We start from the raw sequence: 57,671 nt of genomic DNA on the forward strand, positions 1-57,671 counted from the left end.
GGCCCGCGCATCCTTCGGGGGCCAGACCTTTGGCGCGCTGCGCTGTCGGCCTTCTGGGTCCCGATGAAACCCGATGTAAAGCTGCGCCGATTTCCAGACGCGGGCGGCTTGCGATGCAATCTTTGACATGGTCGGTCTCCTGAGCGGTCCGAATGCGCGGCTCTTGGCTCTAATGAGCCGGGAGCCGCGCAAACCGAGGGACTTGGGGAAGCGAGGGCAGGGAGGCTGCCCTCGCCGGTGTCCACTTTCAATCGTAATAGTCGGGCACCCAAGCCTCAATCCGGGCCTTCTGTGCCGCTGTGACCCCGAGCAGTTTCTGCTTGGTTTCGTCCAAGAACAGGTCTTCCAGCGTCTTCGCTTTCTCAGCCTTTTTCAACTTGGCGAAGGCTTTGGCCTCGGCGCTCGTTGGCGTAAGGTCGAGGAGGTCGCAATAGATGCTCTCCAGCATCGGTCCTGACACGCGCTTGAAGAGGTTCTCCGCCGTGGGCGTCCAGACCTTGCGGATATCGGCCCCTGCTTTCTCAGAGAGAACTCTGTGGAAGATGTCATCCCCGCCTGTCAGCAGTTTCGCCAGATGTCGGGTCAGTTCCGCAGCGCGATGCTTCGGCCCTTTCTTCTTGAAGCTGGCGAAGGCTTTCTTGAGATCGACGTCCCAAGCGTCTGCCGGGCTGACACGGAGTTTGCTCAACCGCTTGTCGATCTCGAACCCGGCCTCAACAGACGGAGTGTTGCATGGTGTCCCAAGGCTGACATCGAACGCGTTCCGAAACCCGGTCGCGCCGCTCAACTGGAATGCCAGCAGATCAATGAGGAGATCGGGTTGATCCAGCATGGCGTTCTGCAGCGCGGCCAGCTTGATCGCGTCCAGATCGTCCCGCAGCTTTTGCGAATAGGGGTTCTTCGGTGCCTTGCCGTCACCGCTCCCATGCGCGGATGTCTGCAACACGCCCGACGCAATGGCGGGCTTCTTGTCTTCGGGCCGGATCAGCCCGGCCTCGACATTCAGGCCGCCGCTCTGATCGACATAGACCACGCACCCGGCATGGGCTTTCTGCGCGTCGGTGAAAGCACCCTCCAAAATGGCATGGAGGCCTGCCAGTTCTTCTTCACCTTCCGCATTGAGAACGTCATTGTCGGCCATCTCGCAGAGGTCCTCGTAACGCTCCATCTGATCATCGGAGAGATCACCTTCGACCGGATAGACGCGGGCGAACTTATTCTCTTCGATGAAGTTCCAGCCAAGATAGGCCTCGCTATGCGTCTCCACCCAGGCCCAACCATCTGAAACGCGCAGCTGCTCAGTCGCTTCGGCCAGTTGCGCGGCAAAGGCTTCATCCAAGATGTCCTGATCTTCGAAGAAGACATCCTCAGAAAAGAGATCGCGGGTGATCTTGCCGCCACCGGCCTCGTAAGCCTCCACACCGACAAACACCGCGCGGCGGTCCGTGGCTTTGGCCGCTTTCGGATGCAGGAAGTGGTCCAACTGGCTCACATTGGAGAGGCGGCCCTCGGCAATGGCTTGCAGCGCCTCAAGGACCAGCTTCTCGTCTTGAGCGGTCGTCATCTTCTGCGCCGCCGAGAGATTGATGATCTTGGCCTTCAACGCATCAAGGGCTGCATCGGGCAGATTGGCGAATTTCAAGCGGCCTTTGACATGGGCGACGGTCACACCGAAGGCACTCGCGATGGCCTCTGCATCGGCATTGGTTGCGGCCATCCGCCCATAAGCGCGGATTTCGTCTGCCGGGTCGAGCGCCTCACGGGCCGTATTTTCCGCATTGGCCCAGAACTCCGCCTGCTCCAGATCACGGGCCAGAAGGACGGGGATCGAAGACCCGCCTTCGAAGTCGGGATCGGTTTCCGCGAGAAAGGCCAAGGCCCTGAGACGCCGACCGCCGGACACGATGCCGATCCTGCCGTCATCGTCCTGAATGCCGCCAAGGTTTTGCAGAAGCCCGCAGGTCCTGATGCTGTGTGCCAGCGTCTCCACGTCCTCCTGCGCCACATCTTGGCGCGGATTAAGATCGTGCAGGTAGAGCTGGTCGAGCGATGCATAGATGATCGCCGCGTCGTTCGGGATGGTTGATTGGTTGGTCATGTCTTTGTCCTTTGATTTTTAATGAGGTGTCGTGGGGCAGGGGGCATGTGCCCGCCACCCGCTGTTTCAAACGGGGTGGATCACCTCCTTTGCACTGGGGGAGTTGGCGCCTGTTCCGGGGAGCCAGGCGGCTCAGTACTCGGAGGCGTGAAGGATCGTCAGGACGCGGCGGGTCACAGCGAGGTTCGCCGGATCGTCGCTGCCCATGGCATAGTCGGTGTCGTAAAGATCGATCTTCCAGAAGATGCGATGGCTATCGCCCGCCATCTCGATATCGAAGGCCCCGAAACTGTGATCTCCGTGGGGGTCGTTGTCTTGCGTGAAGGTGTCGAAGCCTTGGACCTGCTGCATGATGATCGCCTTGGTCGCGGGCGAAAGGTCTGCCACACCGCGCGTCATCACGATCTGACCGGGAACAGTGAAGTCCGCGCCCCACGTGTTCCGAAAGCAGTCGTTCTGCTCTGCGATCTTGACGGCTTCGGGTGTGGGGGTCTCAGGTGTGGCAGTCATCGGCTTTCTCCTTGGTGTCTGGTTTTGAGAGCAGCCCCCGAGGGGCGTCGTCTCTAAAACCTGACCCACTGGCGAAGTGCCGAAGTGAGCAAAGGCACACCCCAATCGATGGGACGTGGCGCGGCCCGCAGCGCCTGGGGCGCGAGGACACGGGTCCTGTCTATTTGGGTTGCCTGCGCGAGAACCCAGCGGGTTCTAAAGCAACGTCCCCGCAGCGGCGTATCGCGCTCGCGCGAACCCCAAGGGGAACAGGAAAAGTTCACGCATTCAGTCTGTCAGCCTTGGAAACAAGGCGATTCGGTATATCGGGAACATGTTGTGTGGTCTGGAACATGATGGGCTTGGGTCCCGCCTGCGGTCAAAAAAGCGGAAAGACTGGCCAAAACAGCATCAAGGTGAGTTTTCAGGCACCATCGGTCGCCTCAAGCTCCAGTTTCTTAGCATGTCGGAGGGGTGTCATAGGGAGCTGCCTTCAGAGGTTTCTCCCGCCTTGGTTATTTCTGTTAGAAATTTGGTTAGTTTTGTTATGTCGTTACGGCGCTGAAAAGACTCAGGGAAATCAGTCTACTGTGGTAGTTTTGTGTTCCCGATGTACCGAACATGCGTTCCCGATATACCGAGGATGTGTTCCTGATGTACCGAGTCGCGTGTTCCTGATGTACCGAAGGTATGTTCCTGATGTACCGAGTCACCAGATCGGGTTGGCCTCGATGTACTTCTTGGCGAACGCGCGGAACGCGGCATTGGCGCTTTTGACGGGTTCATCTTTCTTGATCGCCCATTCCCGCCAGGCATCGAGGATATACTGGATGTCATATTCCGGGTTGGCGTGTTTGATCTCGGTCAGAACGGAGTGTGAGACCGTCAATTCGGCCAGATTCGGTACATCGGGAACAGCGAGGTCATCAAATTTCGGCTGAAACCGCACAAGTGCCTGTTTTCCCTTCGTTTTGAAGGGGGTTGACACTTCCGCGGGATCCACGATCTCGACATGGTAGTCAGGAATGGTGCCGGCTTCACAGATCTCGTTAATCCGGAACTTGAACTTGCGCGCGGTATCGATCGAGCCGCATTTCTCGGCCAGTCGCTTGATCCCGATATACCATTCCGGCTGACGACCGACATGCTTGCGGGCCAGCTCGTAGAGGCGGCGCTCAAGACCTTTCGAAAGGCGGAAGTAGTCCCGATTGATTGTCAGGACCCGGCGATCTTTGACGATTGCGTTGAACATCCATCGATTCATCGTGACCTCAACAGCCCCCATGACGCGCTGTCCGTTGCGATTGGTCCGTTCGATCACCCGCCAATCTTCAATCCAGCCAAAACCGCGCCGCTCGCGTTCGTCGCCGGCTGTGATGTTCGTTAGGATGTTGGTGGAACGCAGTCGATCTAGCGCGTCGAGGAAGAGCTCATAAGCGCGCTTGCCAGAACTGCGTCCCGTCACTTTCAGGAAGTCGTAGGCGGAGAACTTGATCGTGCGGTCCTGGACACTGATCGGAGCGTCCGCGTCGAACTGTCCGTGTTCGATACGTTCGTTCACAAGCGATGTGAGGTAGATCAGGATATCCTTATCCCAGATCGTGGCGATCCCTTTGTGCCCCGGCTGAATCTCGATCTTCACCGTGCCGTCGTCAAAGACGAAGGGCGTCATCCGCGGGCGCTTCTGAAGAGAGAAAAACGGGAACTCCATCAGGGCACGCTCGTCTTTGACCGGGGCGTCAGCGAGCTGGTCCAAGAAGAGGTCTACCTGTTTGCCTGACACGATTGTTCCTGATGTACCGAATCTCTTTCGTTCCCGTTATACCGAGTTTTTCGTTCCTGATGTACCGAATTCTTCAAGATATTGCGGTACGCTATGCGGTTGGCCACAAGAAGCGTCAGTAGTTCAGTTGCTCGAAGCCATAGTTTCCTTCGTAATCGCGCCAGTCGACGAAGACCGACCGGTGGAATATACCCGGGCAATGCTCGCCGTAGCGCTCAAGCCCCTCATGCGCCCCCGGCAATTGGCTTGGACTGGAGTCGCGAGACCATTGGAAGTCGCCTTGGGTGCCGTAGGTGCCGATCCGCATCGAGAAAAAGCGATTGCAATCTCCATCACGTCCGCTCTCGCGTTGGCTCGCGTAAGTGACGTTGTACACCCGAATGGAACGCACGAAGTTGAACTCGGGACCGCTGATGTCGATGTCGGCGCCGGAGCAGACTGAGTGAGCGTGATGATAAAGCCATCCGGCAGACGCTCTAGTGAAGAGCCGCCTTTGAGATAAATCGCGGGCCGCGCGTCCTGAAGCGTCAAGGCAGCCGTACTCTTTGGAACCGATTGTTGTCGGTTGGGAATTTCGCGAGCCAGTATATCCCAAAGTCTGGGCAGAGGCGCGTCTCTGTTCGGAGCGGAATAACTCACGCCCATCGGGCAGCGCCAGATCTGAAGGGGCGGCTCGACGGGCCAGGGGGTGATGCGCCGGATAAATTCAGCACGCGCCCGTGTACAAGGACTCGACGCGGGCCAACCACCAGAAAGACAAAGCAGAATGGCGCAATCGATTTGATAGCTTTGTGCTGTCGCCGACTGGAGTCCGGGCCCGAGGCTCAACAAACCGGCAAGCGCGGCAACACGAGCATTTGAGATCAAGTTCGGCATGGGACATCTGCGACTGGAATCAATATTATAATATTGATGCAGATTCATCTTGGTGGCAAGTGAAACCAGAAGCACCCTGAAAGCATCATGTATTTTGAGCGCAATCTTGCTCAGGTTTACGCAAACAGGCGGGTTTGCACAAAGAACTGTGGTCACGCTCTGGTTGAAATTGTAATTATGTTTCTGTTACCGCCACATCAGTTTCCTATCTCGACGTTCTGGCACACAGAGCTCATAACATAGGGGCACAGACATGAGAAAATATGTTCGTGAGTTCCTCAACCATCAGAGGGCCCATGCCTTCGAGTGGCCATAACACGTCTGCTCGAACGTCTTAGTCAGTCAACACAATCAAACGCTCCAGAACGCTCGTACGCCCACCACCAATTCGTGGGCGCAGCCGAGGCGAGTGACCAATTTCGAGAAGTGGCATGATGGATCAAGATGAGGATGAGGGTCGAGCGACTGACCGAATTGTAGAGGTGGCGACAGGTGAAACTGTGGGCTTGCTTTACGTTTGGGAAGACGGCTGTAGTCAGCCTCTATGGTTTGATGGTGTGAAGTCGGATGTGGTCGTAGTCCGTCTTTCCAAGCGGTGTTGTGGTTCTGAGAAAGACTAGACTTTGAGCTCTGACGAACTTAGGCAGCGAAGGGACTAATCGATTGATCCACTGGATCAAGCGCTCTTCAGAACTTTCGCTGTTTCTTGGCTGAATGGCAGTTTTCAAAGAGAAGACCCTAATCTCAATCTACAACCAGTGAACATATGACCGCTTACGGGTTCGACTTACTGACTAACGGTGGAAACAGAACTGAGCACAGTTCGTTTTTGCCGGGTCATTGAAAGGTGGGGTCGGGACGGCATAGCGCGGCGTTTTCAATGCAGTAAAATTGAGATAGCAAGGGAGCAAGTCAATTCGGCGCGATAGAACTCGCGCTCAATTCTTGGATCATTAGTTTGCAGCTCAACTCGCGACTTCTCGAATGCTTTCACGCGACCATGACTGTCGGTACCGTTACCGGCGCAGCTGAGCTGCTAAACACGTCCCAACCGGCCGTGAGCCGATCGTTACGGCAGCTAGAAGACGTGACAAAGATGACCCTGTTTATTCGGAAAGGGAACCGCGTTACGCCAACCCACGAAGCACATCTTTTGTATGAGGAAGTTGACAGGTCTTTCCGAGGTTTGAAGAGGATCGGTCGAGCCGCAGAAGAAATTCGCAACCTTCAGCAGGGAAAAATTCACATCGCCTGTGCGCCGGCCTTCTCTCAGGGGTTTTTGGTGGACGCAGTGAGAGCCTTTCGAAGAAATAGGCACTGGCGTTCAGACAGTCGTTTCTACCCGACAGACGCCCACAATTGCCGAGCTAACAACATCGCAGCAATGCGATCTGGGACTTGCGGCTTATGCAGTCGAGCCAGATGGTACAGAGTTTGAACCATTCACTGACGCGTCTGAGATATGTATTTTGCCCAAAGGACATCCATTGTGCTCAAAACGCGTCATCGCGCCTGAGGATTTACACGGAGTGAACTTTGTCGCCCTCGGAAATATAGATCCATACTCACAGCGCCTCCAGCGACTACTTGATGACAGCAAAATTCAAACAACAATTGTTTTGGAAGTTCAGAACTCACTGATGGCGGGAGAGGCCGTCGCCCAGGGTCTGGGTTTGACAATCATAAACCCATATTCCGCGTTCAGTTTTCGCTATCGCGACGTTGTCTTTCGCCGGTTATCTGTTGACTTGAAATTTGCATCCAACCTGTTGAGATCAAAATTCCGCCCTGACAGTGCTCTGGTAGACGAGTTCAAGAAAAGTTTGTTTGATACCCGAGACATCTACCTGTCCGAGCTGGAAACATTGTTGGACGCTTAGGCCCTCGGGAGCTGTCTATGTAAGTTCGCATCAAATCACGCAGTATATCGGAAACGCATACTTCACTCTCCAGATTGTATTTTTTTCATGCAAGGATGAATGGCATGCTTTCCCCAAGTATCCATCACACCGGCTTTGCCGTGTGCTGCATGGCAAGCGAGGGGGAGCGCCTGAATGTACGATTTTTACGCAGATACAAAAACCAAACCAACACAACAGATGCGGGAAGTTGTTTTGGACTGCGTGGTCGGCGATGAGCAAAAAAACGAGGATCCTACAACTGCAGAGCTCTGCTCACGGGTAGCGGAGTTACTGGGCAAAGAAGCCGCGGTATTTCTGCCATCCGGTACAATGTGCAACGAGATCGCAATCAAGGTTCACACCAAGCCCGGCGATGAAATCATCTGCGAGCAATCCTGTCATATCATCAACTTTGAGACCGGCGGTCCCGCAGCGATCAGCGGCGTGATGATCAAGGCATTGCACGGAGAGAACGGGATATTCACGGCCGAGCAAGTGGCGCAGGCGATCCGTCCAAACTCTCGCTACATGCCAAAAAGCACCCTTCTTTGCGCGGAGCAAACGGCAAACATGGGTGGCGGTGCAATCTGGCCGCTTGAACAGCTTCAAGCGGTTGCAACTGTTGCAAAAGACGCGGGTCTGGCGACCCATCTAGATGGCGCGCGTTTGATGAACGCGGTCGTTAAGACCGGCATATCTGCAAGTGCTTATGCCGAACAATTTGATTCCGTTTGGATAGACTTTACGAAAGGCCTTGGGGCGCCCGTGGGCGCGGTGCTGGCCGGTTCACATGAGTTCATTGCACAAGCTTGGCGTTTGAAGCAACAGATCGGCGGAGCAATGCGGCAATCGGGCATCGTTGCGTCCATGTGTCTTTACGCGCTCGACCACCACGTCGAACGCCTGGCTGAAGATCACGAATTGGCTGAACAGTTAGGCGATCAGATCGCTCAGCTTCCGCTTGTCCAAGCTGTCCTGCCAGTTGAGACGAACATCGTCATTTTTGACCTGAAAGACGAAGCACCGACAGCAGCTGAGGTTGTTGCGATACTTCGCGAGAATGGCCTCCTGGCCGGCGCCTTTGGAGAACGCCGTGTCCGGATTGTGACGCATTTGGACGTCGATGCGGCCGCTGGCGCTGCACTGATGGCCAGCCTCACCAAATCGCTGAGCGCAAACACCCAGGAGGTCGCGTGACATGGAAAACGGAACAACACAAGCTCCGGACGTACTGGTAAAAGTCGACGCCTTATCGAAAATCTTCAAAACAACAGACGGTCGCACCATCAACGCCCTGACGGATGTCAATACATCGGTCGACCGCGGCGAAGTGGTGGCCATCATTGGTCCCAGTGGCTCAGGTAAAAGCACGCTTCTGCGAACGATCAACGGCCTTGAGACGATCTCGAAGGGCCACATCTACGTGGATGGTATCGATCTCGCAGACAAGCAAACCGATATGAATGCGCTGCGGGCAGATGTTGGAATGGTGTTTCAGCACTTCAATCTGTTTCAACACAAAACGTCCCTTGAAAATATTACGCTGCCACAAACTCTGGTGCGCAAAAGAACCAAAGATGAGGCCGAACAGGTCGCGATGGATCTTCTGCGGCAGTTAGGTTTGGACCATCTGGCAAACAACTACCCGTCGCAATTGTCTGGCGGTCAGCAGCAACGGATAGCAATAGCCCGAGCGCTTGCCATGCAACCTAAGCTGATGCTGTTTGACGAGGCAACGTCAGCGCTTGACCCTGAGATGGTTGGAGAAGTTCTCGACCTTATTAAGGGCCTTGCGACCGATGGCATGACGATGTGCCTCGTCACGCACGAAATGAACTTCGCGCGCGAGGTGTGTGATCGCGTGATCTTCATGGACGCAGGCGAACTGGTTGAGACCGGTAATCCCGCGGAATTTTTCCAAAAGCCAACGACGGACCGTGCACAGCAGTTCCTCGACAAAGTTCTCTGACCATCAACCAACTTCAACCAAGGGGAGTAACCTGAAATGAATTTCCTAAGAACCCTCGTAGCCGGGGCGGCTACCTTCGTGGCGGCACATACCGTGGCTCTCGCACCTGCAAGTGCGGACACCGTTCAAGAGATCGTCAACCGCGGGGCATTGAACGTGGCTGTACAGACTCAAGGTCCTCCGTTCAGCTTTGTTGACAAGCATGGCGAGCGCACCGGTTTCGCTGTCGAAGTGGTAAAGCTCATTGCTCAAGACATGGGCGTCGAGATCGAATTCCAGGACTACGAGTGGAAGGGACTTATCCCCTCGCTTCTGGCCGAGAAGGTCGACTTTATCGCTGCCGATATGACGCCAACACCGCAGCGCGCTTTGCAATTGGTTTTCACTGAGCCCTTCTATTACAGCGACGTGGTGGCATATGTTGCTGGCGGCTCCGAAGCAGCAGCTTGGTCGGACCTGAACGTGGACGGCGTCAAGATCGGTGTTCCGCAAGCGAGCTCGCACGTAAAATTCGTCCGGGACAACATGCCAAACGCAACCGTCGTTGAACTGTCCGGCGGCAGCCCGGCCGTCGCGCAGGCGCTGTCAGTGGGTCGCGTGGATGCCGGCGTGACCTCGCGCGAGATTGCGACGCAGTTTACCACTGAGTTCGAGGGCGTCCGCGTTCTTGACGGCACAATCGTGCAGTCGCCTCTCAGCTTCCCGGTACGGCCTACCGATACTCACCTGGAATCCTGGCTGAACAACTGGTTCCGCATCAAGAAAGCAGATCGCACAATCGAGCGGATGCTGGAGTACTGGGTGCACACGGATGCTTGGGAAGCCGACCACAAATAAGAAATGAACCGGTCGTGCGGAGCGATGCCTCGCACGACCAATTATTTGCCGGGAGGGGTCCATGAGTTTGATCGAATTTTATAACTACCGGGTTGTTTCACAGTATTTGCCGGAATTCGCATGGGGTCTTTGGGCGACGCTTTGGATTTCGTTCATTTGCCTTGTTGGGTCGCTCATTCTTGGGACCCTTGTGACCGTTGCTCGTAGATCGCAGAAGAAATGGATTTCTGTGCCTGTGACGGCTTATGTCGAAGCCGTAAGGAGCACACCGCTTCTTGTTCAGCTTTACCTTGTCTACTACGGGCTCTCCCAGATCCCCGTCCTCAACGTGCCTGTTCCCGCCCTGGCCTGCGGTATCTTCGCGCTGACTGTGCACACCGGTGCCTATATGAGTGAGATCATTCGCGGCGGCATCGAGGCGGTCGATCGAGGACAATTCGAGGGCGCAAAAGCTGTAGGCATGAGTGAGCGCCAAACGATGATCAATATTATCTATCCGCAGGCGTTTGCAAAAGTGATCCCCTCGCTTCTTGGCCAGGCCGCCGTCTTGGTCAAAGACAGTTCAATCCTCAGCTTCATTGCCGTGTTCGAGCTTCTCGGTGCCGGGCTTATCATTCTTTCGGACCGGGTTATGCCGACCGAAGCCTTCATGACAGCGGCTTTCGGTTATCTGCTGATCTACCTGATGATGCTCGTGGCATCGAACAAGATTCAGAAAAAGCTGGCTGGCAACACCTGGCAGAGCCGGTAGGAGGTCGAAATGCTTGAACTTACATTACAAACCATGCCTTTCCTGCTCGAAGGGTTCCTCAATACCATCCTGATCTCGTTGGCGGCGATCTCTCTTGGCAGCTTTGTTGGACTGGTACTTGGGCTGGGTCGAACAGTTGGACCGAAACCCGTCAAAAGCATTATCGGGCTCTATGTGCACCTGGTGCGGGCGACGCCTTTTCTTGTCCAGATTTACATCGTCTACTACGTGCTGCCAACGACGAAGCTGTCGATTTTTGACTTCTCTAATTTTATGGCGGCTGTCATCGCGCTGACAATCTATACATCCTCCTACACCGCTGAGATCGTGCGGGGGTCACTGGAAGCTGTGCCAAAGGGGCAGTGGGAAGCGGCAGCCGCAGTCGGAATGAAAATGCGCCAACGGCTGCTGAACGTGATCTTACCGCAAGCGTGGAAACTGACCTTGCCACCGTTAGCCGGTGTCTACGTTCTTGTCATCAAGGGGACGTCGATTCTGACTGTGATTGGTGTCGTCGAGCTGATGCGCCAAGGCGAGGATGCTATTCACCGCCATCCAGCACACATCATGTGGATCCTGTTTTTGGTGGCGAGCCTGTACTTTGCCTATTGTTTCCCGATCCTGCGCGGCATCAAATACATGGAGAAGAGGATTGCTGGTAAGGGTGCGAGAAGCGTGGCTGGCGACGCACAATGGTGAAGCAAATCGAGACGATCGAGGCTTCGACGCCAGTAGATCGAATTGGAAGATACCTCCCTGGAGGCAGAACCTAGGCGGCCTATCGAGCAGGCAGCTAACAACATGCGGGGCAGAAACCCATGAGTAAGACAGGACTTCAAACACTGTTCATTGGCGGCGGAAACATGGGGGGTGCAATCCTCAAGGGGTACAAGGCCCATGGCGGTGACATGTCCGAAATCGCAATTCTGGACCCGTACATCGAAAATGGCGCAGCGGCTGAGTTAGAGATTGGTAGGCTCTTCCGAAGTCAGGATGAGTTATCTTCCGATGACAAATTCTCGACGATTGTTTTGGCGACCAAACCTCAGGTATTCGAAGAGGCCAGTCGACAAGTTGCCAACATTCTTGATGACGATGCCGTCGTAGTTTCCATCATGGCCGGTGTGACGACCGATAGGATCAAAGACGCGGTCGGAAAGGATGTGCCAATCGTGCGCTGCATGCCCAACATGGCAGCAGCAGTCCAGAAATCGGTCAATGTTGCCTTCGCAACGGACGCACTGGGCAAGATCAGGTTTGAAGATCTATTCGCTGGCTCGGGACCAATTTCGTGGGTTGAGAACGAAGACGAAATCCATGCAACAACCGCAGTCTCCGGAAGCGGACCTGCCTATTTCTTCGCCTTCGTGGAAGCCTTGGGGAATGCCGGAAAAGAAGCTGGTCTCGACGCCCAGTTTGCACTGGAGATTGCAATCGATACGGCAATCGGGGCCGCCGAGTTGCTTGTGCAAGATCGCAATCCCACCAAACTGCGCGAAAGCGTAACCTCGAAGGGGGGAACGACGGCAGCCGCACTTAGCAAGTTCGCCTCAGATGGCAATTTGAATGGGCTGGTGCGGGAGGCGGTATTCGCGGCGCAATCGCGATCGAAAGAACTCTAAAGCAGATGGCCCATAATCGCTTCTCAGTATTGCCCCACGAGACATTTGCGTCGTGCTGATGCAAGAAACTCTTACAATACTGGAAAGGCTCTGTAGCTTCGACACGACCAGCTCGAAGCCGAACTTGGAGTGCATCGAGTATTGTCGGCAGCTGATGATGACCGCGGGATTTGAAGTTGTCGTTTTGCCGAATGGAGACGGAACGAAAGCGAACCTTCACGCTTTCGCTGGTCCACGAGATAAACCAGCCTGGGTTTTTGCCGGACATACAGATGTTGTGCCAGTGGATGGACAACATTGGCCTTCTGATCCGTTCAAGCTGACGCGCGATGGCAGCAGGCTCCACGCCCGCGGAGCCGTCGATATGAAAGGCTTTCTTGCGGTTGCGATCGGTCTGGCGACAAGTCTGGAAAAGCACTCACTCGACACCCAGATTCACATCTTGTTTACATACGATGAGGAGACCGGATGCTTCGGTGCCCGAGACGTTTCAGACTATCTCGCAAAGGCAATTCCCGCGCAAAGCCTCTGTGTCGTCGGTGAACCAACTGAAATGTGTCCGATTGTCGCCCACAAAGGCATATTGGGAGTGCGCGCGACTGTGGAAGGTTCCGAAGGTCATGCGGCAACGATTGCGGCAAAGTCAAACGCGATCCACTTTGCATCGGATTTGGTGCAACATTTGTTGCAGCAGTCTTCTCTCTACGCACAGAAACCGAGCCGCAATTCCTATGTCACACCTTGGTCCACCATACAGGTCGGACTCATCAAGGGCGGACAAGCGCGCAACATGGTCGCGCGTGTTTGCGATCTCGAATTCGAGTTTCGCCATGTACCTGAAGACTCGAGCGATGATTTTCAGTCGGACCTGAATGCCTTTATTCAAAACGAACTCAAGCCTCGGCTCTTAAGCAAAGAACCCAATGCGTCAGTAGCCATGGAGACGCTCTCACACGTCCCCGCGTTCAACGCAAAGGTGCACAGCAAATGCCTTGAGCTCTTGCACCAGAGCCTAGGTCGGGCAGGGGACGGTTATTGGGATGGCGTCACCGAAGCTGGCTATTATGCTTTGGCGGGCCTGGACACGGTCGTTTGCGGGCCTGGTTCGATTTCCCAAGCGCATCAGCCAAATGAGTTTGTAACGGTGGATGCACTTGAAGAATGTGGAAACGTTCTGCGACGATTGGTGACCGCAAATGCGAGGTTATAGCAGTCGAATTAAGAGGTCGAATCTGGTGTCTTGCGCTCGCGCCCACGAGAAAGAGCGATAGCATTATAGCACACCCTTATTCGCGGCTTTCAACGCTGCCATGAGCTCCCCATCTTCATACCGCTTTAGTGACAGAATGTCAGCGTAGCCCGGCCTTTCGCCGCCAGCGATTGCTGCGGCACACAGCTCCCCAGCGGCGCAAGCGGCCATCGTGCCAAAACCAGACATGGCGCAGTTCATGAAGGCACCTTCTGGCCCCATCGGCCCAACCAATGGCCAGTTTTCGTCAGTCATCGTATACCACCCACCGTAGTGGTGCATGCTGCGCGGAATTTTAGCGTAGTATGCCTTCAGTCTCGGGTTTAGCCGCGATGCACCGCGCAGGACGATATCGGGGAAATTGGCGTCAAGTTGTTGCTCCCAGGTGGCGTCCGCTGGTGCCTCATTATAGGCCCAGCCCAGCTTGACCCACTTGCCTCCATCACCGCCATCTGGACGGCAATGGATCGCGCCCGGCATTTCTTGCGCGAGCCAGGCGAAATCGGGTTCTTCCAGTAACATTTGGCGCTCTTCATCGGACCAATCAATTTTCTGGCCATCAAGATCAATCGAAAAAGGAAGGGCGCGCGGAATGACACCTTCTCGATCCTCAAACGCAATTTTTTGCTGGAACGTGTTGTATAAGGGCAGATCGACACCGAGCATCTTGGCGATCTTGTCGGCAAAGGGCCCGGCGGCATTCACCACGACATCGGCCGGGACCGTTTTGGTGCCATCGGCCGATGCAACTTCGACCGAATAGCCGTTGGAATGGGCGATGCCCTGTACCTCGCCCATCATGCGTTTCAATCCAATCGGCTTAAGGGTTTCCAGCATGAACATGCCAAGCTGCTGCCCGCTGATATCCCCACCGCGCCGAATATGGATGACGGACTGAATATTAGGATCATAGGTGGGAAAAAGGGACTGGATCAACGTTTGGTTGCGCAGAATGTCTACACCATTGGGCACACCTTCCCAGTCGGGTTTGTCAAAGAGGTGATAGGTAGTGGATGTTGCAGCCTCATGGTGCCGCACCAAGTGATCAGCACTGTCTCCCAACCCGTCCTGCAACTGCTCAATCAACGGGGCGATATCTGTTGACCGGGTTGCAAGAGCATAGCCGCGACGGTTCATGTTGATCCGGTTGCCGCTGGCCTGTGCAACTTCTTCGAGGAGATCAATCGAGCGGTTGGTAAACTCCACCATGGTCGGATGCGGCCACCAATTGCGGTAGTTTTCACCAGACTGCGCCGACGTGAAGGTCATCGGTTGATCGCGGTCAATCAGGGTGATGTCTCGCGCGCCATGGTTTTTCGCGAGGTAGTAAGCTGTCGCGATACCGACAATGCCGGCGCCAATGATCACAATTCTGTCGGTCGAAGACACCATTCCGAGGATCCTATTTTATGCCGATTTCAGGCAAGGGGGTATTGTCGATGACTCGCTGATACGCCAGTCGCGTCAGATCAATTGATTGATATGCGCCGGTTAAAACCAGCTCACTCAAGGCACGCCCAACGGCCGGAGCGTGCATGATCCCGTGGCCGGAAAATCCACAGGCCGTAATCAGATTTTCATGACCCGGCGAGTAGCGGCCGATGATCATGTTCCCGTCGAGCGTGTTTTGCGCGTAGTGCCCGAACCAGCTGCGTTGCAATCGTATATCTCCGAACTTCGGAACAAGGGCGGCCATCATCGGCCAAATCGTGTCTTCAAAGTAGTTCGCGAAATAGCCGGAATAGATGTCTTCAACAAATCCCGGCGCGATGTCGAAGCTGGGACGCCCTCCGGCAAACCCATCTCCTTCCGGGCGGAAGAACATGCCACTTTCATCTTTGACCAACGGTAATGGTTCTATGTCATGCGCGCATTTCCAAAAATGCTGAACCCGGCACATCGGCACAACGGGCAGATCAGCGCCGGTCATTGCGGCAATGTCAGAGACCCAAGGTCCGGCGGTGTTGATCACGAAATCAGCGGTGATCTTGTCTGAGTTGTTCAATGAGAGAGACGTAACCTGACTATCATTGCTCTCGATGCCGGTCACACGTGCTCTTGTGAACGCCACGCCCAGATGTTCGGCAGCGCGACGAAAGCACCACAGGCCAGCATTGGGGTCGATCCAGCCATCATCCGGCGTGTAGCAGGCAAGCGCTATATCGTTTCGCTGGATCGAGGGGAACATGCGTCGTAGCGCATCCGCATCCATCAGCTCAGCCTGAACGCCAAGTGAGCTTTGCAGGGTCTGGTTTGATTCCAGTGTGCGCGCGCCGTGCTCTGTGACAACGAAAAGGTATCCTTGGTCGCGAAAGGCGAGGTCTGGCAGATTTGGGATATCCGCCATTTCGGTCTCGATTACCTTATAGAATGCGAGGCTATAGCGCGACATTTCGATGTTCTCGGCAACGCTGAACTGCTGTCGCACACCTCCCGCACCCTGCGGTGTGGTGGCATTGGCATAGGTCGGATCGGGCTCGATGACGGTCACGGTCCCAGCCTTCCCGGAACGTGATAAGAAGTAGGCTGCAGCGGCGCCAATGATCCCGCCACCAATGATCGCCACATCAGATTTCACAACAGACCATCCCTGAAGAGCCATCCACACTTCTTTACGTTTGGATTATATCTTGACAATATCGTATACGATTTGCAACGATCTAATCATAAATAATCCGAAAGGGCTAACGATGAACGCAAGTGCCGCTGAACCGATCTATCAGGACCTTCGCCAGAAAATTCTGGACGGCCTTATGGAAAAGGGTGCTCCACTGCGTCAGGACGAGATTGCAAAGCACTATGGCGTCAGCAAAATTCCGGTACGCGAAGCGCTGCGGCAACTCGAACAAGACAGCCTTGTTGTCTTTGAACGCAACAAGGGAGCATTTGTTCGCCAGTACAGCGAGGCGGAGATTCTTCAACTACTGGACATACGGATCGCGCTGGAGTGCCGTGCGCTCGAACTTGCAATCCCAAATATGATCAACTCGGATTTCGCGGACATGCGAGCCTTGCTCACGTCCTATGCCAGTAGGAGCGAGGCCTCCGAGTGGAGTGCGATGAATGCGCAGTTCCACCACATGCTTTACGAGCCTTGCGGCAACTCGCAGCTGATCGCAATGATCAACGATTTGAATGATAGATTGGGGCAATACCTCAGGCTGCTTGTGTCAACGGCAACTGGACTTGAGCGACCCATGCGCGAGCATGGCCAAATCCTCGAAGCATGCGAGGCGGGGGATGCCGAACGAGCCGTGCGTGAACTGCGCCAGCATATCGAAACAACACAAAAAGAGGTCGCGGCCTTTTTGCGCCGGGGTGCCTGAAGCCTATCGACAAGAAACCAAATCCAAACGTCCTGACAGGGAGTATCTAATGAAACATCACACCATAACAAAAGTTGCCTTGGCCGCAGGTCTCGCGCTGGCAACCGCGACGGGTACTTCTGCTCAAGAGCGGAAGTTCGTTAATATCGGTACAGCCGGAATCGGCGGCGGCTACTATCCGACCGGCGGTTTTATCTGCAATGTGCTGAACAAGAGCCGCAAAGCCCAAGGCCACAATGTCCGCTGCACGGTCGAATCGACGGGCGGCTCGGTGGCTAACCTTCGGTCGATCCAGGCCGGAGAACTGGATGTGGCGACTGTGCAATCTGACTGGCAGTTTCACAGCTATCGCGGCACATCGAAATTCGAAGATGTCGGCGCAAACGAAGACCTGCGCTTTCTTTTCTCGCTGCACATGGACACAGCGCACCTTGTCGCGCGCGCGGATGCAGGTGTTGCCAGCTTTTCCGAGTTGGAAGGCAAGACCGTGAACATCGGCAATGCCGGGTCGGGAACCGAGGCTTCCATGACCTTTGCATTGGGCCGGTATGGCAAAACACCGGAAGACTTTTTCGGCCAAGCCACCCGTCTGACATCACGAGAGCAGGCGCAGGCGCTGTGTGACGGCAAAATCGACGCGTTCTTCTACCCGACAGGTATCACCGCTTCTTCAATCACCGAGGCGACGAACACCTGTGATGCCAGCATTCTGAGCTGGTCTGACGATACAATCGACGCAATGATCGACGAATTCCCCTATTACGCCAAATCCGTGATCGCGCCGGGTACCTACAAAGGCCAGGATGAGGAGGTGACGACCTGGGGTTTGTCCGCGACACTGGTGGCTTCCGCCAATGCGGATGAAGAGGTGGTCTACAACATGGTCAAAGCCGTGTTCGACAATTTTGAGGACTTCAAAGCGCAATCGACCCTCTATGTGGCAATCACCAGGGAAGGCTCGGCTGTGAACGGCAAGTCGGTGCCGTACCACCCCGGTGCCGAGCGCTATTTCAAAGAAGTCGGCCTGATCGACTGAGTTACGCAAGTTTTTGCGGGCGCCTTGGGGGCGCCCGTCTGGCTTTGGGGGAGTGCCATGACCGAGAAGACACATCAGGAAGAGCTGGACGACCTTATTGCCGAGAACGATACCGGTGCGCGCGACCCTTCAGGGCTTGCGCGTAAGATTGTTCTGGGCGTGGCTCTGCTTTGGCCAATCTACCAGCTCTATATGGCATCCCCTTTGCCCTTCTCGACGGGCATCCTTTTGATTGATGACAGCCAGCAACGGTCCGTCCACCTGGCTTTCGCACTGTTTCTGGGTTTCATGACATTCCCGGCCTTCATGAACAGTCCGCGCAAGTATATCCCCCTATATGACTGGATTTTTGCAGCAGTGGCAGCCGGGTGTTCGCTCTACATTTTGTTGTTTTATCGCGACGTGGTGAATAACGCGGGTGGCATTCGAACACCTGTTGAAACCGCCGTATCGATCATCGGCATTATCATGGTTTTGGAGATCACACGGCGCGTCCTCGGCATCTCGCTGGTGATCGTTTCAGCCGTGTTCACGGTCTATGTGTTTGTCGGTCCGATGTTGCCAGAGTTGATGTCGCATCGCGGCTTTTCCCTGAACCGCTATGTCGATCACATGTGGCTGACGACTGAGGGTGTCTTCGGTTTGCCGCTTGGGGTGTCTAACAGCTTTATCTTCCTCTTCGTTCTGTTCGGCGCGCTGTTGGACAAGGGGGGCGCTGGAAATTTCTTTATCAAGCTGTCCTTTTCGATGTTGGGCCATCTTCGTGGTGGGCCGGCCAAGGCCGCGGTTGTTTCCTCAGGGCTAACAGGCCTGATCTCAGGTTCGGCCATTGCGAACGTGGTCACGACCGGCACGTTCACCATCCCGCTGATGAAACGGATCGGGTTTTCCGGTGAAAAGGCGGGCGCTATCGAGGTTTCCTCTTCGATCAATGGTCAGATCATGCCGCCTGTCATGGGCGCTGCCGCTTTCTTGATGACAGAGTTTGTCGGCATCACCTATTTCGAAGTGGTCGTGCACGCCTTTGTTCCGGCCATCGTCAGCTATATCGGCCTTTTCTACATCGTGCATTTGGAAGCAGTGAAGGCGAACATGCCCGTGCTGGCCAAGGTGCAGGAAAGCACATTGTTGCAAAGCCTGGGTCGGTTTCTCTTTGGGTTCGGTGCTGTCGCGGCTGTTGCCGGGGTTGTTTATCTTGTGGCCACCTTGCTGGGGAGCGTTGCAGGGGCTTTCGCCACACCGCTGGCCGGTTTGATCATGGTTGCGCTCTATGTCTGGCTGTTGAAAATTGCTGCAGGATATCCCGAACTCGAAATCGATGATCCCAACGCGCCCTTGGTCGAAATTCCCAAGCTGAAACCAACATTGATGGCGGGTTTGCATTTCGCGCTGCCTATCGGTGTGCTGATCTGGTGCCTGATGATCATGCGCCTGTCTCCTGGGCTTGCGGTGTCTTGGGCAATCATCGTGATGGTGGCGATCATGGTGACCCAGAAACCTATACTTGCGCATTTCCGGAGGACCGCGCCCGATGGACCAATGCCAGGTCTGCGTGAAGGTTTCGCTGACTTGATCGAGGGCTTCATTGCCGGATCTCGGAACATGGTCGGTATTGCCGTGGCCATGGGAGCCGCAGGTATCATCGTGGGTGTGGTCTCGCTGACGGGTTTGGGCCTTCTGATGACCGAGATCATCAATGCGGTCTCAGGCGGCAATGTGATGATCATGCTGTTCTTTACGGCGATCATGTGCGTGGTGCTGGGCATGGGGTTACCGACAACGGCCAACTACATTGTGGTGGCGTCTGTCATGGCACAGCCGTTGGTGACATTGGCGGCGCAGAATGGGGTGATCATCCCGCTCTTTGCCGTACATCTCTTCGTCTTCTACTTCGGTCTGATGTCGGGTACGACTCCACCGGTTGCGGTGGACAGCTTCGCCGGAGCCGCCGTGGCTCGATCCAATCCAATGCGCACCAGCGTGCAGGCGTTCTACTACTCTTTGCGGACGGCCATTCTGCCATTCATCTTCGTGTTTAATCCCGAAATGTTGTTGATTGGCGTCGAAAGCTGGTGGAGTGCTGCATTGATTATCATTTCCTCAACCATCGCGATGTGCATGTTTGCGGCCGCCACGCAAGGCCACTTCCTGGTTCGAAGTTTCAAACTGGAAAGCGCGTTGTTAATTGTGATTGCACTGTCTCTGCTCAGGCCGGGGTTCTGGCTTGATCGGGTGGAGCCGCCTTTCACCCCTGTCGACACTGCAACAATGCTGGAGGTCGTTGAGAACGCCCCCGCTGACGCACAGATCCAGATGCTGATGGAAGGAGAGAACTTTAGTGGGGACCTAATCCAAAGGGTTGTTGCCATTCCACTGGCGGAGGCTGGCGCCTCTGGCGAAGAGCGTCTGCTCGCGTCCACGGGGATGGAGATGCGTTTTGATTCCGAAGGCGTGTTTGTTGACAATGTCGCGTTCGATAGCCCCGCTCAAAGATGGGGTGTCGATTTTGACTGGAAGGTGCTGGAATTGAACCAACCCAACGACCGGATTGCCAAGGAATGGTTCTACATCCCAGTCTACTTCGTTCTCGGTTTGGTGGTCATTGGGCAGTTGGCACGGCGCCGCAAAGAGGAGACAGCCAATGTATGATCACATCCTGGTTCCCGTCGACCTGAGCAATCCAAACGATAACGATAAGGCGCTAAATACGGCTATGCAGATTGCCAAAGACTATGACGCGACCTTGCATATCATGACGGTTGTCCCATCGCTTGACGCGTTGTCTGCAGGGTTCTTTCCTAAGGACTTCGCGCGTGAGGCAACGAAAGTCGCACAGGAAAGACTGCACAGCTACACGCAAAAGATGCACATCGAAGGCGCGAAGCTGCAGCACGTTGTTTGCCACGGCGCAGTTTATGACCAGATTCTAAACATCTCCAAACAGGTTGAGGCTGATCTGGTTGTGATGGCTTCGCATGGAGCAAGTATGCGGGAATATCTTCTAGGCCCCAATGTTGCGCGCGTGGTGCGGCATGCCGCTTGCTCGGTCATGGTCGTACGGAACGGCCATTTGTGATGACGAAACCTTATCTGGCACCTGGTCTTATGATCTTGGGTGCCGGATGTCTGGTGGTTAATGATGCGCTCGTAAAAGTGGCCGCACAGTCACTGCCCACCAGCCAGATCATTGCCATTCGTTCGGTTGTGATCGCTATTATTTGCCTCTGCCTGATCAAAATGCTCCGGCGCCGCTGGTCCAACCCGTTTGATCTGGACGTCATAGTCCGGACAGGGTTCACAGTCGCCAATGTCTTCGTATTCGTCTCAGCCATTGCAGCACTGCCGTTTGCGGTGGCTGTTCTGGTCGATTTTATCAACATCGTCTACGTGGCACTGCTGGCACCTCTGGTTTTGCCTGAACGGTTGACCTTTCGCAGCTTGGCATCGGTATTGATCGGGTTTGCGGGGGCAATGATCATTCTGTCTCCGGAGTTTCAGGCGTTCGGCTGGGTAATCGTTCTCCCGCTGATCAGCGCGCTGCTGGGGGCCGGGCGCGAGATTTGGACCCGTCGCCTCGGCCCTGCGCATACTCCCGAAGTTTTGACGCTCTATGCGGTCATTGTCATGATGCTTGTCGCGCTGTTCAGTGGCGTCTCAAGTTGGACGTTCAATGACCCACAGGCGCATGGGATTGCAGCACTCGCCGGAGCGTTTCAGGCGGCGGCCATGATCTTGATGACAGCGGCACTTCAACGCGGTGAGGCCACATTCGTAACTCCGTTCCGATTAACGGCGCTGATCTGGGCGATCCTGTTGTCAATGCTCACGTTTGGCGAAACGATCAAAGCCACGCATCTGATTGGAAGCGGGTTGATCGCCTTTGCACTCCTGTTTCTCACAACGACACGCAAATCCTTACCATAACTGGCAATACCATCATGACGCGCTCCCCTACAAACACTTGTTCCAGCCCTTTCAACTGGGTCACCTGACCCTCAAAAACCGGATCATTAGTACGAGCCACGCACCCGCCTACGCAGAGAACGGGATGCCTGGCGAACGTTACCAGAGGTATCACGAAGAAAAGGCCAAGGGTGGTTTGGCCATGACGATGTTTGGAGGTGCGTCTTCGGTATCCTTGGATTCACCACCTTCCTTTGGTCAACTAAACTTGGGCAGTGACGCTGTCGTTCCGTATCTTTCGAAATTCGCGCAGCGCATCCATGCACATGATGTGGGCTTGATGTGCCAACTGAGCCACGCAGGTCGGCGCACGCGGCCCACGTCCGGCAACTGGCTTCCCACTGTGGCCCCCTCCGCTCTGCGTGAACCAGCACACGGGGCAATGCCCAAAATCATCGATCAGGCAGATATCGACCGCATCGCTAGCGACTATGCTCATGCCGCCAAACGTTGTCAGGATGGAGGGTTGGACGGAATCGAACTGCTGGCATCAGGACATTTGATTGGCCAGTTTTGGAGCCCGCTTTCGAACAAGCGCACGGACGCTTATGGCGGATCGTTCAAGAACCGTATCCGCTTCGGGCTGGAAGTCTTGGAACGCATCCGCGACCGGACTGGACCGGATTTTTTGATCTCGCTGCGATTTACCGCCAATGAGTTCATCGAGGGCGGCATTGGCGAGGCAGAGGGCCTCGCCATCGCCAAGGCTCACGCAGAAACGGGTATGGTGGACTGTCTGAATGTTTCGGGAGGCGCGAATTGGACCAAAGCAGGCGTGGCAGAAACCGTGCCCTCGATGGCGTTTGCAGCAGGCCGGTTTGTGAAACTTGCTGGCAAAGTACGCGCAGCTACCGGTCTGCCTGTAATGCACGCTGCAGGCGTGGCAGATTTGGCGGAGGCCAATTTTGCGGTCGGTGAGGGCCATGTGGACCTCATCGGCATGACACGCGCACAGATCGCTGATCCGCATATGATTCGAAAGCATCTAGCGGGCGAGGATGCCGCCATTCGACCTTGCGTCGGTGCGGGCTACTGCATTGACCGCATCTACCGGGGCGGCGACGCCTTGTGCATTCACAGTGCCGTCACGGGTCGTGAAACCGTTCTGTCGCATGAACTTTCACAATCCGATACCCGCCAAAACATCGTCATCGTGGGTGCAGGCCCTGCCGGATTGGAGGCCGCACGGGTATCGGCAGAACGCGGGCATGACGTCACTGTCTTTGAGGCTCAGAACAGACCGGGGGGCAAGTCAACTACATCGCCCAACTGGGCTGGCGCAAAGGCATGATCGGGATCACCCGGTGGCTTTTTGATCGCTGTGTCGACCTTGGCGTAACGTTCCGTTTTGACCACTATGTCGAAAGCGACGATCTGTTCGCTTTGAAAGCGGATGCCGTTGTGCTTGCAACCGGCGGGTTGCCAACAGCCGACCATATAGTCGGTAGCGAACTGGCTGTGTCCACATGGGATATTCTGGCTGATCCCGGCTCGGTATCCGGCGACATTCTGGTCTATGACGAAACCGGTTCACAAAGTGGTCCAACCTGTTCGGAATATCTTACCGAGAAAGGAGCGCGGGTGCATCTGACAACACCAGATCGAATGATCGCCGAAGATGTAGGCGTCACCAACCATGCAATCCACCTGCGCAATCTGCATGCTCTCGGCGCTCGGATCATATGTGACATACGTCTGCTTGCCATTGCGCGCGACGGGAACAAGCTGAAAGCCCACTTCCGGCACGAGTATAGCGGTCTTGAGTATCAGACCCAATTCGACCAGATCGTTTTGGATACTGGAACAATTCCTTTCGACAATCTCTGGGAGGAATTAAAGCCCCATTCGAGCAATGGTGGTGTAGGCGACCTCGGTGCCCTCTTAGACAATCAACAGCAGTTGAAAGAGCTCTCGCCAAGAAATGGGTTCGCTCTTTATCGGATCGGTGATACCGTCTCCAATCGTGGCCTCCACGCAGCCATTTTGGATGCTCATAGACTTTGTGCCTCTCTTTGACAGCATGCAATCTAACTTAGACCTCAATTCCTCTGCCTTTGGTGCTCACTTTCCACAATATTGCGACCCGCTTCAGGTTGAATTGGGGCAACAACGCTGTATGGCTTCGTTACGAATGATCAAACGCCCCTTCGCGCGTAACATCAGACTAAGCCACGTCTCTCAAAGTGGGAGAACCGATCGAGTTGAATCATTGAGTAGGGGAGTGCCTAATTCAAAAATAGCCATATCTTGTTGGAGGCGTTCTTGCTCGATGACGGCACTTTCTCGGATGTGGTCCATTATGGCGTCGGCATCTGGAGACCGCTTGCGGGAAGCTGAATAGGCCAAGTGAATCAAGAAGGTTGTATCAGACGCGAAGGGGCGCCAATCCATCGTGTCATCTATGATTTCCTTTGCAGACATTAGATCGACGATGGCACATCCTCGACTTTCCTTAGCGATTTGCACAGCAGTCTGGGTTACATAAGTTTCGACGATGTTCTGCACTTGTGTGCGAACTTCAAACGCCTTTTCCAAACCGACTGTCCATGTATCGAAGGTCTTCAAACGGATGACGGTTTTGTTCTTTAAGTCGTCCCAATCGATGAGTGCTTTTTCGCCAAGTCCACTTTCCTTAGGAAACACGCACACTATCGGGATGCTCAGAAGAGTTTCGATCTTCACTCGTGTGTATTGCTGCGCAGCCAATACAATTCCGAAGTCCAGCCGATCTGCAGCGACCCATTCTAGAATTTGTCTTGAACTTCGAACAGGTAATGAGATTGCTTGTGTGTGATGGCTCTCAAGGAATTTTGCGACGACAGAAGGGATCCACTTATAGGCGGCCATTGGGAGGACGCCAAAATCAATTTGGCCGCGAAAGTCATTTTCCAATCCAGCGACGAAACGTTCTAAATGTTCCACGCCGTGGTAAACCCGAAATACTTCAGTATAGAACGCTTCAGCGACTTCGGTTGGTGACAAACGGTTTTGTTTGCGATCAAACAGCTTCAGACCAGTGTCGCGTTCAAGCGACGCGAGGTGTTCGCTTACGGTCGGTTGAGACAGATTGAGACGAGCTGACGCTGCCGTCGTCGTTCGGCATTCCATGACTGCCTTAAAAATCTCGATCTGGCGAAGGTTCAGGGATCGTTTCATGAAAATAGCATAGGTTTATTTGAAGGTACTTAGCAATAAAACAATTTGTTCCGATAGCGTTACCGCTTGTAGCGTGGACCTACAGAAAACCAACTCAGGGAGAAGATGAATGGGGTTCTTTAGAAATATCGCCGCGGGCGCTGTGGCAACTGCGGTTCTGGCAGGCACTGCACAGGCTCAAGAACGTTGGGACATGCCGGTCTCCTATCCGGCGAAGCTCTACGTGATTGCAAACTACATCGACTTCGCTGCGGCGGTCACTGAACGGGCTGAAGGCAAATTTGAGATTGTCGTTCATCCGGCAGGAACGCTGTTCAAAGGAGACGAGATCATTCGCGCGGTGCGTTCAGGTCAAGCGCCAATCGGCGCGCGGGGCCTTGGTCTGCATGCAAATGACGAACCGATGTGGGGTATGGAGAACATTCCGTTCTTGGTCACCTCCGTTGATCAGGCGCGTCAATTCTATTCATCCACGCGGTCCATCATTGACGAAACGATGTCGGAGCGTGGCATGAAGCTGCTCTACACAACTTTGTGGCCGCCGCAGGGCATGTTCACGAAAGGTGCTGTTGAATCCGCCGAAGATCTGGATGGTTTCAAGATGCGTACTTACGATGCCACGAGCTCAACAATTGCTCAGCTTGCCGGTATGACGCCGACTAAAATTGAGCTGACGGAACTCCCACAAGCTTTGTCGACGAATGTCGTGAACGGCACGTTTGGGTCAGGTTCGGCCGGGATCTCGGCCAAGCTCTGGGATCATTTGGACCACTACTACACGTTGAACACGGCGATCCCGAAGAGCTTTGTTTTCGTGAACCAGGAAGCATGGGACAAGCTTGATCCAGAGATCCAGACGATCATCATGGAAGAAGCTGCGGCAGCTGAAGAGCGCGCATGGCAAGCAATGCAGGATGAAACCTCCGGGCATGTGTCAACGCTTACTGAGAACGGGATGACCGTATCTGCACCGTCTGAGGCTCTTGCTGCGCACTTCCGCGCAGTGGGCGAAAAAATGACGGCGGACTGGATTGCCGAGAACGGTGATCGTGGCCAAGCCATGTTCGATGCATACAAAGGCAGCAACTAACTGACCTGTCGTGCAGCCGGAGTGAGCCGAGTGAGTTGGCTCACTCCAACACTAAAATTCTGCAAAAAGGGGGAGAGTCATGATTGCCATCTTTGATCGCGGTCTGAACGGGCTCTATTTGTTTTGCGCCTTTCTTTCAGCTGTTTGTCTATTGCTAATTTGCCCAATGATCTTGGCGAACATAGTCGGCCGCTGGATTGGCGTATTTGTGCCGGGAACCAACGAGATTGGCGGCTACCTAATGGCCGGCGCTGGCACACTTGGGTTCGCATACACGTTTGGTGTCAACGGGCACATTCGGGTATCCATGTTGACCAGCAGGCTGTCCGAGCCGGTGCGCTGGTGGGTTGATGTCGCAGGTCTGGCAATTGCCGCCGGTCTGATGTGCTTTCTCGCCTGGTATGCAGTGGACATGCTCATTCTAACCCATGAGTACGACGACCGCAGCAGCGGAACGGACAACATGCTGCTTTGGATTGCGCAGACACCAATGGTGATTGGTCTTGTGGTTTTTGCGGTGTCGCTGGTGCATGGGCTCATCGCCGCGATCGTCGCTGGTCGCGCTATCTATCCTGAACGGGAGGTGTTGTAATGGCCGAGCTCTTTCCAATCATAGCAATCCTGGTGACACTGTTTGGCCTTTTGGCCTTGGGTGCATGGATTGGCATCGTGCTCTTGGCAACGGGTGTCGTCACAGTTGTCATGTATTCCCAGATGAGTTTCGGGCCGCCCATGGCGACGACCGTGTGGTCTCATCTTTCTGCCTGGGGGCTCACCTCACTGCCTTTGTTCATATGGATGGGTGAGATCCTGTTCCGAAGCAACTTATCAGTAAGCCTCTTCCGGGGCCTCTCACCCATGTTGCGTCGTTTCCCGAGGGGGATTGCTCCACGTGAATATCGCAGGTTGTGCGTCCTTCGCGGCCATCTCCGGCTCAAGCGCCGCAACTCTCGCGACAGTTGGTAAAATGACGATCCCGCAACTGCGAGAACGTGGTTATCCCGAGAGCCTGACCCTTGGTACATTGGCAGGTGCCAGTACGCTCGGGCTGTTGATCCCTCCCTCAATCAACCTGATCGTATACGGGGTTGTAGTAGATGAATCGATCGGGCGTTTGTTCATCGCCGGTGTGATCCCCGGCATCTTGTTGGCGTTGCTCTTCTCCTCCTACATCTTTGTTTGGGGATCACTTTCCTCAACGGGTAAATCGCTGCGTGAAGATCCGGTTACCCTGAAAGAAATCGGTCAGGGTCTCATCAAGATCGCGCCAGTTGGCCTGCTTATGGGTGGGATCATCGGCGGTATTTTTCTTGGGCTCGCCGTACCAACCGAAGCCGCTGCCGTTGGTGTTGTCGGCGCCTTGATCTTGTCTGCCGCGCAGAAAACCTTGAACATGGAGACGTTCATAGCCTCGCTAAAAGGTGCGGTTGTCACGACGTCGATGGTCTTGTTGCTCTTGGTCGGCAGTGCATTCCTGAACTTCGGGATGAGCTTGAGTGGTCTGCCAAACGAACTTGCTGCTTGGATCGACGGCTTCCAGCTGTCTTCCTTTGGACTGATCATGTGTCTGCTCGCACTTTATCTTGTGCTTGGCATGTTCCTTGATGGGTTCTCGATGATCCTACTGACCATGGTGGTTGTAGAGCCTATGGTCCGCAATGCGGGGATCGACTTGATCTGGTTTGGCATCTTCATGGTCATCGTGGGCGAAATGGCCCTGATCACGCCACCCATCGGGTTCAATCTGTTCATGATCCAAGGAATCACAGGGAAAGATATCGGGTTCGTTGCCAAAGCTGCGCTGCCGATGTTCTTGTTGATGTTCGTTTGCATCATCCTGCTGATCGCGTTCCCTCAGCTAGCCCTTTGGCTGCCTGAGTACATGAATAGCTGAGGTAGGGCCGGATGGATCAGGAACTAAAGACCTTGAGTGGTCAAACGTTTGATGTCGTCGTCATTGGCGGCGGCATCAGCGGCACCAGCGCTGCGCAGCTTTTGGCGGCCGACGGCTACAGTGTTCTTTTAGTGGAGAAGCGTGACTTTGGGTCCGGGGCAAGCGGTCGATCCGCCCGCATGCTCCACCCGGGCCTGCGCTACTTTGAGGCAAAGAAACCCCTTCGGTATTTCGGCACAAATCCGGTTCGGTTCTTTGCTGCCCTGCGGGGTGCACGCCTTTTAATGAACTCTGTCTCAGAGCTTCTGAAAGATGATGGGGATCTCGTCTGGCCCTATCGCATGTGTTTTCCAGTCTTTGCCGAGGATGATTTCAAGGCATGGCATGTCGCAGCGGGGATCAAACTGCTGGAGTTCTTAGGTGATGGGACAGTGCCTTTTGACTTTGAAATGGTGCGGAAGAAGAATTCCGAGAAGTTACCTTTTTACTCAGATTTCCGTGATCCGGATAGCCTGAGCGCAATCGCATGTTACAACGAGTTCAAGTTCGATTGGCCTGAACGATATTGTGCAAGCATGGCGATGGATGCTGAACGAAATGGTGCGGTCGTTCGAAACTATTGCAGTGCTAAGATAGTCGAGCAAGTCAACCAAGGCTGGCGCATTGAACTGTCCGAAGATGGTGGCAGTGCCGAAGTTGTCGGGAGGCGCGTTCTGAACATAGCAGGCACCTGGACGGAAGCGGTCCTACCAAAAGCCGCCAAAGAACCACTGGTCACAACAACAAAGGGCGTTCATTTGGTTGTTGAGTTGCCGGATCGCTATCGCGGTCACGGCATCGCATCAATGAACAGCTTAGGAGAGCCGTATTATGTCACGCCGCTCCACAAGAACTTTTTTTCCATCGGCGTGACTGAGACCCCATTCTCTGGGGATGCGAGTGATGTGAGGGCGGGCAAGGAGGATATCGATTTCCTGCTTGCGGAAACCAACCGGCTGCTTCCCAAACTGAACCTGACGGAGAAAGACGTTTTGCGCACATGGGCTGGCGTGCGTCCACTGACAAGCGGGGGCGCGCGGGATCGCGTGCTGCACGATCTCTCCAGCAAAGGGTATCCCGGTGTCTATGGGCTGACGTCCGGTGCCATCATAACCCATCGCGACAACGGTCGCATTCTGCGCGACAAGGTCAAGGAAACGCTGGAACCCTCCGGCGAAAAGGGTTCAGTTGACTATACGCCCTTCACTTTTTCGCGAAGCGATAATTCGCCGGTTTTTCTGGAGGATGAACCAGACGTCCGGGAAAGCGACCTAGAATACGCCGCAACACATGAACACGGCCGGACTTTGGCCGACGTTTTGGATCGCAGAACAGGTTTAGCTTGGCGGCGCACGCTCACTACTGACGAGATTTCCCGTGCGGCCGGTATCATCGGCAATGCGCTGAACTGGGACAGTGAGCGTACAGCCGAAGAGGCGCGCGCCTTTTCCGCGTATCAGCAACAGCAGTTTGGTGCGACTGAGGATTGCGAGGCGCTGGCCGAATGACAAAGATCTACTCGGCATTCAACATCCTAAAAGAGGGGTTGCGCGGCAATACTGGCTGGACACCTGCATGGCGCAGCCCGGACCTGAAAGACGAATATGACATCGTGATCATCGGGGCAGGGGGGCACGGTCTGGCCACCGCTTACTACTTGGCCAAGGATCATGGGGTTAAGAACATAGCGGTGATCGACAAAGGCTGGTTGGGCGGTGGCAATACCGGGCGAAATACCACTGTGATCCGGTCCAACTATTTCTACCCTGAAAGCGCTGCGCTCTACGACCTGTCCGTCAGGATGTACGAACGCCTGAGCCGTGAATTGAACTACAACGTAATGTTTTCGCAGCGCGGGATGCTGGTTTTGGCGCATTCCGAACCGGAAATGGAGATGGCGGCGCGATCCGTCAACGCGATGCAGCTAAATGACACTGACGCAGAGCTTGTCGGCCCAGATTTCGTAAAAAAGCGCGCGCCGATCCTGAATACGAGCCGCGATGCGCGGTTTCCTATCCATGGCGCGATCTGGCAAAAACGTGCCGGCACGGGCCGACATGACGCTGTAGCGTGGGGATATGCACGCGGGGCGGATCGCTTGGGCGTCGACATCATTCAGAATTGCGAGGTCACTGGCTTCATTATCGAAACTGGAGTTTGCAAAGGTGTTGAGACCACCCGAGGCCCGGTCCGTGCTGGTTGCGTCGGTGCCGCTGCGGCTGGCCACAGCTCGGTTCTGGCTGGGATGGCCGGGTTCACATTGCCCATCCACTCATACGCCTTGCAGGCCTTTGTCAGCGAACCGATGAAGCCGATTATCGACACTGTGGCCTTCTCGCCAGCTTACGGAGGTTATTTTAGCCAATCCGACAAGGGGGATTGGTTATCGGCGGGGGGCTTGATCGCGTCCCGTCATACGGTCAGCGCGGGAACCAGCCAATGCAAGAGGCTGTCCTCTCAGGTCTCGTTGAAATGGCCCCCGCGCTGGCTAAGGTCAAACTGTTGCGACACTGGGGCGGCAATGTGGATGTGACCCCCGACAGCTCTCCCGTTATTGGACCGTCCGGCATTGACGGGCTCTACATAAACTGCGGCTGGGGTACGGGAGGGTTCAAGGCAATTCCAGCGGGCGGATATCTGTTCGCACATATCCTTGCCACGGGTCGGCATCACGACATCAGCCGGCCCTTTGATCTGTCCCGTTTTTCGACCGGAGCTCTTGTTGACGAAGCCGCAGCTTCAGGCATCGCGCACTAATAGGATACGTTATGCAAATCTTCACATGCCCATTCTGTGGGGCCCGAAACGAGCGAGAGTTTCACTTCGCCGGTCAGGCAGGCAAAACGCGCCCGGACACAACCGCCGACATATCCAGCGACAGCTGGCGGGCCTATCGTTTCGCCTATGACAACCCGAAAGGCGCCGCGCGCGAGATTTGGGCGCACTTGCCCTGCCAAGAGTACTTCATCATGACCCGCGACACCGCGACCATGGAGGTGCTGGGCACTGAAACGCTTAGGAAGGAGGCGAAATGAGCGGGTTTCGCGCGGCAGCGATCGGTTTTGTTGACCGCTCCAAGAAACTGTCATTCACATTTGACGGTGAAACCTATGAAGGGCATCCGGGTGACACTCTTGCATCCGCTTTGCTCGCCAATGGCGTGCGTGTTGTCGGCAGAAGCTTCAAATACCACAGGCCGCGAGGCCTTTGGGGGGCGTGGTTTGATGAACCGAATGCGATTTTTGATGTCTCGCTTGGGGCGGCATCTCTGACCAACTGCCCGGCAAGCATGACTCTTTTGGAAGCTGGTATGCAGGCTCGCGCCGTGAACGCCGCCCCGACAGCATCGCGTGATATCAAGGGCGTTTTCGATAAGGCGAGCAGGTTCCTGTCAGCGGGATTTTACTACAAGACATTCATGTGGCCAGACTGGCATCTGTTTGAGCCAATCATTCGAAGAATGGCGGGTCTAGGCCAATTGGACCCACGTGTGATCGAGGGCTACCAGAGCGACCAACGCAATGACCAATGCGATCTGCTGGTGGTCGGCGGCGGCCCGTCTGGTCTGGTTGCGGCAACGCAAGCGGCTGAAATGGGGCAGGAAGTTGTGCTGGTCGATGACCAACCTAACCTTGGCGGCACCGCGTGGCAGTATGATGAAATCGAAGGCAGGTCTTCGGCGGCATGGGTGCATCACCAAAGGGCGCGACTGATCGCGGCGGGCGGGCGCATATTCGAACGCACGACAGCGTTTGGGGTTTATGACCACCGCATGATCGCGCTTGCACAAGATTACAGATTTGAAAGGGCACCGGGTTTGACCCGTATGCGGGTACAGCGCTGCTTACTGGCGACGGGGGCGATTGACCGACCGTTGACCTTTGCGATGAACGACGTACCGGGGGTTATGTCTTTGAATGGCGCGGTGGAGTATCTCGCGAGATATGGCGTGCTTGCAGGCCGTGAGATTGCAGTTATGGCACCGCATGGATTGGCTGAATTTTCGGTGTCACGGCTCCGAGCGGCCGGCGCGCAAGTCACAACAATTACCGATCTGAGTGCTACACTAGAGACGCTTGGCAAAAAATCTGTACGGGGTTTGCGCACTGGTCGCGAAACCATCGTTTGTGACACAATCCTAACCTCCGCCGGATTGATGCCTGTACTTCACCTGTGGTCTCACGCCGGCGGTAAATTGAAATGGGACGATGCAGCGGCAGCGTTTTTACCGGGAAAGGGACCTGATTGGATGCAAGTGCTTGGGGCCGCGAATGGTACCTTTGATCTGGAAGATGCGCTGACTGAAGCTAGCGCGGCCGGGCGAAATAAGGCCGCTCCACCACGGCAATTTGCATATACGGCTGCTCCCCCTGAGCCGCAGCCGAGCAAGAAGCGGCAATGGATCGATTTGCAGCATGATGTCACCTTCAAAGACATCGAACTCGCTGCACGGGAAAACTACGGTTCTGTTGAACATCTGAAGCGCTATACGACTCTTGGCATGGCGTCCGATCAGGGCAAAACATCCAACGTCGCAGGCCTTAGCGTGATGGCTAAACTAAGCGGCAAAAAAATCCCCGAAGTTGGCACGACAACCTTTCGTCCCCCCTTCGTGCCTGTGCCGCTGGAGCTTTATCGGGGCACCCAAAGAGGCGAGCAGTTTCACCCGCTTAAACGACTGGCACTGGAGCCAGAGCACCGGGAAGCTGGAGCGGCACTTGGTGAATATGGCGGATGGCTTCGCCCCGCTTGGTACGGATTGGACAAAAGCTGTGTCGCTGACGAGGTCAGAATGTCGCGCAATGCAGCCTCGATCCTGGATGCCTGTCCCCTTGGTAAAATTGAGGTCATGGGCCCAGATGCAGAGCAGTTCATGAATTTCGTCTACTACAACACTATGCGCACGTTGAAACCGGGACGGCTCCGATATGGATTCCTTCTCACAGAAGGCGGCATTGTCTTCGATGACGGGGTGGTCTCCCGGCTGGGACCTGAGCGATTTGTCATCTTCTGTTCATCTAGCCATGGAGAGGCTGTGACTGCTGCGTTGGAAAGTTGGCGTCAGGATGGGAACGACCCAGACCGGATATTCATCCATGATACGACTCATCATTGGTCGACGGTTACCGTTGCCGGTCCCAAAGCTCGCGAGATCGTCACCGCGATGGATCTGGGCACCGACCTGTCCCCCGACGCACTGCCGCATATGGCTTCAACAGTTGGGCGATTGACAGACGAGCCGGTTCGGATCAGTCGTGTGAGTTTTACAGGCGATGTCAGCTTTGAGCTATCTATCGCGTCCTCAAAGGCAGCTGCGCTTTGGGCCGCTGCGGTGGAGATCGGCAAACCTTTGGGCGCGGGTCCGATAGGCATTGAAGCGCTTTCAATACTGCGTGCCGAGAAAGGTTACATAATTGTTGGCCGAGATACTGATGGCGCGACCATGCCGCATGATTTGGGCTTCGGTGCGCCGCGTCTGAAGAAGACGGCAGCATTTGTTGGAGACCGCGCGCTGCACACCGATGAGGCCAATCGCGCCGACCGTAAGCGATTGGTCGGCCTGACGGTTGCCAAAGGAGAAAGTGCTCTGCCGAATGGAGGCCACCTGGTTCTACACAAAGAAGGTAAGCGGCGCTCAATCGGATTTGTGACATCGAGCTATGACAGTCCAACGCTTGGAAAGCCGATCGCATTGGCCCATTTGGAAGCCCCGTACGCAGTGGAGGGTGAAACTGTGGAAGTCTTTCATCTTGGTGTGACCAGGACTGCACTGGTGGCATCCCCTTGCTTTTTTGATCCCGAAGGAGCACGGCTGAATGCGTGACGATAGCACGAAATGGCAGGCCTTTAAGTCCGGCAGTAAAGAAGACGTTGAAGGTCGCGGCTTCAAGATTTCTGAATTTTTACCAGAGCGGCTTACGTTGATCTCTGGGCCGGTCAGGGATGCATTGAAGCTCGCTGGAGTTGAAAACGCGACTACTTGGCCCGATTTGGCTCCCCGCGAAATGCATGCTCTTTCAATTCGGAGAGATCGTATTCTCATGGTTAATGGTTCTTCAATAGAAGAAGGATGGCATTCTAGGGAAGGGTTGGCTATATCCGACATGACCTCTGGTTACCGCTCATGTGATTTGGTCGGGCCTTTGGCCTTTGAGACCTTGTTGCGCGGCACCGAGATTGATCTAAAAATGCGATCTGCCTCAGTCGCCCGAGCTTTCGCTGGTTATCCTGTGCTTCTTCACAGAATCGACGGCTCCGGCAGTTTTCGGTTCTATGTTCCTTGTGCGCACTTCGAAGGATTCTGGCTCATGCTGGAAGACCTGTGCAGGAATGCTCAGCTAGACGCAAATCCCACGTCCAGTTTCTCTGCTGCTCAAAGCCATCACAAACACGCAGAATATCGATAACTTTCTGAAAACGCATCGTTTCTTCTTGTAAGCAATTTGGTCAACACAGACTTGTGAACGTCGACAGTACGCCAATAGGGGAAATTCTATTGATCATATATATGCCTACTAGTAGGTAGAATTTCATATTACAGGAGGACAAGCTATGAAAGTTTATGATGTCGAAGGATTCCCAAATCCGGCACGTGTAAGGATCGCCTTGGCGGAAAAGGATGCCACCGACCGGGTTCAATTTGTTCCGGTGGACGTAATGGGCGGAGAGCATCGCTCGGATGAATACCGAAGCAAGAACCCCGATGCCGTTGTCCCACTGTTGGAGTTGGCCGATGGTACTCACATTTCACAGTGCAATGCCATTATTGAGTACATTGACGGGCATTTTGATGGTGCCAAACTTACCGGGGAGACACCGAAGGAACGCGCAAAAGTGTCTATGATGAACCTGCGCGCAGAAAATGGTCTTCTGAATGCCGTTGGTGCCTTTTTCCATCACGCGACACCTGGCCTGGGTCCGGATCTCGAAACCTGGCAATGTGCGGACTGGGGCAACAAACAGAAGGAAGTTGCCGAGAACACAATGGCATACTTGGATCAAGTGTTGGCCGACAACGAGTATCTGGCGGGTGACAGTTTCTCTATGGCTGACATCACGGCATTTGCAGGGTTGGCATTTGCAGATTTCGCGAAAGTCGAAATTCCTGCGAGCCTCAGCAATCTCAAAGCTTGGCGCGCGAAGGTCGCTGCACGGCCATCTATCGCAGCCTAAGGCTTCTGCGTTCGCGACAGAAAGGAAACCAAAATGGAAATCAACTCGGACTTTTCAGAACGTGTCACCGTTCATTCAGAAGAGCTGGAATGGCAACCGTCGCCGATGAAAGGTGTTGATCGGCGCATGCTTGATCGCATTGGTGGGGAAGTCGCGCGCGCCACAACAATTGTACGCTATGCCCAGGGAGCAAGTTCTCCGCCCATACGCACACGGGTGGCGAAGAGTTCATCGTGCTTGATGGCGTTTTTCAGGACGAGCATGGTGACTTCCCAGTGGGCACCTACGTGCGCAATCCACCGACCACTTCACACACTCCGGGATCAGACGGAGGTTGCACGATCTTCGTGAAACTGTGGCAGTTTGACATGGATGATCGGAACCAGTTCCGCAAATCTATGGATGACGAGTTGAGTAAGCCGGTTGATGGCGTTGCTATGGCAACGCTACACCATGACGACCGTGAGACCGTGAGCTATTTTCAGTTGGATGCAGGTGCGACGCTGGCGTCAGATGCGTCCGGCGGGATGGAGCTGCTGATTATCAGCGGAACTGTGACAGTTGACGGAGAGGCGCTTTCCCGTAGCGCGTGGCTTCGTTTGCCTGAAGGCGCTGCTCTGGCGGCAACGGCAGGTGATGACGGTGCCAAAGTTTGGATGAAGTCGGGCCATCTGCCTTTTGCTCAGCCACCGGCGGCCTGAACGATGTCTGACACGAAGGAACTTGCAATCGTCGTTGGGGCAGGGGCTGGCTTGGGTCAGTCCCTGCTGGATCGCTTCGAGGCCGAAGGCATGCATGTCGTAGGCTTGGGACGCAGCACGCCGCACAAGACCGTCGGTGACTTTCATACAGTTGATCTAACAGATGAAATTGCCGCGTCTGCGATTTACGCGGATCTCGTATCGACCTATGGACCGCCTAAAGTTGTTGTGCACAACACTGCCGAATTGGTGATTGGGCCGTTTGTCGAAACTACGTTGGCGGATTATCAAAGGTGCTGGCGGTCGATGGTGCAAACCATGGCCATTCTGGGCCAATCCGTTTTGCAGCCGATGGTCCGCGGCGGCGGGGGTACGGTGATTGTATCAGGGGCGACGGCTTCGATCCGTGGCGGCGGCAAGTTTTCTGCATTTGCATCGGCAAAATTCGCTTTGCGTGGTCTGACCCAATCGCTGGCCCGTGAATACCAGAGTGCCGGGGTGCATATCACTCATGTTCTGCTGGATGGGATCATCGACACGGCGAATTCGCGTGCGATGCACAGTTTGGACTCAAGCAAGATGATGAAACCCCAGGATATTGCTGAGATCTATTGGCGGATCACACAACAGCCGCGATCCACGTGGACGCATGAAATGGACCTGCGTCCTTGCTCAGAAAGCTTTTAGATGACTAAGACCGATATTCTCATCATTGGCGGTGGGCTTGCAGGCCTAAGGCTCGCGCAGATGCTGACAAAACAGGGGCGCGACTTTTTGGTGGTTGAAGCGCGTGACCGTCTGGGGGGTCGCATTCTGGACGCAACACACGAGGGTTCCGTATTTGACATGGGCCCAGCCTGGTTCTGGCCCGGTCAACCGCGCATCGCAGCGCTGATCGGCGAACTCGGCCTTTCGCGTTTTGATCAGCATTTCGCGGGTGATCTCTTGTTTGAGGACGAACGTGGCCAGACCCAAAGGGGCAGGGGCTTTGCATCTATGCAAGGTTCATATCGCCTTAGGGGCGGCCTCGGCGGGTTGATCAAGATCGTGGCCAGCGACATCCCGTCCGAGCGGATCGTTTTGAACACGGCTGTTACGCACATGAACCGTTCAGAAGGTGGAATAACGGTTGAGACATCCCGTGGCCTGTCAATCACCGCCCGCCAAGCAGTTTTGGCGCTGCCGCCCCGTGTGGCAAGCACCCTGGCGTATTCTCCTGCACTGCCAGCGAAGGCAATTGCTGAAATGGCGGGCATTCCAACATGGATGGCAGGGCAAGCGAAGGCTGTGGCCGTATACCAGCGTCCGTTCTGGCGAGATGCGGGACTGTCTGGCGATGCGATGAGTCGATTTGGCCCTCTGGCTGAAATCCACGATGCAACGCCCGCGGAGGAAGGGTCGTTTGCACTGTTCGGCTTTATCGGTGTTCCAGCACTGCACCGCAAAGATACGGAGCGGCTGAATGCAGCCATAGAGCAACAGCTGGTGCGCTTGTTCGGCGAAGAAGCAGCCCGTCCAGCAGCGATTTACGTCAAGGACTGGGCTGCTGATCCGTTTACTGCGACCGAGGGCGACCTGAATCCGGTTCATGCGCATCCCAGTTATGGCCTACCGAATATTCTGGCCGGTCTTTGGGATGGGTGCCTTGTCTTTGGTGGAACAGAAATCGCACGTCAGTTTGGCGGTTATCTGGAAGGCGCTTTGGAAGCGGCTGAAACTGCTCTAATGAGACTGGACCACATTCCCGCGTGAGAAGAACAATGCCGACGAACACAAAACAGAAAATTCTTGACTGCGCTGAGCACGCTGCGCGCGCGCGCGGTTGGGACGGGTTCAGTTACGCCGATTTGGCCGATGAGGTTGGGATCTCGCAAAGCGTCTATTCACTACCATTTCCCGGCAAAGGCGAATTTGTCTGACGCGTTGATGGAGCGATACGCCCAGAACATGCAGAGTGCCTGTGATGCAATAAATGACGCTCATTCGACAGCGTCAGGGCGTTTGAAGGCATTGATCGATCATTATCGGCAAGCGCTGTGTGGAGGTGAAACAATATGCTTGTGTGTTGCCCTCTCAACAAGTCGCGAAAGCCTTCCAGACAGTGTGACTGCAAGGATCATCGCTTTCAGAGAGAAAACAATTGAGTGGCTCTCATCTGCTTTCCAATTTGGGATGGCTGACAATTCCATCTCAAATGTCGTTGAGCCAAGGCAAGAAGCAAGCGCAGCTCTGGCGTTGCTTGAGGGCGCGCACCTTGCGGCGCGCAGTGCCTTTGACACCAAAAAGTTCGATTTCGCGGTTGCAAACCTTGAGTATAGGTGTCGGTAAGAATATTGGCGGGGCATAAGTACCCAATTGCTTTTTCTTGGCGGGGCCTCCGCTGGATCTCCCCAACTCAGTTTCCCTGTTTAACCCTCAATCGCACACTGCAAGTCAAACAAGTTTTCCAATTTCCTTTGCTACTTCGTCAAGCAGCTGTTGAACCGCAATGGAGTTTGGGACCGTCGTGGTCCGGATAAGCGAAATCGGATACTTCACTTCCTCATCAAATTCTCTGATAACCAACCCCATCTGTTCAGCAAAACTTGCTGTTATGGGATCGATCACGGCGGCACCTTTGTTGTGCCTGATGCGCCAGACTGCTGGGAGTGATAAGTTGACAACTTGTGTCGCCGAATTCAGCTGTTCTGCAACCTCAGGCTCAGCGGCATAAGTGCTGTTGAAGAACTCTCCCAAAGAGACAAGGTTTGCTTCCTTTAGCCTACGCAAAGTCACAATCGGGTCATCTGCTAGCGGGTTGTCAGGATGCACAGCAACTACACAACGAGGCACCCAAGCACGCACTTGTTGAGCACCGTCGGGCAACTGAATATTATTGCACACGCCGATATCTGCGTGGCCTGCAGCAACCATTTCCACGACTCGGTTATGCGACCTAACGCTGCAGATTGACTTCAAACTAGGGTGCAGTGCTTCAATCACTTGCAGCGCATTTGGTAAAATATCAATTGACGCGGCCAATATCGTCGCGACCCGCAACTTGCTTCTGGACAGGGTCCTGATCTCTGCAACACGGCCCTGCAAATGATCTAACCCATCATAGAAACGAATGACCTCTTCATAGAACAATTGGCCTTCCTGCGTGATGCGAAGCCGTTGCGAACTTTTTTCAAAAAGCGTAATCCCGGTGTCAGCAGATAATGCCGATAGCATTCGACTTATGCTGGGTTGTGAGGTGTTAAGCTGCTCTGCAGCAGCAATGGTAGAACCGGTTCGGACCACCGCGGCGAAGGCATCAAGATGTCGAGGGTTCAACATGTAGGTATCATATCATTTTCGAATGAACTCCCACAACACAATATTATTCAAGCATTAAATGATGCGCTAACTTCGACCTAGCAAAAATACGGAGTCCTCATGCCGCGGGTTTTATTCATCACCGTAGATGAACAGCGTTTCGATGCACTGGGTTGCATGGGAGGTAAGGTGGCGAGAACGCCGAATTTGGACAGACTTGCTAAGCACGGCATTCTTTATGAGCGCGCATACGTGAATAACGTCACCTGTATGCCATCGCGAGCAACAATGGTAACGGGACAATACCCCTCGACACATGGCGTTTATACAAACGGTGTCCCTCTGCCCGAACACGCACCTTCCTTTGCAGAACACCTCTCGTCAAATGGTTTTCGGACCGCTTTGATAGGCAAGAGCCACCTGCAGCCCGTGATGGGTGAGCCTGAAAAATTCTGGGAGGTCGGCTCTGGTGGACGAAATGATACCGGTCCCTACCGTGGATCTCGAGCACGTCCTGATTTCGTCACACGGCAAAGGTGTTGCTCGCAATCATTATCAGGTCTGGATGGAACAAAACTGCCCGGGACAGTTTGAATACTACCTCAGCCAGCAAGCAGACGATGGCAAGCTGAACACCCAAGGTGGAGGTGATACGGGTGCCATTCAGGTGCATGACAATCAAATTTCCAAAGAGTTCTACCATTCTTATTGGCTTGCCGACCGTTCGAACGAGTGGCTGGATGACAGGCAAGATGATGAAGACTGGTTCCTTTGGTTGAGCTTTGGCGACCCTCATCACCCCTTCCAACCTCCAAGCTCAGAAAAAGCACGGGTATCCTGGCAGAACCTTGATCTGCCAGACGGTCACCCTGGGTCTCCCGAGGCCATTCGCAAAGTACTGGCTACCAAGCCAGAACACTGGTCGGATTATTATGAAGGCACACGCTATCCCAACAGCGAGATGCCGAACACCTTCGTGCCAAAATACATGACCAACGACCAGGTGCGTGAGATCAATGCAATGGTTCATGTCATGAACGAAATTGTCGACGAGTCCATTGGCAACGTGCTTAACAAATTAGCTGACCGTGGATGGCTCGAAGACACGCATATCATATTTACCAGCGACCACGGGTCTCTTCAGGGCGACTTTGGTCTACTATTCAAGGGACCGTTTCATGTGGACGCATTGATGCGTGTACCACTGATTTGGCGACCATCAGCAGATTTTGACTTTGACGCACACCTATATGGCAAACCGGTCAGTCTTGTTGATCTAGCGCCAACTTTCTGCCGTGCAGCAGGCATTGATGTTGCTCCTTGGATGCAAGGGAAAGCACTGCCCGTCGAACCAGGTGAAGATCGAGAATTCATTATCTGCGAGTGGGAGCAGGAGCACGACAACCAAACCATCGCAATGACATCCATCGTTACGCGGGACTTTATTTGTACGCGCTACGACGAGACCGACAAATACCCTGCTGGGACCGGTGAACTCTACAGCTATGCTGGCGATCCTTTCCAGATGAAAAATCTTTGGGATGAAAACACTTACAGTCTCGTTCGAGAAAAGCTGCTGCAAACACTAGACGAGAATCTGCCGCCGAAGCGCGCCAGCAGACTTAACCGCTCATATGGAGCTTGAACACAACAGTTATAAGGGAGAATTAAATGAAAAGAGCCCTCGGTATAGCCGCGGCTATGATCTTGAGCGCCGGTGCGGCCTCTGCTGGTTGTAGCTTTCAAAATACAACACCAGTTTCGTTCTTGGGGAATTCGTTTGCGGCCGTGAAGGCCGAAACCGAAGCCATGGCAGAGTGCGGCAATTTCAACGCCGAGTTAAGTGCCGAGTATCAAGAGAAGATAGGGGAGGCACTCAGATCTGACCCAGCACTCTATCAAATAGTTATGGTCACAAATGGTGCCATCGTTCCACTGTTAAACGATGGCACTCTTAGGCCGTTGAACAACCTGGTCGAAAAATATGGGACTTCACTGGCTTCCAACCAATTTGTTGAGTACGACGGAAAAATAATGGCAATTGCGACACGTGTGAATAATCAGCACATGATGTATCGCAAAGACATTTTTGAGGACCTTGGCCTGGACGCTCCGAAGACCTATGACGAAGTGCTGGCTGCTGCTGAAAAGATCAAAACGGCAGGTCTCGTGGAGTATCCACTCGGAGGAACATACAAGTCCGGTTGGAATCTGGCACAGGAATTCGTCAATATGTACCTGGGCTTTGGCGGGACTTTCGTTGACGAAGATAACATGCCCACCCTGGACAACGCGAATGGCATTTCGGCGTTGGAAATGATGATCAAGCTCACAGCTTATATGGATCCAGAGTACCTCGTGTCAGAATCCACATACGTTCAACAACAGTTCCAACAAGGTAAGATTGCGATGGCTGTTCTCTGGGGAACACGGGCCGCTGCGATGGATGACACAGAAGAAAGCGAAGTCGTAGGCCTTGTGTCTATGTCTGGTGCACCAGCAAGCCTAGAGGGCGGGCGCCCCGCGTCAACGATCTGGTGGGGTGGTTGGGCCATCTCGAAAAATACCAGCGATGAAGCGGCTGAAGCTGCTTTCCAGGTCGCTATGGAAGGCACGGATACCGAAATGGTAAGAGCCAACAATGATCTCGCAGTTTGGCTTGTGGATGGTTACGAGCCAGGCTTGGCAGCTCAAGGCGTTGTGGAGACTCTTGAGGGCGGGGCTGTACCCTATCCTGCAAGCCAGGCAATGGGGATCATGCATTCGGTGCTTGGAAATAGCCTCCCCGCTTTCCTCAATGGTCAGACTTCCGCTACAGAAACACTCGCCAGTATCGAGGCAGCTTATATGGTAGCAGCTAAGGAACAAGGACTGGTCAAATAATTCAGCCGAAATGCCCGTCTTGCAAACCTCTTCCGCGGGCATTGCACCTGAGCTCCAACTCCCTGGGCTCAGGTGCAAATTCATTTTTGGGATGCACGACTTGATGTCTGAGCTGACGAGCAGCGGTTTCTACGCCTGCAATAGACCTGATGGCAATTCGCCTACCGCTACTGTCAAACGTTGGGCCTGTATTGTACTGATGCCTGTCCAACTGAAGTGGTTCTCCGCTATGTTTAGGATGTAACCTAGACGGACCCGCGGGACACTTGTCGGTTCATTGTTGGCATGTTCAATGCGAATGAGGTTGAGGGCTTTCAGAGGTGAGGCCTGAGCGAGCACTTGGGGCGGCACTAACGCAGGACAGGTCAATTATTTCGTCAAGGTGTAGGCGCTGTATTCGTCAAGTTGGCGTTCGATCATTCGCTGAGACAATTCAGCCATGTTGGGGTCGAGCGTTGTCAACGCTGTCAGTGCCCAACAACATGCTTGCAACCAAAGGCGCATTCAGTGGGAAGTGGAGGGCTGGGCGTGATGACAACGCGCAACCTCACGTTAGAGAGCATTCGTCATCTATGCTCCAACACCAGCCTCATCAATTATCTGCTTCATCTTTTGCGCGGCTTGGCGAGCGCCAGTAGCGCCAAATGATACAGAGGAATTCACAAGGGTTATAACAGATTGCAGTCGGTCAGCATGGTCAAAAACGGGTACTGCAATGCCAACAAGGCCGGCAATAGTCACGGAGTTAATGATTTCAAAGCCGCGCTGACGCACATCTTCACACGCGGCGTATGTCTGCTCTATATCCTTCTCGTAGACTGAACCGTTCTCAAGTTTCGCAAGCTCTTGCGCGAGCAAATCACAGGTTTGCGCGCGCGGAAGGAAAGCCAGGAAAGCACGACCCGTTGCCGTCTGAACAACAGACGGATGGTAGCCAAGCCGAATTTCGAAAGGTAGGTCCAGATCGGCTTCGCTGCGCGATACGATGACCGGACCGCTTTCTGACCAAACAGTCACAAACAACTGCCCTTTCAGACCACCGCTGTCTCGCATCTGATCGACTAAGTCGCGCGCCTGTGCGCCGCCATCAAGTGATGCGATCGCGGAGAGTCCCATATCCAGGGCCAAATGCCCCAACAAATAGCGGCCTGACCGAGGATCCTGCTTTATGAGACCGACGCGTTTGAAACTGGTCAGGTAGGAATGCGCACGGCTGGCGGCCATCCCAGACCTTTCAGCAATGACTGTGAGCGTCAAAGGTTCTCGCGCTTCGAGAATGACCGCAATTACGCCGAAGCCGACTTCAACCGATTGTATACCTCTCGATTTTGGCGTTGTCTCAGGCATCTTATGTTCTCGGCAGTGGTGAGGGGCTCAGAAGAGCAATTGCGGTAGTAGTAGCGTGATCCCTGGAACGACTGCAAGCAAGGCGAGCCGGAGCATGTCTACGCACCAGAACGGGGCAACGCCTCGGAAGATCGTCCAGAGGTCCACATCTCTCACTGCGGAACGGATGACAAACACGTTGAGCCCGATTGGCGGCGTAATAAGACTGATCTCCGTCGCTACAACGACAATTATGCCAAACCAAATCAGATCAAAACCAAGGTCTGCAACCAGCGGAAAAAACACCGGTACAGTGAGGAGCAACATCGAAAGGCTCTCTAGCACACAACCGAGCAAGATGTAGATCACTAGGATTGCGACAATTACCAACGCCGGAGAGATTGAGAACTCCACCACAATTCCAATAAGTGCAGCTGGAACACCTAACAAGTTGACAAGATTTGCAAACAAAAGTGCCCCAATTACAATCGCAAAAAGCATTGCAGTTGTTCGAGCGCTGTCAAACAGTACCTGCAGGATGAGTGATGTATCAAAGCCGCGCCGGAGTACTGTAAACAGAAACGCACCCGCGGCCCCGATACCCGCAGCTTCGGTTGGGGTGAAAATCCCGACATATATCCCGCCGATGACCAACACAAAGAGGAATAAGACTCCACGCACCTGTCCCAATGCTGTCCAACGGTCGGACCACTCTGTGCGCTCGCCAGGCGGTCCCGCTGCCGGAGTGCGATGCACGACAAAGCGAACTGCTGCGAGGTAGAAAAGAATACCAATGATGCCAGGGATCAAACCAGCAGCAAAGAGCTTGCCAATGCTGGTCTCTGTCATCACGCCGTAGAGGACCAGAATGACAGAGGGGGGATCAGGATGCCCAGCGTGCCGCCAGCAGCGATTGAGGCTGAGGCTAGACCGTCGTGGTATTTGTAGGCTCGCATTGAAGGCATTGCCACCTTTGACATAGTGGCCGCTGTTGCGAGGGAACTGCCGCAGATGGCTGAAAACCCGCCACAGGCAACAATCGTCGACATGGCCAACCCGCCGCGACGATGGCCCAAGAACGCGTAGGCCGCGTCATAGAGTTTTTTGGACAGCCCTGCTGAATTTACGAGGTTTCCCATCAATACAAAAAGTGGAATGACCGAAAATTCGTATGTGAATGCAGTGCCGTAGACAGTTTGTTCGATCAAGGCCAAGGCAGCAGGCCAGTTGATGATCCAGGCAAAGCCCAAGATTCCAACAATTGACGTTGCGATGGCGATCGGTACTCGGATCGAGATCAGACCGAACAGCGCTGCAAAGGCGAAGATCGTTTCAAGGGTCACGGATCAAGCCCTTTGTCTGCCGCGACCTCTACTACGCTCTGAGGAGACAGCATGGTGACAAGTGTCATAAAACAGGCAAGTGCGCTGGCTATTGCCATGTAATAGATTACGGGGGCCGTCGGGATTTGCAGGTAGCCGGTAATCTCTCCGTCTTCGGCAAACCGAGCTGCCATCACAAACAACCTCCAGGCCAGAATGGCCATGCAAGCTGAGGTCAACAGGGCGGCAAGTTGGATCAGCCTGTCACGCAGTGTCTCAGGCACAGCGCGGTCCAGAATATCGATGGCGACATTTTCAGCGCGTAAGCAAACGGCGGGCAGGGCGGTGAATATCAGGACCGCCATGATCATCTGGGTGATTTCAAAGGCTCCTCTGATGGGGGCGTTGAAGACATTCCGGCCCAATACATCGGCAAATGTCAGCGCGACCAGGGCAGCGCAGAGTAGGCCACAGGCCAGCATGACGGTCCGGTCGAGCATCTGCACGAGGTTTGTCATCATCGTTTTCGGGCTTTCCTGGGGATTGGGCGGCGGAGACTCTGGGTGTTCCGCCGCCCACGTGTCTGAAAGAAACCGATCAGTTTGAGAGCAGGGCCGTAACCTCGGCGCGGTACGCCGCCAGTACAGCCGCCGCATCAATGCCTGCCGCATTGGCCGCTGTCAGCCATTCTGCTTCAACATCGCCGATCTTGGCCTGAATGGCCGCGTTCAGTTCGGTGTCAGCAACGGTGAGCGTGTTGCCCTCGGTTTCGGCGTGGGTGTAACCATCTTCGTCGCCCGCAGCCCAGGCTTCGCCGGCGAGTTTGGCCAATGCCATGCCAGAAGCTTGATCGATGGCCGCTTTGTCGGCGTCCGACAGCCCGTCATACTTGGCCTGGTTCATCACCATGAAAAAGCTGCCGAAGTAAAAGCCGCCCGGAAGGGATAAGGAGTGGGGCACCACCTCGGAAAGCTTCAGGCTCTTCTTGACTTCCATGGGCATCATGACCCCGTCGACCACGCCTTGTGCCGCAAATTCGTAAACCTTTGTGGCAGGTGCCGCCACCGCAACAATGCCCAGATCCTCTGCCACCGCACCGCTTACGCCGCCGCCCACACGCACCTTCAACCCATCCAATTGAGCCGCCGAGGTGATGGGTTCACGTGTGTGCAATACGCCCGGTCCATGGCTGAACACGGACAAAAGCTTCACACCATCATGTTCGCCTGCTGCATGCAGGTATTCCTCGTGGATTTTTTGATACGCGACAGAGGCTTCATAAGCGCTCGCCTCCGCACCGGGCAGTTCGACCAGACGGGTCAGAACAAATTTGCCAGGCGTGTAACCATGGAAGCTCCACGACACATCCGAGATGCCGGATTTCGCGCGATCAAAGAATGTCTTTGGATGCACGTTGGGCGGATAGGAAATGTTAACCTTGATCCGCCCTTCCGACAGTTCTTCCACCGTTTCGGCCCAAGTCGGCAAAACAACAGCATTTTGCGGATGTTTGGGCGACAGGAAACTCTCAACCCGGATCACCGTTTCCGCTGCCGCCGCTCCTGCAAGAACGCCGAATGCGGCAATCGCCGCTGTCGTATTTTTCGCAAACTTCATCACATCAATCCTCCCAATGGTTGTGATTTCCCCTTTGAGGGGTTTGGATTTTACCGCGTGTGCCACTTCGCATTGAGCGGCTTCGCACCATTCAACTCGCCGTAGCCGCCACCGCTGATGCCTTTGGGATTTTTCCCAAAATAGCGGTCATCGAGTTCCTTGGATGCGGGTTGATACCGGACGTCACAGGACATGCGGGATCGGTTTGTTGATGTGTCGCTGTCCATACTGCCGTGCAGCAACAACTGCTCGAAAATAATGACGTCCCCGGCACGAAAATCTGCTGTCAGGATCCTTGTATTACGCTCCTGTCCAAGCTTCAGCGGGTCAAGGTCCATTTCCACTGACCGATCTGGTTCTGAGTAGACATCGACGTCGCGAATTTGAGAGGTTAGGTCATCAAAATGCATGCTGCCTTCGACCACGCTTAATGTGCCCTTCCCAAACCCAAGGTCACCGAATGGAATCCAAGCTGTCAGCAAACGGACCCCTTTAAAGCGGTTGAAGAAGGGGTGGTCGTAATGGAACCGTGTACCTTGCCCACCGCTTGCGATACGCAAGATTACGTAGTCCGTACCGATGGCAGGTTCACCGTGAATGTCGCTCATAATGGTCTGCAGCTCAGGCCCGTGTGTAACATCTCGCACAGCCTGAATCTCGCTAACGCCTTTCCACCATTGACCGACATCGCCAACGCTATCGCGGCGGCTTTCGCCCGTTGGCACGCCGTCGAAAATCGGCGTTTCAATCTCGCCAACCTCATAGAGCTTCTGCATCACGACCCCGCGCGCGGAAAAGACTTTCTCGCGGTTAATCGCGCCTCTGAGAAAGACATAGCCGTTGCGCACGATGCTCTCTTGCATCGTCTTCGCATTGATTTGGTCTCCGCTCAATTCCTCAAGAGCACCAACAGCGTCAAGGGGCACTTCGAAGCCACGATAGTGAACAGTCAATTTCTCCTCCCAGATTTGCATATAAGATAGAAGCTATGCTTATAGCGAATAATATGTGTGTCAAGGCCATAGATCGCAGCCGCGCTCTAGGAAGTTCGCTTATATCGTATTTCCTTCGCGTTGACGTCACTTTGTTTTTCTTGATGACCGTAGCTTATCTACGGCCTTTGTCTGTTGAATTGGTCTGCCTTTACACTCTCTCGGAAGCGGAGTTTTGGGCGATCCTAAGCTGACGTGCGCGCTTAACTTGTGATCTCAAGAATTCTGACTCCCAGCCCATCTAGGGTACTATCGATATCACCGCGGTCGCAATTTAAAGGCGTTCTGGGGCAGGGGCGCCTTGCGGGCCCGCCCCTGATGATGCCAGTAATCATTCTGGGTGGCATCTATGGCGGCGTCATGACCCCAACCGAGGCGGCGGGCATTGCTGTGTGCTATGCGATCCCGGTCGCGATCTACTTCTATAAAGGTCTAACCTGGAGAACCTTGGCACAAACCATTCAAACCTCTGGTGTGACAATTGGTGTTGTCAAGTTGATGATTTTCATGGTTCTGATTGTGTCCGACAATTTAATTGCCCAGGGTGCACCGCAGATGGCCAAGATATGGTCTATTCGGTGTCGGACAACCCGATCGTGATCCTATTGATGATCAACGTGGTGATAATCCTGATCGGGATGCTTATGGATGACATTTCCGGGCTTTTGCTGGCGACGCCAATCCTGTTGCCGATTGCCCAAAGTGTTGGGGTGGATCCTATCCATTTTCCGGCAATCATCGGCGTTAACCTTGGAATGGCGAATATCACCCTGCCCACAACGCCACTGTTGTATCTTGGGGCTCAAATCTGCGATACGCCAGTCTCCAGCATGCTGAAGCCGACGCTGATCTTCATCGCTTGCGCCTGGCTCCCAACGCTCATGTTGACCACTTTTGTACCACCGCTGGCGCTCTGGTTACCGGAGCTGTTGCTTGGCTAGTGGGCAAGCACAACCTTGTCAAAACGAAAGGCGCCCGATGATCGAGCGCCCTTTTTCATTTTATGTGGGCGCTTGGCCCACCCGGGTGTTGCTCGCAATGATACGTTTGATCCAGTTTCTTAAGATGCCGAAGCAGAGTACGTAAAGCCAAGAATGCAGAGCAATAAAAAGCGCAGTCGTCGCAACGACGCCAGCAATGCCCAGAGCGTTTTTAACAAGTGAGTTTATTGCCCTGATCCTTAACAGGTACTGATATCATGAGCCGCGTCTATGGTGTTTGATTGGGCATGAGTACCATCTATTCCTGCATAGGTGGCCTGCATTTTGGGCATGACAGGAAACACCATCGCTGAACTTCGAAGGTGCCAATTCAAGGTTGTTTTCCACACCCTCAAAGCTGCCTAGAAAGAACTGCAGGTTATTGCCTTAAGCGACTCATGGGTATCGACGGGCCCAGTTATTTTGCGTGATCTTGTCGCGGATCAGCGCATCTATCGTCTCTTAATATGTTATCCGCAGCATCACTTCGGCCAGACACATGAGTGCCATGCCTTCGTTTGTTTACAAACCAAATTCGGCAAGGAAACGCTTCATGACTTCAACTTTGCTGGTGCCGCGAACATCGCGTACGAATTGCGCGGCGTGTTTGGAGATAGTGGCGCACCCATCGGCACTCAGGCTGCTAGACGCATCAAGCGACCTTAAAAGATCAGTTTCCTCGGTCAGACTAAGAGACAGAAGGGCCGCGACGGCAGAGATGTAAAGAGTGCTAAGTGTTCATTCCGAGAGTTCCAAACTACGTTTGCGCGCAGCATCAATAGTCGAGCGCATTAGCAGACCAAGCGGATTTGTCAGCGCCGCCAGCCCTGCAGCGGTCGTACCGCCTTTTGAGGTAACGGCTTCGCGCAGGGCCGCCGCTTCTGCATGAGGCTCTACCAGCATTGCGCCCGCGCCTGCAACGGTTTGGAGGGCAAGCGCCTCGGCTAGGTCAATTGGCAGTCCCAGATCGCGAGCGGCGATTGTCATCGCCTCGACCATCGCAAAGACATAAGCGGGGCCAGAACCGGAAAGGCCGGTGACCAAGTGCATCATGCCTTCTTCTGGCACCGTGACGCAGGTGCCGACTGCGCGGAAGAGGGTGTCTGCCAGCGCGATATGGGGGGCGGCGGCAGCATTGCCGTAAAGCGCCGTTGCCCCCTGCCTGACTGAGGCGGGAAGGTTGGGCATGGCCCGGATGACAGGCGTTTCGGCGCCTAGGTGCCGTTCGAACAGACGAACCGGCGCGCCCGCCGCGATGGAGATCACCGCTGTTTCCCGGTTCCCGTATTTCACGAAACACGGTAAAATCTGATCCAGAATTTGCGGCTTTGTCGCGATGAGGATCGCAGCAGGGGTGTCCGGCAAGGGGGTATTGAGACCGATTCCGGTCTGAGCCTTTAGCCAGTCGGACGGCGATGGATCGTGCACTGTGATTGCGCCTGGTTGAAGGCCGCCGGCCAACCAGCCTTCCAACAGTGCTTTCCCCATAAACCCGCAACCAACCATTACAAGGCCGCTGGCGTTGAGCTCTTCCATTGTTAGCCCCCAGTGTTTTCGCGCACGAGGTCCTTGTAAAGGTCGCGAATGCGTTGCGTTATCTGACGGTTACCGTTGCCTATGGACTTGCCGTCGATTTCCGCCACGGGTGTCTGCGCGCCAAATGTCCCGGTCAGGAATGCCTCGTCTGCGCCATAGGCCTCGTAAAGCGAGTAGTTCTTCTCAAAGACAGGGATATCATTGGCGTGGCAGAGGTCGATCACCTTTTGACGGGTCACACCATTCATGCAGTAGTCTCCGGTCGAGGTCCAAACCTCGTCCCGGCGCACAATGAAAAAGTTGCAGGCATTCGTTGTGTTCACAAAGCCATGCGGGTCGAGCATCAGTGCCTCATCCGCACCCGCCTGTTCGGCCTGCAAACAGCCGATCACGCAGTTGAGTTTGGAATGAGAATTATACTTGGCGTCCTGGCTCATCGGCAGGCCGCGCACCTAGGGCACGGTCGCTAGGCGAATACCCTGTGCCTGCAGGCTGGTCGCAGGTTTTGAGTGCTCGATGATGGCGACGATGGTCGGACCGAAACGCGATAGCCCTGGATGCTGGAATGGTTTTGCCTTTCGCCCCCGCGTGATCATTAGCCGGCAATGTGCATCATCAGTCATACCGTTGGCTGCGGCAGTGTTGTTGAGGATCTCCAAAATATCTGCGGGTCCAATACCCGCTTCGATCGACACGGATTTGAGCGAGTTGAACAGTCGGTCCATATGCTCATCGAAAAAGGCCCATCTACCATTGTAGAGCCGCAGCCCTTCCCACATCCCATCGCCCAGCATAAAGCCAGAATCATAGACCGAAATGGTGGCTTCGGCCTTGGGCACCAGCTGGCCGTTCACGTAAATCAGGACGTCTTCGTTGCGAGCATCCTGCTCGGCGTCATGGGTGGATTGGTTGTCGATCTTGTTCATCTCAGTGTCCTAGAATTTGGCCCAAGAACGCTTTGGTCCGTTCTTGCCCGGGCGCGTCAAAGAATATGTTTGGCTCAGCTTCTTCGACAATCTCACCATCAGCCATGAAGATCACGCGGTCGGCCACTTGACGGGCAAAACCCATCTCGTGGGTGACGCAGATCATCGTCATCCCTTCCTTGGCCAGGTTGGTCATCACATCGAGCACTTCGGAGATCATCTCGGGGTCCAGCGCCGACGTGGGTTCGTCAAACAGCATGATCTCAGGTTTCATACAGAGAGCGCGGGCTATGGCGACGCGCTGTTGCTGCCCGCCTGAGAGCTGGCCCGGGTATTTGTCGGCCTGCTCGGGGATTTTAACCTTGGTCAGATACTCCATCGCCAATTCTTCAGCTTCAGCGCGTGGCTGTTTGCGCACGAGTGTTGGCGCAAGAATACAATTTTCGATGATCGTCATGTGAGGAAACAGGTTGAAGTGCTGAAACACCATGCCGGTTTCGCGGCGGATTTCGTCGATGTTGTCGAGGTTATCATCGAGCTCTGTACCCAGTACATTGATTGATCCGGCCTGGTAGTCTTCTAGCTTGTTTATACAGCGGATCAGCGTGGATTTACCTGAGCCTGATGGACCGCAAACAACAATCTTCTCGCCCTTCCCGACCTCAAGATTTATTCCTTTCAGCGCATGAAACTGACCGTAATACTTGTCCATTGCCTGGATGCGAACTGCGTTTTCAATCATGATATGCTCCTAGCGCTCAGCCAATGCCATTCGGCGTTCCAGATAGGCCCCGTAGCGGGACAGGGCGAAGACGAAGATGAAGTAGAGAAAACCAACGAAGCAGTAGACTTCCACATGGGCAAAGTTCCAGTCGGCGTTGCCATACGCCGCGTTGCCTGAAGCAAGGATCTCGAAAAAGCCAATGATCACGACCAGCGAGGTTTCCTTGAACGTGATCACCAACTGGTTGATCGTCGGTGGCAGCGCATTGCGAAAGGCCTGAGGCAGGACAACGTAGCCGATGCGGTGCCAGTAGCCCATGCCAAGCGCCTTGGCGGCCTCTTCCTGACCAGCAGGTAGCGCTTGCATGCCCCCACGGATGATTTCAGCCTGATAGCAGGCAAAGAAGAGCGAATAGCCCACAATGACGCGATAGAGCTTGTCGCCGATCATCCAGCCCGGCAACACAAAGGGCAGCACGATAGCAAAAGTGAACATGATCGACAAAAGCGGGAGCGAGCGGATTGTGTCGATTACCAACGCCATAGTGCGCGCGATCCAGGGCAGTTCTGACCTTCGCAAAAGTGCAAAGATGATGGCTAGTGGCATGCCAAGCAGCGTGGTGCTGGCGAAGATGAAAATGGTCAGCGACAGCCCGCCCCAGTTTTGCTCGAACACCGGGGTCAGGCCGAACATACCGCCGCGCATGAGCACGTAGAAGATCGTGAAGCCCACGATCCAGAGGGTTGCGATGCGCCGACCGCTCCAGAACCACGGAACGCAGGACAGCGCGCCAGTGATCACGATCGCAATGCAGGCAATGGCCGACCGCCACTGTTCCTCAAACGGATAAAGCCCGAACAGGATAAGGCGCCAGCGTGCGTCAATCACGGCCCAGCAGGCGCCACCCGCACCATGGCCGCAATTGTCCTTGGCCTCTTGGCTGAACGTGGCGTGTAGAATGCCCCAGTTGATGAGGTGCCACATCACCCAGGCCACAAGTGCCGCGAAGCTTAGGGTCACGATAGTGTTTGCGTGGGACGAGAAGTAGTCTGATCGCACTTGATCGAAGAGTGTCGGCCGGGAATACGTCTTGGCCATGCCTCAAGTCCTCAGCTGATTGCCTTTGAGCTTGATCGCGTCATTCACACGATTGAGCACCCAGTGCCATGGAGTAGTTGATGATCAGGAAACCGCCCATAAGGATGGCGATGAGTTCTAGTGTCTGACCGGATTGGTTTATCGAGGTCGAGATCACCATGAAGAAGTCAACAAAACCAACGGCGATCCCGATGGTCGTGGATTTGAAGAGCCAGACATACTGGTTGATCAACGTCGGCATCACCGCACGGATAGCCAGGGGCAAACGGATATAGGCAAATGTCTGAAAGGTGCTGAGGCCAAGGGCGTGGCCGGCCTCGCTCTGACCTTTGCCCACCGCATTGAAACCGGCCCGGACAATCTCGCCAATATAAGCCCCGCCGTAGATCGAAATGCCAACGATACATGCCATCAATTCCGGAGATATACGGATACCATCACGGAAGTTCAGACCTTTGAGGAAAGGCTGGCTGACCAATGTTGTGTCCGGAATGCGACCGATCCACAAAAGCACGACAGCCAGCACAAGCCACCCCAGCCAAATTCCGCGCGACAAGGTTTTCTTGTGCGGGACCTCCATCCGGGCAAAGCGGCGGGCTGATTTCAGCCATAGCCAAAGTGCGAAAGCCGCTACAAGGGCCACAAAGACTAAGAAAACGGAGAATCCCGTGATATTCAGCCCAGGCATATAAACTCCGCGCCCGCTGAAATAGATCGGGCCCGAGGCCTCTGCCAGATCTCTCGGACGGGGCAGGTTGGTCAGGATCGCGTACCAGAAGAACGCTTGTAGCAGCAGCGGCAGATTGCGGAAAATCTCGACATAGGTGGTGCCGATCAACTCGGCCATTTTGTTGCCGGACACGCGCATGACGCCAATGGCAACGCCTAGGATGGTGGCAAGAACCAGCGAAATGGCCCCAAGAAACAGAGAGTTGAGAATACCGACCCATATCACCTTAAGATAAGTGTCAGACGTGCTGAACTCGATCAGGGAAAAACTGACGCCCCAGCCCGTCGCCCGCTCCAAAAATCCAAAGCCTGAGGTCATGCCTTGCGCTTCGAGGTTGCTTCGGGCGGTGAAGGCGAAGAGAACGATCAGTAGGACCAGAAATCCGACAAAGCCAAACTGCGCGGTCTGATCGCGGACGGTTTTGTTTTTCAAAGCTGCAAACATGAGAAGCCCCTCGGCAAAAGGCTCCAGGGCCCAAGTTGGCCCTGGAGTAGGGTCGCTTTAGTCGACAGTCAGCGGGTAGAAGACGCCGCCGTTTGTGTAGAGTTCATTCATGCCGCGCGGCAGAGCGTAGGGTGTTGAGATGTTGCGCTCAAAGATCTCAGCGTAGTTACCGACCTCTTTGATCAGGTTGTAGGCCCAGTCATCTGATAGCCCGAGCCGTTCGCCATATCCGGGGTCACGCCCAAGAATTTCTCGATCTGAGCCGAGCCGGGATTGGCCTTGATCTGATCCACATTGGCCTGGGTGATGCCATTGATCTCGGCAAACCAAAGCGAGCTGAGCATCCAGTTCATCACATCCAGCCATTTGGGATCGCCTTCAGGGACAATGATCGCTTCCGGCTCCAGCCCCAGCACATCGGGTAGGATCACATGGGCTTCTGGGTCCTCAGCCGTTGCGCGCGTCGCGGCAAGCGGCGGGGCGAACAAAATCAGACCGTCACAACGTTGGTTGAAATAGGCGGTTTTCACCTCGTCGCCGCTTTCAAAAACGACCACTTCCGCGTCGATATTGTTGCCTTCAAGGTAAGAGGCCAAAACACGCTCGGTAGAGGTGCCAGCAGACACACAGATCGAGCCGCCGTCCAGATCGGCTACACTTTCTGCGCCCAGGTCAGCGTGGGACATCACGTGGAAAGCGCCGACGAAATAAGGCAAGGAATAGGACAAGTTCAGTTCCGTGTCGCGGCTTTGGGTCCAGCCAGACAGCTTAATCACAACGTCAATGTCACCTGATTGCAGGGCGGGCCAGCGCTGCGCCCAAGAGATCGGCACGATCTCAAGATTGCCGTCGGACTGACCAAACAGCGATGCGGCCAGACCTTTGCACAGGTCGATATCCATGCCCTTCCACTTGCCGTCATCATCCACTTCAGCAAAGCCAAGAAAGCTGCCGTTATGTCCGCTACACAGCAGTTTGCCACGCTCTAACGCCGTGTCGAGGCGGCTTTGCGCCTGGGCTGTGCCAGCCGCCAAGGCAAGAGCAAGCGCCGCAAAGGTAAGGTGTTTCATCTGTCTCTCCAAGTTGGTTCAGTGCAATTTCATCTGCCGACATTATGTCGACACGTTTTTGAATGAACGTTAGTCGACAAAATGTCGACAAGTCAAACGAATTGTGCAAAATGGCAGAATAAGCGGTGCAGAAACGCAATATCTGCAGAAAACTCCGACAACAGCACAAAAACCAATGAACCAGATATCTATGCTAAACTCTCAGAAAGACGGGCAAAAACGCGAGGGGGGCGCCCGGCGCGTCTATCGCGAGTTGCGCGATGAAATCCTGGAACTCAAACTTTCCCCCGGATCGCCACTGGACGAAACTAGCGTTGCAAAACGGTTCGAGATGTCGCGCTCCCCTGTACGTGAGGCCATTGTACGGCTCTCAGCCGAGGGGTTGGTGCACACGCTTTCAAACCGCTCCACGATTGTTGCGCCGCTCGACGTTGCGATGCTGCCCCGCTTCATCGAAGCTATCGACTATTTACAACGCGCAACGACGCGGTTGGCTGCGGTAAACCGCCGGGAAGAGGACATTGCGCCCATGCGCACTGCTGCGGAGGCCTATGACGTGCTGTGCAAGAAGGGAGAGCCGTTAAGCCTGTCAGAAGCAAACAAGGCATTCCACATGTGTGTTGCGCGGGCTGGAGGGAACCCCTACCTCGCGCAGGCCTATGAGCGTCTGCTGGATGAAGGTCGCCGTATCTTGCATTTCCACTATGCTTCAGTCCGCAGGGATGGCACCGAATTCCATCTGAGCCCCGCACATCATCAAATGATAGACGCCATTGAAGCCGAGGATGAGGCATTGGCGGATAAGCTCGCACATGAACACACCCAAGTGCTGCACACACGAATGCAGGAGTTCATGCTGGTAAACTATCTGAATCAGCCAAATCTAAAGAGGTGAAGCCCGTAAGGGTCCGCAAGCACGCGGTTTCCAGGTCTTGAGCAGAAGCAGACATTGCGCAGTTTCAGCGAAAGCTGACTTCGTACGCGGTTTGTGAGTTACACCTCAAGCTTTGCTGCGGCAGGGATCAATGGCGGGTTTCGCCGCCGCACAGTAGCGTCAGCAACCGCGCACTTGCAGCGTAGTTCGCGCTACATGCACGCGCAGCAAAAAAGAGATTTCCACTGTGGGCTCAATTCGGCGATATGCTGCGTTCGGACCGAATGGCTGCCTAGCCAAACACAACTCACTTGTGGCAACTAATTAATATAGGAAAGATCATACGATTTTGAGTTAAGCCCTATTTGCAAATTAAAAACAAATACTTACATCTAAATAGCATGGCTCTGATGCGGTTTATTATGTGGGTGGATTTCTTGCCCCAATGGTGGGGCAGGGGGCTAGGTTAACATATGACCGCTTAAGGGCGTCAGGCCCAGTCTTGAGCGCCCCAGAAATAGGGTAGGGACCGATAAGCGCGCTTATGTACAGTCGGTGTGGAAAGTTGGGGTTTGATGCTAGGGTAGAAGCAAGATCGAGACCGCCCTGACAATCGCGGGATTGGGGATCGCGGCCGCAACGCTCACTGCGATCCTGTGGTCCATCGCGCGGCCCGTGCAGCGGCTATGGCCTCCCTAAAATATACGGCTCTGACCTTTTTGTGTCTCGGCAATGCTATTGATGTCCCGTCAGCGACCTTGGCCGAGGCTGCTGACGGGATTTTGGGATAGGGCGAACCAGTGTCGCCGAAATGGCTACGGTATGGCGTGGGCATACCGCTGATCCTTATTAGAAACCTTGTCATCTGGAGCGCCATGACAGACTTTGGCGTTCGCAAGACCGGCGGTGCAGTCGGTGGACTGCAAACGAGCGGTTTTTATCGTTTCTCGCGTAACCCTCAGTATGTTGCTGACATCGGAACACTACATGGCTGGATGATGCACTCAGCCGCACCGCTGGCTTTACTCGTAGGTGTTTCGGCCATCATCGTTCTAGTTGCTGTGCCTTTTTTCAAAGATCCATGGCTGCGCGCGCAGTAGGGCGCTGAGTTTGATAGCTGAATCGAACAGGTTCGACGGTTTGTGTAGGCCTCTCCCCGCTCTTGTTTGCGCCCATTTCATGGTCACCTGACATTTGAACTCGGCCAGCAGCAGAAATCCTAACCTGTCAAGGTTCGTGACATGATACTTCACATGATTGCACCTTCAAAAACGAGTTGACAGGAAGCGCAGGAACTATGCTATCGTTTGTGTAGCGCTAGCAGTTCGCAAAATGAAACAAGGTCCTAAATTGTGAGCCTACGGTGTCCAAAGGGAGGGAGTTTTAGTGTCCCATTGTGAGTGGAGGAGAAGCAACTCTGATCGTGGGCATCAACCCGAATGACTAGAACACACACGGAGAAACCCATCCATATCTTAGAGATTCCATAGGCACCAATTGAAGCAGTTTTGCTATTGGGAGAAGCGGGACAGACGAAAAATCGGCAAAGAAAAAAGAACTAAGAGATATTTTAGCATACCAAGACTGCAAACTGACCAGAAACTATCGAGGCGATCATACTATGCTCACAGACGAGATGATTGGGATACTGGAGAAACAACGCTTGGGGTTCGTCGCATCTATCGATGAAAGGGGCCGTCCCTGCCTTTCTCCTAAAGGAACTTTCATATCTACCTCAACAAACCAAATTGCTTTCGGCGACATTCGATCGCCTGGCACGACGAAAAACCTTACGCGGAATCCAAGTGTTGAAGTAAACTTCGTTGATCCGCTACTGAGACGAGGTTTTCGCGCAAGTGGTGTTGCAACAGTGTATGACGGCAACACGTCAGTGTTTGC

At 54.5% G+C, this 57,671-nt stretch carries 48 protein-coding genes and 8 pseudogenes (2 of these 56 cut by a window edge); 36 read left to right on the top strand and 20 right to left on the bottom strand.

Annotation, left to right across the window (positions count from 1 at the left end; all coding sequences use genetic code 11):
• The 5 genes and pseudogenes from ACZ1HM_RS21630 to ACZ1HM_RS21650 all read right to left on the bottom strand — a co-directional run.
• Positions 1 to 129 carry the start of a hypothetical protein gene (locus ACZ1HM_RS21630; protein ID WP_472744790.1) on the bottom strand. Its footprint begins 387 nt before the window's first position, so 129 of the gene's 516 nt are visible here — the first part of the coding sequence; the start codon lies at positions 127 to 129; the stop codon falls past the left edge of the window.
• 118 nt (positions 130 to 247) lie between these two features.
• Positions 248 to 2,098, bottom strand: coding sequence for a ParB/RepB/Spo0J family partition protein (locus ACZ1HM_RS21635; protein ID WP_472744791.1), 1,851 nt, complete (start codon positions 2,096 to 2,098; stop codon positions 248 to 250).
• A 132-nt stretch (positions 2,099 to 2,230) separates the two neighbouring features.
• Entirely contained in the window at positions 2,231 to 2,608 is a 378-nt protein-coding gene (locus tag ACZ1HM_RS21640) for a DUF3768 domain-containing protein (RefSeq protein ID WP_472744792.1), read from the bottom strand.
• A 688-nt stretch (positions 2,609 to 3,296) separates the two neighbouring features.
• Positions 3,297 to 4,370 (bottom strand): replication initiator protein A, encoded by a 1,074-nt coding sequence (locus tag ACZ1HM_RS21645; RefSeq protein ID WP_472744793.1) that lies wholly within the window; start codon positions 4,368 to 4,370, stop codon positions 3,297 to 3,299.
• Positions 4,371 to 4,485: 115 nt separating this feature from the next.
• Positions 4,486 to 5,246: pseudogene (locus ACZ1HM_RS21650) on the bottom strand (hypothetical protein).
• A gap of 958 nt (positions 5,247 to 6,204) precedes the next feature.
• On the opposite strand from ACZ1HM_RS21650, the pseudogene ACZ1HM_RS21655 reads away from it, so the two are divergent.
• The 9 genes and pseudogenes from ACZ1HM_RS21655 to argE form a co-directional block, all read left to right on the top strand.
• Positions 6,205 to 6,381 (top strand): annotated as a pseudogene (locus tag ACZ1HM_RS21655) (LysR family transcriptional regulator); the annotation flags it as partial.
• A gap of 175 nt (positions 6,382 to 6,556) precedes the next feature.
• Positions 6,557 to 7,126, top strand: a complete 570-nt coding sequence (locus ACZ1HM_RS21660; RefSeq protein ID WP_472744857.1) for a LysR substrate-binding domain-containing protein — start codon at positions 6,557 to 6,559, stop codon at positions 7,124 to 7,126.
• 174 nt (positions 7,127 to 7,300) lie between these two features.
• Complete coding sequence (locus ACZ1HM_RS21665; protein WP_472744794.1) at positions 7,301 to 8,344, top strand: threonine aldolase family protein; 1,044 nt, start codon at positions 7,301 to 7,303, stop codon at positions 8,342 to 8,344.
• A 1-nt stretch (position 8,345) separates the two neighbouring features.
• Positions 8,346 to 9,116 carry an amino acid ABC transporter ATP-binding protein gene (locus ACZ1HM_RS21670; protein WP_472744795.1) on the top strand — a complete coding sequence of 257 codons (771 nt, stop codon included), beginning with the start codon at positions 8,346 to 8,348 and terminating at the stop codon, positions 9,114 to 9,116.
• A gap of 78 nt (positions 9,117 to 9,194) precedes the next feature.
• Positions 9,195 to 9,953 (top strand): ABC transporter substrate-binding protein, encoded by a 759-nt coding sequence (locus ACZ1HM_RS21675; protein WP_472744796.1) that lies wholly within the window; start codon positions 9,195 to 9,197, stop codon positions 9,951 to 9,953.
• 61 nt (positions 9,954 to 10,014) lie between these two features.
• Positions 10,015 to 10,704 (top strand): amino acid ABC transporter permease, encoded by a 690-nt coding sequence (locus ACZ1HM_RS21680; protein WP_472744797.1) that lies wholly within the window; start codon positions 10,015 to 10,017, stop codon positions 10,702 to 10,704.
• A gap of 9 nt (positions 10,705 to 10,713) precedes the next feature.
• Entirely contained in the window at positions 10,714 to 11,403 is a 690-nt protein-coding gene (locus ACZ1HM_RS21685; protein WP_472744798.1) for an amino acid ABC transporter permease, read from the top strand.
• Positions 11,404 to 11,522: 119 nt separating this feature from the next.
• Entirely contained in the window at positions 11,523 to 12,326 is an 804-nt protein-coding gene (gene proC / locus ACZ1HM_RS21690; RefSeq protein ID WP_472744799.1) for a pyrroline-5-carboxylate reductase, read from the top strand.
• A 58-nt stretch (positions 12,327 to 12,384) separates the two neighbouring features.
• Positions 12,385 to 13,536, top strand: coding sequence for an acetylornithine deacetylase (gene argE / locus ACZ1HM_RS21695; RefSeq protein ID WP_472744858.1), 1,152 nt, complete (start codon positions 12,385 to 12,387; stop codon positions 13,534 to 13,536).
• 63 nt (positions 13,537 to 13,599) lie between these two features.
• Here argE and ACZ1HM_RS21700 read toward each other — a convergent pair whose 3' ends face one another.
• Together ACZ1HM_RS21700 and ACZ1HM_RS21705 are read right to left on the bottom strand one after the other, a co-directional pair.
• Positions 13,600 to 14,967: an NAD(P)/FAD-dependent oxidoreductase gene (locus tag ACZ1HM_RS21700; protein ID WP_472744800.1), complete on the bottom strand. Its 1,368-nt coding sequence runs from the start codon at positions 14,965 to 14,967 to the stop codon at positions 13,600 to 13,602.
• A 10-nt stretch (positions 14,968 to 14,977) separates the two neighbouring features.
• Positions 14,978 to 16,141 carry an NAD(P)/FAD-dependent oxidoreductase gene (locus ACZ1HM_RS21705; RefSeq protein ID WP_472744801.1) on the bottom strand — a complete coding sequence of 388 codons (1,164 nt, stop codon included), beginning with the start codon at positions 16,139 to 16,141 and terminating at the stop codon, positions 14,978 to 14,980.
• A gap of 124 nt (positions 16,142 to 16,265) precedes the next feature.
• Here ACZ1HM_RS21705 and ACZ1HM_RS21710 point away from each other — a divergent pair, with 124 nt between their 5' ends.
• Genes ACZ1HM_RS21710 through ACZ1HM_RS21740 form a run of 7 tightly spaced genes read left to right on the top strand, consistent with a single transcriptional unit; the run spans position 16,266 to position 23,916 of the window.
• Entirely contained in the window at positions 16,266 to 16,901 is a 636-nt protein-coding gene (locus ACZ1HM_RS21710; protein ID WP_472744802.1) for a GntR family transcriptional regulator, read from the top strand.
• Positions 16,902 to 16,950: 49 nt separating this feature from the next.
• Positions 16,951 to 17,937, top strand: a complete 987-nt coding sequence (locus tag ACZ1HM_RS21715) for a TAXI family TRAP transporter solute-binding subunit (RefSeq protein WP_472744803.1) — start codon at positions 16,951 to 16,953, stop codon at positions 17,935 to 17,937.
• 57 nt (positions 17,938 to 17,994) lie between these two features.
• Complete coding sequence (locus ACZ1HM_RS21720) at positions 17,995 to 20,586, top strand: TRAP transporter permease (protein WP_472744804.1); 2,592 nt, start codon at positions 17,995 to 17,997, stop codon at positions 20,584 to 20,586.
• Positions 20,579 to 21,013, top strand: a complete 435-nt coding sequence (locus ACZ1HM_RS21725) for a universal stress protein (RefSeq protein WP_472744805.1) — start codon at positions 20,579 to 20,581, stop codon at positions 21,011 to 21,013. Before ACZ1HM_RS21720 ends, ACZ1HM_RS21725 begins: the two co-directional genes overlap by 8 nt.
• Positions 21,013 to 21,861, top strand: a complete 849-nt coding sequence (locus ACZ1HM_RS21730; protein WP_472744806.1) for a DMT family transporter — start codon at positions 21,013 to 21,015, stop codon at positions 21,859 to 21,861. Before ACZ1HM_RS21725 ends, ACZ1HM_RS21730 begins: the two co-directional genes overlap by 1 nt.
• Positions 21,862 to 21,898: 37 nt before the next feature.
• Entirely contained in the window at positions 21,899 to 23,191 is a 1,293-nt protein-coding gene (locus ACZ1HM_RS21735) for an FAD-dependent oxidoreductase (RefSeq protein WP_472744807.1), read from the top strand.
• Positions 23,188 to 23,916: a hypothetical protein gene (locus tag ACZ1HM_RS21740; protein ID WP_472744808.1), complete on the top strand. Its 729-nt coding sequence runs from the start codon at positions 23,188 to 23,190 to the stop codon at positions 23,914 to 23,916. The genes ACZ1HM_RS21735 and ACZ1HM_RS21740 overlap by 4 nt, the downstream gene beginning before the upstream one ends.
• A 162-nt stretch (positions 23,917 to 24,078) precedes the next feature.
• Here ACZ1HM_RS21740 and ACZ1HM_RS21745 read toward each other — a convergent pair whose 3' ends face one another.
• Entirely contained in the window at positions 24,079 to 25,056 is a 978-nt protein-coding gene (locus tag ACZ1HM_RS21745; RefSeq protein ID WP_472744809.1) for a LysR family transcriptional regulator, read from the bottom strand.
• A gap of 109 nt (positions 25,057 to 25,165) precedes the next feature.
• Here ACZ1HM_RS21745 and ACZ1HM_RS21750 point away from each other — a divergent pair, with 109 nt between their 5' ends.
• The 13 genes and pseudogenes from ACZ1HM_RS21750 to ACZ1HM_RS21810 all read left to right on the top strand — a co-directional run bounded on the left by ACZ1HM_RS21750 (position 25,166) and on the right by ACZ1HM_RS21810 (position 38,281).
• The gene (locus ACZ1HM_RS21750) at positions 25,166 to 26,146 is read left to right on the top strand and encodes a TRAP transporter substrate-binding protein (RefSeq protein WP_472744810.1); all 981 of its coding nucleotides are present in this window, start codon (positions 25,166 to 25,168) and stop codon (positions 26,144 to 26,146) included.
• A gap of 79 nt (positions 26,147 to 26,225) precedes the next feature.
• Positions 26,226 to 26,738 (top strand): TRAP transporter small permease, encoded by a 513-nt coding sequence (locus ACZ1HM_RS21755; RefSeq protein WP_472744811.1) that lies wholly within the window; start codon positions 26,226 to 26,228, stop codon positions 26,736 to 26,738.
• Positions 26,738 to 28,040, top strand: a pseudogene (locus ACZ1HM_RS21760) (TRAP transporter large permease). The gene ACZ1HM_RS21755 and the pseudogene ACZ1HM_RS21760 overlap by 1 nt, the downstream one beginning before the upstream one ends.
• Before the next feature lie 11 nt (positions 28,041 to 28,051).
• The gene (locus tag ACZ1HM_RS21765; protein WP_472744812.1) at positions 28,052 to 29,587 is read left to right on the top strand and encodes an FAD-dependent oxidoreductase; all 1,536 of its coding nucleotides are present in this window, start codon (positions 28,052 to 28,054) and stop codon (positions 29,585 to 29,587) included.
• Positions 29,584 to 30,836: pseudogene (locus ACZ1HM_RS21770) on the top strand (sarcosine oxidase subunit beta family protein). The gene ACZ1HM_RS21765 and the pseudogene ACZ1HM_RS21770 overlap by 4 nt, the downstream one beginning before the upstream one ends.
• A gap of 11 nt (positions 30,837 to 30,847) precedes the next feature.
• Positions 30,848 to 31,114, top strand: coding sequence for a sarcosine oxidase subunit delta (locus ACZ1HM_RS21775; RefSeq protein ID WP_472744813.1), 267 nt, complete (start codon positions 30,848 to 30,850; stop codon positions 31,112 to 31,114).
• A complete protein-coding gene (locus ACZ1HM_RS21780; protein ID WP_472744814.1) occupies positions 31,111 to 33,903 on the top strand; it encodes a 2Fe-2S iron-sulfur cluster-binding protein in 2,793 nt (930 codons plus the stop codon). Before ACZ1HM_RS21775 ends, ACZ1HM_RS21780 begins: the two co-directional genes overlap by 4 nt.
• Complete coding sequence (locus tag ACZ1HM_RS21785) at positions 33,896 to 34,486, top strand: hypothetical protein (RefSeq protein ID WP_472744815.1); 591 nt, start codon at positions 33,896 to 33,898, stop codon at positions 34,484 to 34,486. Before ACZ1HM_RS21780 ends, ACZ1HM_RS21785 begins: the two co-directional genes overlap by 8 nt.
• Positions 34,487 to 34,631: 145 nt before the next feature.
• Positions 34,632 to 35,252: a glutathione S-transferase family protein gene (locus ACZ1HM_RS21790; protein WP_472744816.1), complete on the top strand. Its 621-nt coding sequence runs from the start codon at positions 34,632 to 34,634 to the stop codon at positions 35,250 to 35,252.
• A 33-nt stretch (positions 35,253 to 35,285) separates the two neighbouring features.
• Positions 35,286 to 35,953, top strand: a pseudogene (locus tag ACZ1HM_RS21795) (cupin domain-containing protein).
• 3 nt (positions 35,954 to 35,956) lie between these two features.
• Entirely contained in the window at positions 35,957 to 36,640 is a 684-nt protein-coding gene (locus ACZ1HM_RS21800; protein ID WP_472744817.1) for an SDR family NAD(P)-dependent oxidoreductase, read from the top strand.
• Positions 36,641 to 37,705, top strand: coding sequence for a flavin monoamine oxidase family protein (locus tag ACZ1HM_RS21805; RefSeq protein ID WP_472744818.1), 1,065 nt, complete (start codon positions 36,641 to 36,643; stop codon positions 37,703 to 37,705).
• Between the two features lie 36 nt (positions 37,706 to 37,741).
• Positions 37,742 to 38,281: a TetR/AcrR family transcriptional regulator gene (locus ACZ1HM_RS21810; RefSeq protein WP_472744819.1), complete on the top strand. Its 540-nt coding sequence runs from the start codon at positions 37,742 to 37,744 to the stop codon at positions 38,279 to 38,281.
• Positions 38,282 to 38,386: 105 nt separating this feature from the next.
• Here the strand turns inward: ACZ1HM_RS21810 and ACZ1HM_RS21815 are convergent, their stop codons facing one another.
• Positions 38,387 to 39,271, bottom strand: coding sequence for a LysR family transcriptional regulator (locus ACZ1HM_RS21815; RefSeq protein WP_472744820.1), 885 nt, complete (start codon positions 39,269 to 39,271; stop codon positions 38,387 to 38,389).
• 99 nt (positions 39,272 to 39,370) lie between these two features.
• Between ACZ1HM_RS21815 and ACZ1HM_RS21820 the strand changes: the two genes are divergently transcribed.
• The 3 genes from ACZ1HM_RS21820 to ACZ1HM_RS21830 are packed head-to-tail and all read left to right on the top strand — an operon-like array spanning position 39,371 to position 42,133.
• Positions 39,371 to 39,844, top strand: coding sequence for a sulfatase-like hydrolase/transferase (locus ACZ1HM_RS21820; protein WP_472744821.1), 474 nt, complete (start codon positions 39,371 to 39,373; stop codon positions 39,842 to 39,844).
• Positions 39,729 to 40,895: a sulfatase family protein gene (locus ACZ1HM_RS21825; RefSeq protein ID WP_472744859.1), complete on the top strand. Its 1,167-nt coding sequence runs from the start codon at positions 39,729 to 39,731 to the stop codon at positions 40,893 to 40,895. Before ACZ1HM_RS21820 ends, ACZ1HM_RS21825 begins: the two co-directional genes overlap by 116 nt.
• Positions 40,896 to 40,921: 26 nt before the next feature.
• The gene (locus ACZ1HM_RS21830) at positions 40,922 to 42,133 is read left to right on the top strand and encodes an ABC transporter substrate-binding protein (RefSeq protein WP_472744822.1); all 1,212 of its coding nucleotides are present in this window, start codon (positions 40,922 to 40,924) and stop codon (positions 42,131 to 42,133) included.
• A gap of 570 nt (positions 42,134 to 42,703) precedes the next feature.
• Here ACZ1HM_RS21830 and ACZ1HM_RS21835 read toward each other — a convergent pair.
• From ACZ1HM_RS21835 to ACZ1HM_RS21855, 5 genes and pseudogenes are all read right to left on the bottom strand, one after another.
• Positions 42,704 to 43,480: an IclR family transcriptional regulator gene (locus tag ACZ1HM_RS21835; protein WP_472744823.1), complete on the bottom strand. Its 777-nt coding sequence runs from the start codon at positions 43,478 to 43,480 to the stop codon at positions 42,704 to 42,706.
• Positions 43,481 to 43,507: 27 nt separating this feature from the next.
• Positions 43,508 to 44,802: pseudogene (locus tag ACZ1HM_RS21840) on the bottom strand (TRAP transporter large permease).
• Positions 44,799 to 45,302, bottom strand: a complete 504-nt coding sequence (locus ACZ1HM_RS21845) for a TRAP transporter small permease (protein ID WP_472744824.1) — start codon at positions 45,300 to 45,302, stop codon at positions 44,799 to 44,801. The pseudogene ACZ1HM_RS21840 and the gene ACZ1HM_RS21845 overlap by 4 nt, the downstream one beginning before the upstream one ends.
• A 76-nt stretch (positions 45,303 to 45,378) precedes the next feature.
• Entirely contained in the window at positions 45,379 to 46,398 is a 1,020-nt protein-coding gene (locus ACZ1HM_RS21850) for a TRAP transporter substrate-binding protein (RefSeq protein ID WP_472744825.1), read from the bottom strand.
• Between the two features lie 50 nt (positions 46,399 to 46,448).
• Positions 46,449 to 47,351: a phytanoyl-CoA dioxygenase family protein gene (locus tag ACZ1HM_RS21855; protein ID WP_472744826.1), complete on the bottom strand. Its 903-nt coding sequence runs from the start codon at positions 47,349 to 47,351 to the stop codon at positions 46,449 to 46,451.
• A gap of 327 nt (positions 47,352 to 47,678) precedes the next feature.
• Between ACZ1HM_RS21855 and ACZ1HM_RS21860 the strand changes: the two are divergent.
• Positions 47,679 to 48,331 (top strand): annotated as a pseudogene (locus ACZ1HM_RS21860) (TRAP transporter large permease subunit); the annotation flags it as partial.
• Positions 48,332 to 49,108: 777 nt separating this feature from the next.
• On the opposite strand, the gene proC (ACZ1HM_RS21865) reads toward ACZ1HM_RS21860, so the two are convergent.
• From proC (ACZ1HM_RS21865) to ACZ1HM_RS21890, 6 genes and pseudogenes are all read right to left on the bottom strand, one after another.
• Positions 49,109 to 49,906 (bottom strand): pyrroline-5-carboxylate reductase, encoded by a 798-nt coding sequence (proC, locus tag ACZ1HM_RS21865; RefSeq protein ID WP_472744827.1) that lies wholly within the window; start codon positions 49,904 to 49,906, stop codon positions 49,109 to 49,111.
• A 2-nt stretch (positions 49,907 to 49,908) separates the two neighbouring features.
• Positions 49,909 to 50,832: pseudogene (locus ACZ1HM_RS21870) on the bottom strand (aminotransferase class IV).
• Between the two features lies 1 nt (position 50,833).
• Positions 50,834 to 51,574, bottom strand: a complete 741-nt coding sequence (locus tag ACZ1HM_RS21875) for an amino acid ABC transporter ATP-binding protein (RefSeq protein ID WP_472744828.1) — start codon at positions 51,572 to 51,574, stop codon at positions 50,834 to 50,836.
• Positions 51,575 to 51,583: 9 nt separating this feature from the next.
• Complete coding sequence (locus tag ACZ1HM_RS21880; protein ID WP_472744829.1) at positions 51,584 to 52,654, bottom strand: amino acid ABC transporter permease; 1,071 nt, start codon at positions 52,652 to 52,654, stop codon at positions 51,584 to 51,586.
• Between the two features lie 40 nt (positions 52,655 to 52,694).
• Positions 52,695 to 53,828, bottom strand: coding sequence for an amino acid ABC transporter permease (locus ACZ1HM_RS21885; protein ID WP_472744830.1), 1,134 nt, complete (start codon positions 53,826 to 53,828; stop codon positions 52,695 to 52,697).
• 182 nt (positions 53,829 to 54,010) lie between these two features.
• Positions 54,011 to 54,898, bottom strand: a complete 888-nt coding sequence (locus ACZ1HM_RS21890; protein ID WP_472744831.1) for a transporter substrate-binding domain-containing protein — start codon at positions 54,896 to 54,898, stop codon at positions 54,011 to 54,013.
• Positions 54,899 to 55,001: 103 nt separating this feature from the next.
• Between ACZ1HM_RS21890 and ACZ1HM_RS21895 the strand changes: the two genes are divergently transcribed.
• The 3 genes from ACZ1HM_RS21895 to ACZ1HM_RS21905 all read left to right on the top strand — a co-directional run.
• A complete protein-coding gene (locus ACZ1HM_RS21895) occupies positions 55,002 to 55,793 on the top strand; it encodes a GntR family transcriptional regulator (RefSeq protein ID WP_472744832.1) in 792 nt (263 codons plus the stop codon).
• 806 nt (positions 55,794 to 56,599) lie between these two features.
• Entirely contained in the window at positions 56,600 to 56,872 is a 273-nt protein-coding gene (locus tag ACZ1HM_RS21900) for a methyltransferase family protein (RefSeq protein ID WP_472744860.1), read from the top strand.
• Between the two features lie 536 nt (positions 56,873 to 57,408).
• Positions 57,409 to 57,671, top strand: partial view of a pyridoxamine 5'-phosphate oxidase family protein gene (locus tag ACZ1HM_RS21905; protein WP_472744861.1) — the 5' portion only. The gene runs 169 nt beyond the window's last position; 263 of the gene's 432 nt are visible here — the first part of the coding sequence; the start codon lies at positions 57,409 to 57,411; the stop codon falls past the right edge of the window.

Source organism: Sulfitobacter sp. GN1-4 (genome assembly GCF_055693825.1).

Bases quoted from the DNA above. Each gene is read 5' to 3' on its own strand.
- ACZ1HM_RS21825 (WP_472744859.1), top strand. From the start codon at position 39,729: ATGATACCGGTCCCTACCGTGGATCTCGAGCACGTCCTGATTTCGTCA.
- ACZ1HM_RS21850 (WP_472744825.1), bottom strand. From the start codon at position 46,398: ATGAAGTTTGCGAAAAATACGACAGCGGCGATTGCCGCATTCGGCGTT.
- ACZ1HM_RS21775 (WP_472744813.1), top strand. From the start codon at position 30,848: ATGCAAATCTTCACATGCCCATTCTGTGGGGCCCGAAACGAGCGAGAG.
- ACZ1HM_RS21670 (WP_472744795.1), top strand. From the start codon at position 8,346: ATGGAAAACGGAACAACACAAGCTCCGGACGTACTGGTAAAAGTCGAC.
- ACZ1HM_RS21780 (WP_472744814.1), top strand. From the start codon at position 31,111: ATGAGCGGGTTTCGCGCGGCAGCGATCGGTTTTGTTGACCGCTCCAAG.
- ACZ1HM_RS21720 (WP_472744804.1), top strand. From the start codon at position 17,995: ATGACCGAGAAGACACATCAGGAAGAGCTGGACGACCTTATTGCCGAG.
- ACZ1HM_RS21685 (WP_472744798.1), top strand. From the start codon at position 10,714: ATGCTTGAACTTACATTACAAACCATGCCTTTCCTGCTCGAAGGGTTC.
- ACZ1HM_RS21715 (WP_472744803.1), top strand. From the start codon at position 16,951: ATGAAACATCACACCATAACAAAAGTTGCCTTGGCCGCAGGTCTCGCG.
- ACZ1HM_RS21880 (WP_472744829.1), bottom strand. From the start codon at position 52,654: ATGGCCAAGACGTATTCCCGGCCGACACTCTTCGATCAAGTGCGATCA.
- ACZ1HM_RS21815 (WP_472744820.1), bottom strand. From the start codon at position 39,271: ATGTTGAACCCTCGACATCTTGATGCCTTCGCCGCGGTGGTCCGAACC.
- argE (WP_472744858.1), top strand. From the start codon at position 12,385: ATGCAAGAAACTCTTACAATACTGGAAAGGCTCTGTAGCTTCGACACG.
- ACZ1HM_RS21700 (WP_472744800.1), bottom strand. From the start codon at position 14,967: ATGGTGTCTTCGACCGACAGAATTGTGATCATTGGCGCCGGCATTGTC.
- ACZ1HM_RS21725 (WP_472744805.1), top strand. From the start codon at position 20,579: ATGTATGATCACATCCTGGTTCCCGTCGACCTGAGCAATCCAAACGAT.
- ACZ1HM_RS21830 (WP_472744822.1), top strand. From the start codon at position 40,922: ATGAAAAGAGCCCTCGGTATAGCCGCGGCTATGATCTTGAGCGCCGGT.
- ACZ1HM_RS21800 (WP_472744817.1), top strand. From the start codon at position 35,957: ATGTCTGACACGAAGGAACTTGCAATCGTCGTTGGGGCAGGGGCTGGC.
- ACZ1HM_RS21680 (WP_472744797.1), top strand. From the start codon at position 10,015: ATGAGTTTGATCGAATTTTATAACTACCGGGTTGTTTCACAGTATTTG.
- ACZ1HM_RS21765 (WP_472744812.1), top strand. From the start codon at position 28,052: ATGGATCAGGAACTAAAGACCTTGAGTGGTCAAACGTTTGATGTCGTC.
- ACZ1HM_RS21875 (WP_472744828.1), bottom strand. From the start codon at position 51,574: ATGATTGAAAACGCAGTTCGCATCCAGGCAATGGACAAGTATTACGGT.
- ACZ1HM_RS21750 (WP_472744810.1), top strand. From the start codon at position 25,166: ATGGGGTTCTTTAGAAATATCGCCGCGGGCGCTGTGGCAACTGCGGTT.
- ACZ1HM_RS21790 (WP_472744816.1), top strand. From the start codon at position 34,632: ATGAAAGTTTATGATGTCGAAGGATTCCCAAATCCGGCACGTGTAAGG.
- ACZ1HM_RS21745 (WP_472744809.1), bottom strand. From the start codon at position 25,056: ATGAAACGATCCCTGAACCTTCGCCAGATCGAGATTTTTAAGGCAGTC.
- ACZ1HM_RS21885 (WP_472744830.1), bottom strand. From the start codon at position 53,828: ATGTTTGCAGCTTTGAAAAACAAAACCGTCCGCGATCAGACCGCGCAG.
- ACZ1HM_RS21805 (WP_472744818.1), top strand. From the start codon at position 36,641: ATGACTAAGACCGATATTCTCATCATTGGCGGTGGGCTTGCAGGCCTA.
- ACZ1HM_RS21730 (WP_472744806.1), top strand. From the start codon at position 21,013: ATGACGAAACCTTATCTGGCACCTGGTCTTATGATCTTGGGTGCCGGA.
- ACZ1HM_RS21740 (WP_472744808.1), top strand. From the start codon at position 23,188: ATGATCGGGATCACCCGGTGGCTTTTTGATCGCTGTGTCGACCTTGGC.
- ACZ1HM_RS21820 (WP_472744821.1), top strand. From the start codon at position 39,371: ATGCCGCGGGTTTTATTCATCACCGTAGATGAACAGCGTTTCGATGCA.
- ACZ1HM_RS21845 (WP_472744824.1), bottom strand. From the start codon at position 45,302: ATGATGACAAACCTCGTGCAGATGCTCGACCGGACCGTCATGCTGGCC.
- ACZ1HM_RS21710 (WP_472744802.1), top strand. From the start codon at position 16,266: ATGAACGCAAGTGCCGCTGAACCGATCTATCAGGACCTTCGCCAGAAA.
- ACZ1HM_RS21755 (WP_472744811.1), top strand. From the start codon at position 26,226: ATGATTGCCATCTTTGATCGCGGTCTGAACGGGCTCTATTTGTTTTGC.
- ACZ1HM_RS21665 (WP_472744794.1), top strand. From the start codon at position 7,301: ATGTACGATTTTTACGCAGATACAAAAACCAAACCAACACAACAGATG.
- proC (WP_472744827.1), bottom strand. From the start codon at position 49,906: ATGGAAGAGCTCAACGCCAGCGGCCTTGTAATGGTTGGTTGCGGGTTT.
- ACZ1HM_RS21835 (WP_472744823.1), bottom strand. From the start codon at position 43,480: ATGCCTGAGACAACGCCAAAATCGAGAGGTATACAATCGGTTGAAGTC.
- ACZ1HM_RS21890 (WP_472744831.1), bottom strand. From the start codon at position 54,898: ATGAAACACCTTACCTTTGCGGCGCTTGCTCTTGCCTTGGCGGCTGGC.
- proC (WP_472744799.1), top strand. From the start codon at position 11,523: ATGAGTAAGACAGGACTTCAAACACTGTTCATTGGCGGCGGAAACATG.
- ACZ1HM_RS21785 (WP_472744815.1), top strand. From the start codon at position 33,896: ATGCGTGACGATAGCACGAAATGGCAGGCCTTTAAGTCCGGCAGTAAA.
- ACZ1HM_RS21635 (WP_472744791.1), bottom strand. From the start codon at position 2,098: ATGACCAACCAATCAACCATCCCGAACGACGCGGCGATCATCTATGCA.
- ACZ1HM_RS21640 (WP_472744792.1), bottom strand. From the start codon at position 2,608: ATGACTGCCACACCTGAGACCCCCACACCCGAAGCCGTCAAGATCGCA.